44 protein-coding genes and 1 pseudogene (2 of these 45 cut by a window edge) are annotated in these 57,671 nt (G+C 63.0%); 31 read left to right on the top strand and 14 right to left on the bottom strand.

Going from position 1 to position 57,671, the window contains the following annotated elements; all coding sequences use genetic code 11:
* On the bottom strand, positions 1-318 hold the start of the coding sequence (locus AC0GUR_RS19230; protein WP_472879121.1) for a S10 family peptidase. Its footprint begins 1,224 nt before the window's first position; only the first 318 of its 1,542 coding nucleotides appear in the window; its start codon is at positions 316-318; its stop codon lies off the left edge, out of view.
* 214 nt (positions 319-532) lie between these two features.
* Between AC0GUR_RS19230 and AC0GUR_RS19235 the strand changes: the two are divergent.
* Both AC0GUR_RS19235 and AC0GUR_RS19240 read left to right on the top strand, forming a co-directional pair.
* Positions 533-1,288, top strand: a pseudogene (locus AC0GUR_RS19235) (YadA-like family protein); the annotation flags it as partial.
* 42 nt (positions 1,289-1,330) lie between these two features.
* Positions 1,331-1,831 carry a PPC domain-containing protein gene (locus AC0GUR_RS19240; RefSeq protein ID WP_472879122.1) on the top strand — a complete coding sequence of 167 codons (501 nt, stop codon included), beginning with the start codon at positions 1,331-1,333 and terminating at the stop codon, positions 1,829-1,831.
* Positions 1,832-1,897: 66 nt separating this feature from the next.
* Here the strand turns inward: AC0GUR_RS19240 and AC0GUR_RS19245 are convergent, their stop codons facing one another.
* From AC0GUR_RS19245 to AC0GUR_RS19265, 5 genes are all read right to left on the bottom strand, one after another.
* A complete protein-coding gene (locus AC0GUR_RS19245; RefSeq protein ID WP_472879123.1) occupies positions 1,898-3,196 on the bottom strand; it encodes an amidohydrolase in 1,299 nt (432 codons plus the stop codon).
* 167 nt (positions 3,197-3,363) lie between these two features.
* Entirely contained in the window at positions 3,364-5,208 is a 1,845-nt protein-coding gene (locus AC0GUR_RS19250; protein ID WP_472879124.1) for a sensor domain-containing phosphodiesterase, read from the bottom strand.
* 145 nt (positions 5,209-5,353) lie between these two features.
* Positions 5,354-5,731: a peptidase C13 gene (locus AC0GUR_RS19255; protein ID WP_472879125.1), complete on the bottom strand. Its 378-nt coding sequence runs from the start codon at positions 5,729-5,731 to the stop codon at positions 5,354-5,356.
* A 170-nt stretch (positions 5,732-5,901) separates the two neighbouring features.
* The gene (gene zapE / locus AC0GUR_RS19260) at positions 5,902-7,020 is read right to left on the bottom strand and encodes a cell division protein ZapE (RefSeq protein WP_472879126.1); all 1,119 of its coding nucleotides are present in this window, start codon (positions 7,018-7,020) and stop codon (positions 5,902-5,904) included.
* Between the two features lie 72 nt (positions 7,021-7,092).
* Complete coding sequence (locus tag AC0GUR_RS19265; protein WP_472879127.1) at positions 7,093-7,782, bottom strand: alpha/beta hydrolase; 690 nt, start codon at positions 7,780-7,782, stop codon at positions 7,093-7,095.
* 48 nt (positions 7,783-7,830) lie between these two features.
* Between AC0GUR_RS19265 and AC0GUR_RS19270 the strand changes: the two genes are divergently transcribed.
* Positions 7,831-8,448, top strand: a complete 618-nt coding sequence (locus AC0GUR_RS19270; RefSeq protein ID WP_472879128.1) for an acyl carrier protein phosphodiesterase — start codon at positions 7,831-7,833, stop codon at positions 8,446-8,448.
* 961 nt (positions 8,449-9,409) lie between these two features.
* Here AC0GUR_RS19270 and AC0GUR_RS19275 read toward each other — a convergent pair.
* Positions 9,410-9,931 (bottom strand): c-type cytochrome, encoded by a 522-nt coding sequence (locus AC0GUR_RS19275; protein WP_472879170.1) that lies wholly within the window; start codon positions 9,929-9,931, stop codon positions 9,410-9,412.
* A gap of 353 nt (positions 9,932-10,284) precedes the next feature.
* Between AC0GUR_RS19275 and AC0GUR_RS19280 the strand changes: the two genes are divergently transcribed.
* From AC0GUR_RS19280 to AC0GUR_RS19305, 6 genes are all read left to right on the top strand, one after another.
* Positions 10,285-11,538 (top strand): efflux RND transporter periplasmic adaptor subunit, encoded by a 1,254-nt coding sequence (locus tag AC0GUR_RS19280; protein ID WP_472879129.1) that lies wholly within the window; start codon positions 10,285-10,287, stop codon positions 11,536-11,538.
* A 158-nt stretch (positions 11,539-11,696) separates the two neighbouring features.
* The gene (locus AC0GUR_RS19285; protein WP_472879130.1) at positions 11,697-14,933 is read left to right on the top strand and encodes an efflux RND transporter permease subunit; all 3,237 of its coding nucleotides are present in this window, start codon (positions 11,697-11,699) and stop codon (positions 14,931-14,933) included.
* Between the two features lie 325 nt (positions 14,934-15,258).
* Positions 15,259-18,384, top strand: coding sequence for an efflux RND transporter permease subunit (locus AC0GUR_RS19290; protein ID WP_472879131.1), 3,126 nt, complete (start codon positions 15,259-15,261; stop codon positions 18,382-18,384).
* Positions 18,385-18,689: 305 nt separating this feature from the next.
* Positions 18,690-20,918, top strand: coding sequence for an NADP-dependent isocitrate dehydrogenase (locus AC0GUR_RS19295; RefSeq protein ID WP_472879132.1), 2,229 nt, complete (start codon positions 18,690-18,692; stop codon positions 20,916-20,918).
* A 373-nt stretch (positions 20,919-21,291) separates the two neighbouring features.
* Positions 21,292-22,515 carry a chromate efflux transporter gene (gene chrA, locus AC0GUR_RS19300; protein ID WP_472879133.1) on the top strand — a complete coding sequence of 408 codons (1,224 nt, stop codon included), beginning with the start codon at positions 21,292-21,294 and terminating at the stop codon, positions 22,513-22,515.
* A gap of 76 nt (positions 22,516-22,591) precedes the next feature.
* Positions 22,592-23,671, top strand: a complete 1,080-nt coding sequence (locus AC0GUR_RS19305) for a TraB/GumN family protein (RefSeq protein WP_472879134.1) — start codon at positions 22,592-22,594, stop codon at positions 23,669-23,671.
* Positions 23,672-23,859: 188 nt separating this feature from the next.
* Here the strand turns inward: AC0GUR_RS19305 and AC0GUR_RS19310 are convergent, their stop codons facing one another.
* Positions 23,860-24,804 (bottom strand): aldo/keto reductase, encoded by a 945-nt coding sequence (locus AC0GUR_RS19310; RefSeq protein WP_472879135.1) that lies wholly within the window; start codon positions 24,802-24,804, stop codon positions 23,860-23,862.
* Positions 24,805-24,952: 148 nt separating this feature from the next.
* On the opposite strand from AC0GUR_RS19310, the gene AC0GUR_RS19315 reads away from it, so the two are divergent.
* Complete coding sequence (locus AC0GUR_RS19315; RefSeq protein WP_472879136.1) at positions 24,953-27,175, top strand: beta-glucosidase; 2,223 nt, start codon at positions 24,953-24,955, stop codon at positions 27,173-27,175.
* Positions 27,176-27,230: 55 nt separating this feature from the next.
* On the opposite strand, the gene AC0GUR_RS19320 is transcribed toward AC0GUR_RS19315, so the two are convergent.
* Positions 27,231-27,425, bottom strand: coding sequence for a hypothetical protein (locus tag AC0GUR_RS19320; protein WP_472879137.1), 195 nt, complete (start codon positions 27,423-27,425; stop codon positions 27,231-27,233).
* A gap of 104 nt (positions 27,426-27,529) precedes the next feature.
* Between AC0GUR_RS19320 and AC0GUR_RS19325 the strand changes: the two genes are divergently transcribed.
* The 5 genes from AC0GUR_RS19325 (at position 27,530) to AC0GUR_RS19345 (ending at position 32,413) form a co-directional block, all read left to right on the top strand.
* Complete coding sequence (locus tag AC0GUR_RS19325; protein ID WP_472879138.1) at positions 27,530-28,447, top strand: LysR substrate-binding domain-containing protein; 918 nt, start codon at positions 27,530-27,532, stop codon at positions 28,445-28,447.
* Positions 28,448-28,854: 407 nt separating this feature from the next.
* Complete coding sequence (locus AC0GUR_RS19330) at positions 28,855-29,967, top strand: S-(hydroxymethyl)glutathione dehydrogenase/class III alcohol dehydrogenase (RefSeq protein ID WP_472879139.1); 1,113 nt, start codon at positions 28,855-28,857, stop codon at positions 29,965-29,967.
* Between the two features lie 168 nt (positions 29,968-30,135).
* Positions 30,136-31,023, top strand: a complete 888-nt coding sequence (locus tag AC0GUR_RS19335; RefSeq protein ID WP_472879140.1) for a class I SAM-dependent methyltransferase — start codon at positions 30,136-30,138, stop codon at positions 31,021-31,023.
* A 135-nt stretch (positions 31,024-31,158) separates the two neighbouring features.
* Positions 31,159-31,692 carry a pseudouridine synthase gene (locus AC0GUR_RS19340; RefSeq protein ID WP_472879141.1) on the top strand — a complete coding sequence of 178 codons (534 nt, stop codon included), beginning with the start codon at positions 31,159-31,161 and terminating at the stop codon, positions 31,690-31,692.
* A 148-nt stretch (positions 31,693-31,840) separates the two neighbouring features.
* Entirely contained in the window at positions 31,841-32,413 is a 573-nt protein-coding gene (locus AC0GUR_RS19345; protein ID WP_472879142.1) for an OmpA/MotB family protein, read from the top strand.
* Positions 32,414-32,475: 62 nt separating this feature from the next.
* On the opposite strand, the gene AC0GUR_RS19350 is transcribed toward AC0GUR_RS19345, so the two are convergent.
* Positions 32,476-33,270, bottom strand: a complete 795-nt coding sequence (locus AC0GUR_RS19350) for a TatD family hydrolase (RefSeq protein ID WP_472879143.1) — start codon at positions 33,268-33,270, stop codon at positions 32,476-32,478.
* A 486-nt stretch (positions 33,271-33,756) separates the two neighbouring features.
* Here AC0GUR_RS19350 and gspE point away from each other — a divergent pair, with 486 nt between their 5' ends.
* The 14 genes from gspE to AC0GUR_RS19420 all read left to right on the top strand — a co-directional run bounded on the left by gspE (position 33,757) and on the right by AC0GUR_RS19420 (position 50,163).
* Positions 33,757-35,490, top strand: a complete 1,734-nt coding sequence (gene gspE, locus AC0GUR_RS19355; protein ID WP_472879144.1) for a type II secretion system ATPase GspE — start codon at positions 33,757-33,759, stop codon at positions 35,488-35,490.
* Positions 35,491-35,787: 297 nt separating this feature from the next.
* On the top strand, positions 35,788-37,005 hold the full coding sequence (gene gspF / locus AC0GUR_RS19360) for a type II secretion system inner membrane protein GspF (RefSeq protein ID WP_472879145.1): 1,218 nt from the start codon (positions 35,788-35,790) through the stop codon (positions 37,003-37,005).
* Between the two features lie 55 nt (positions 37,006-37,060).
* The gene (gene gspG / locus AC0GUR_RS19365; RefSeq protein WP_472879146.1) at positions 37,061-37,486 is read left to right on the top strand and encodes a type II secretion system major pseudopilin GspG; all 426 of its coding nucleotides are present in this window, start codon (positions 37,061-37,063) and stop codon (positions 37,484-37,486) included.
* A 71-nt stretch (positions 37,487-37,557) separates the two neighbouring features.
* The gene (locus tag AC0GUR_RS19370; protein WP_472879147.1) at positions 37,558-38,004 is read left to right on the top strand and encodes a GspH/FimT family pseudopilin; all 447 of its coding nucleotides are present in this window, start codon (positions 37,558-37,560) and stop codon (positions 38,002-38,004) included.
* Positions 38,001-38,393, top strand: coding sequence for a type IV pilus modification PilV family protein (locus AC0GUR_RS19375; protein ID WP_472879148.1), 393 nt, complete (start codon positions 38,001-38,003; stop codon positions 38,391-38,393). The genes AC0GUR_RS19370 and AC0GUR_RS19375 overlap by 4 nt, the downstream gene beginning before the upstream one ends.
* Entirely contained in the window at positions 38,390-39,106 is a 717-nt protein-coding gene (locus AC0GUR_RS19380; RefSeq protein ID WP_472879149.1) for a prepilin-type N-terminal cleavage/methylation domain-containing protein, read from the top strand. The genes AC0GUR_RS19375 and AC0GUR_RS19380 overlap by 4 nt, the downstream gene beginning before the upstream one ends.
* Positions 39,103-39,966: a type II secretion system minor pseudopilin gene (locus AC0GUR_RS19385; RefSeq protein WP_472879150.1), complete on the top strand. Its 864-nt coding sequence runs from the start codon at positions 39,103-39,105 to the stop codon at positions 39,964-39,966. Before AC0GUR_RS19380 ends, AC0GUR_RS19385 begins: the two co-directional genes overlap by 4 nt.
* On the top strand, positions 39,963-41,126 hold the full coding sequence (locus AC0GUR_RS19390; protein WP_472879151.1) for a PilN domain-containing protein: 1,164 nt from the start codon (positions 39,963-39,965) through the stop codon (positions 41,124-41,126). Before AC0GUR_RS19385 ends, AC0GUR_RS19390 begins: the two co-directional genes overlap by 4 nt.
* Positions 41,123-41,755, top strand: coding sequence for a type II secretion system protein GspM (gspM, locus tag AC0GUR_RS19395; protein WP_472879152.1), 633 nt, complete (start codon positions 41,123-41,125; stop codon positions 41,753-41,755). Before AC0GUR_RS19390 ends, gspM begins: the two co-directional genes overlap by 4 nt.
* A complete protein-coding gene (locus AC0GUR_RS19400; RefSeq protein ID WP_472879153.1) occupies positions 41,752-42,468 on the top strand; it encodes a hypothetical protein in 717 nt (238 codons plus the stop codon). Before gspM ends, AC0GUR_RS19400 begins: the two co-directional genes overlap by 4 nt.
* A gap of 3 nt (positions 42,469-42,471) precedes the next feature.
* Positions 42,472-44,823: a type II secretion system secretin GspD gene (gene gspD / locus AC0GUR_RS19405; protein ID WP_472879154.1), complete on the top strand. Its 2,352-nt coding sequence runs from the start codon at positions 42,472-42,474 to the stop codon at positions 44,821-44,823.
* A gap of 637 nt (positions 44,824-45,460) precedes the next feature.
* Positions 45,461-47,977, top strand: coding sequence for an ATP-dependent helicase HrpB (gene hrpB / locus AC0GUR_RS19410; RefSeq protein ID WP_472879155.1), 2,517 nt, complete (start codon positions 45,461-45,463; stop codon positions 47,975-47,977).
* An 86-nt stretch (positions 47,978-48,063) separates the two neighbouring features.
* Entirely contained in the window at positions 48,064-49,713 is a 1,650-nt protein-coding gene (locus tag AC0GUR_RS19415; protein ID WP_472879156.1) for a M20/M25/M40 family metallo-hydrolase, read from the top strand.
* Positions 49,714-49,788: 75 nt separating this feature from the next.
* A complete protein-coding gene (locus tag AC0GUR_RS19420) occupies positions 49,789-50,163 on the top strand; it encodes an RcnB family protein (protein WP_472879157.1) in 375 nt (124 codons plus the stop codon).
* 80 nt (positions 50,164-50,243) lie between these two features.
* On the opposite strand, the gene AC0GUR_RS19425 is transcribed toward AC0GUR_RS19420, so the two are convergent.
* Positions 50,244-51,299 carry a hypothetical protein gene (locus AC0GUR_RS19425; protein WP_472879158.1) on the bottom strand — a complete coding sequence of 352 codons (1,056 nt, stop codon included), beginning with the start codon at positions 51,297-51,299 and terminating at the stop codon, positions 50,244-50,246.
* A 539-nt stretch (positions 51,300-51,838) separates the two neighbouring features.
* Here AC0GUR_RS19425 and AC0GUR_RS19430 point away from each other — a divergent pair.
* Complete coding sequence (locus AC0GUR_RS19430) at positions 51,839-53,011, top strand: alpha/beta fold hydrolase (protein WP_472879159.1); 1,173 nt, start codon at positions 51,839-51,841, stop codon at positions 53,009-53,011.
* A 26-nt stretch (positions 53,012-53,037) separates the two neighbouring features.
* On the opposite strand, the gene AC0GUR_RS19435 is transcribed toward AC0GUR_RS19430, so the two are convergent.
* The 3 genes from AC0GUR_RS19435 to AC0GUR_RS19445 all read right to left on the bottom strand — a co-directional run bounded on the left by AC0GUR_RS19435 (position 53,038) and on the right by AC0GUR_RS19445 (position 55,498).
* Positions 53,038-53,718: a pyridoxamine 5'-phosphate oxidase family protein gene (locus tag AC0GUR_RS19435; protein ID WP_472879160.1), complete on the bottom strand. Its 681-nt coding sequence runs from the start codon at positions 53,716-53,718 to the stop codon at positions 53,038-53,040.
* 150 nt (positions 53,719-53,868) lie between these two features.
* A complete protein-coding gene (locus AC0GUR_RS19440) occupies positions 53,869-54,912 on the bottom strand; it encodes an alpha/beta fold hydrolase (RefSeq protein ID WP_472879161.1) in 1,044 nt (347 codons plus the stop codon).
* 58 nt (positions 54,913-54,970) lie between these two features.
* Positions 54,971-55,498, bottom strand: a complete 528-nt coding sequence (locus tag AC0GUR_RS19445; RefSeq protein ID WP_472879162.1) for a hypothetical protein — start codon at positions 55,496-55,498, stop codon at positions 54,971-54,973.
* Between the two features lie 339 nt (positions 55,499-55,837).
* Between AC0GUR_RS19445 and AC0GUR_RS19450 the strand changes: the two genes are divergently transcribed.
* Positions 55,838-57,671 carry the 5' portion of a serine hydrolase domain-containing protein gene (locus AC0GUR_RS19450; RefSeq protein ID WP_472879163.1) on the top strand. Its footprint extends 149 nt past the window's final position, so only the first 1,834 of its 1,983 coding nucleotides appear in the window; its start codon is at positions 55,838-55,840; the stop codon falls past the right edge of the window.

Consider the following 57,671-nt stretch of genomic DNA (forward strand, 5'->3'; position numbering starts at 1 on the left):
GCCGTTATAGAGGAAGGTGACCGGCCGACTCGAAGGCGTGCCGTTGTCCACCGTGTAAGCCACGTAGAACACGCTGGCCTGCGGCTGCCCTTTTTCATCCCGAATGATCAGTGTGCCCGCAGTGGCGGTATAGGCCACGTTGTGACCGCCGATACTGACACTGTGCTTGGTGCGCACCGCCGTCTCGGTGGTAGGCGCCTGAGCGTCCTCTTCCTTGCTGCTGGTTTTCTTGTCGGTGGGCGCGTCCTTGGCCAACGAGATGGAACAGGGCGACAACACAAGACTGCCAGCCAGCAGCAGATAGAAAAAACGACGCATGCAAATCCCCCGGGCGGTCATTGGATCGATATAAGCCCTGAGTATGCGTATGCCTGGCGTAAGGCGACCGTGACAGAAGTACTGGGTGGCACTACGAAGCGCCCCAGCCGCCTGACTGGGGCGCTTCCCATCACAACGCTTACAGATCGACGCCGAAACGGGCTCTAATAGCGTGGCGATGGGTTCCGGCGCACAGGCCAATGGCAGTAGCAATGGTACGGCCATCGGTGGCAGCAGTTTTGCCGCCGGCCCCAACGACACGGCGTTGGGTGGCAATGCGCAAGTGAAGGCCGACGGCAGCACGGCGGTAGGCGCCAATACCACCATTGCGGCAGTGGCGACCAATGCAGTGGCGGTGGGTGAAAGCGCGCAAGTAACGGCTGCTTCTGGCACGGCGGTGGGTCAGGCTGCGCAAGCCACGGCGGCGGGCTCGGTGGCGTTGGGTCAGGGCTCGGTGGCCAATGTTGCGAACACGGTGTCGGTGGGTAGCGCAACAACTCAGCGTCAGATCACCAACGTGGCCGCTGGCGTTAACGCTACCGATGCAGCCAATGTGGGTCAGGTGAGCGCACAGGTGACGCAGGCCATTCAGACGGCTAAAACCTACACCGACGCCAGCGCGCAACAGACCTTGCAGGCTGCCAATGCGTACACCAATCAGGCGCTTTCGGCGCAAAGCCAGGGCTTGAGCGATCTGCGCAACCAGATGAACGATCAGTTCTCCGATGTGAATCGACGGCTGGATCGCGTCGGTGCGATGGGTTCGGCGATGGCGCAGATGACCGCAAATACCTCGGGCCTTGCCGGTGATAACCGCGTGGGCTTTGGCGCTGGTAATTACAACGGTCAGGGCGCGTTCGCCGTGGGCTATCAGCGCGCCTTCGACAACAACCATGCGGCCGTTTCCATCGGTGCCTCGGTGTCGGGCTCGGAATCGTCCGTTGGTGTCGGTGGCGGCTTCAGCTGGTAAGGCGATACGGGGCACGCTGGGGAGCGTGCCCCGCTTTCATGCATGACCTATTCGGGGAAAGCCGCCGGCTTGCCTGCACTGACGCCGTTACAGATTCAGCAGGCGCTGTTTGACTCGGCGCGCGTGTTTCCGGTGAACGAGGGCTATCCGCTTGGTGCGGGCATCGTGGATGCGAATGCGGCCGTGCAGGCTGCGTTGAATCCCGCCGATACGGTGCTGCCGACTACGCTGACCAGTGGCGTGCCGGTCTCGGTGTCTGGTGCTGCAGGTAGCGTCACGCTGTATGCCCTGACGGTGCCAGCCAACGCCACCAACCTCACCATTCGCACCTTGGGTGGTACGGGCGACGTGTCGTTGTACGTAAAGCAGGGCATGCCGGTAGCCGCCAATGGCAGCAATGCCGATTTTTCGTCGGTCAAACCCAATACCAATAACGAGACAGTTATCCAGACCTCACCGACGCCCGGTGTCTGGTACGTGGGTGTGACCGGTGTGAAAGCCTTTGCCAATGTACAGCTCACGGCCAGCTACGTGACGCATTAAACCGATATCAGCGTGTCTGCCACTTTGGGAGCCGAGTAACATCGGCTCCCCTTTTTTTGCGCTGGCTTATGACGATGCAGGCGTGTTGAGGTAATCCAGCGTGGCCTGCAGCATCGATTCCATGCCGATCTTCAACGCGCCTTCGTCCATAAAGAATTTCGGCGAGTGGTTGGCCGGCGCCTTCAGTGCGTCTTGTCCCGCAGGCGTTGACCCTACAAAGAAATAGACGCTGGGTACTTCCTTGGCGAAGTAGGCGAAGTCTTCCGAAGCCATCCACGGTTTCGCTTCGATCACGTGATCATTGCCAATGGCAGTGGCGATACTGCTCCGCACGCGGGCTTCCAGTGCGGGGTTGTTGACCAGCACTGGGTTGCTGTCGCCCACGGGGATTTCCGCATCCACCGTGGCGCCATTCGCGGCGGCGATGTGGTCCGCAATGCTCTTGAGGTTGTCGAAGGCCTGCTGGCGCATGCCGGTATCGAAGGTGCGCAACGTGCCTTGCAGCTCCACCTTGTCGGGAACGATGTTGTAGCGCGAGCCACCTTCGACGATACCGAAGCTGAGCACCGCTGGCTGATCGCCGATGTTGAGCTTGCGGCTGACGATGGTCTGCGCGGCGCTGATGATTTCCGCCGAGGTAACGATGGGGTCCACGCCGCCCCACGGCATCGCACCGTGTGTCTGGCGACCGTGCACCACCAGCTTGAACCAGTCCGAGCCGGCCATGGTCGGGCCCGGCCGCAGGGCCACCGTGCCGACGTTGAGCGAACTGACTACATGCATGCCAAACATCGCATCGGGTTTGAAGTCGCGGAACACGCCTTCCTTGAGCATCAGCGATGCGCCGCCTTGCTCGCCTGCCGGGGCACCTTCTTCCGCCGGCTGGAACACAAACATGACTTCACCGGGGAGATCCTTCTTCATGCCGGCCAGCGTGGTCGCAAGACCCAGCAGCATGGCGGTGTGCGCGTCGTGGCCGCAGGCGTGCATGACGCCGGTCGCTTTGCCGCGATATTCACCCTTGGCCTTGGAGGCGAAGGGAAGATCCACTTCTTCGGTGACCGGCAGTGCATCCATGTCGGCGCGAATGGCCAGCTTGGGACCGGGTTTGCCACCCTTGAGGATGCCAACCACGCCGGTGTGCGCGATGCCGGTATGGACTTCCAGGCCCAGCTTCTTCAGCTGAGCGGCCACTAGTGCGGCGGTACGCGTCTCGCGGTTGCTCAGCTCCGGGTGCTGATGGATATCACGACGCCAGGCAGTGACTTGCGGAAGCTCGTTCTGCACTAGTTGGGTGGTGTCGGCGGCGTGAACCGAGCCAGCGGCGACGGTGGCGAGAGCGAGGGCAAACACAGTACGGCGCATGAGGTGTCTCCGCGTGAGGTGCTTCCGATCCTACCAAGCCTTCCCTGTGGGAGCGCACCCTATCCCTCGCATCGTGGGGCGCCCGTTTGTAGGAGCGCACTTGTGCGCGACCGCGGCGTGGCGCCGTTGTCGCGCACAAGTGCGCTCCTACAGGGAGATCGGGGCGATCAATCGACGTGCCAGCGCACGGCTTGCCGGGATGGCATACCGCGATGGGCTTCAAGCCATGCGGGCAACTCGGTTGAAGGCAGCGGGTGCGAAATATGAAATCCCTGCGCCTCGTCGCAAGCCATGCCAAGCACGCTCTCGTAAAGCTGTGGCGTTTCCACGCCCTCCACCACCACCCGAAAGCCCATGCTGCGCGCGAGCTCGGCCACCGAGCGCACGATGGCCTCGTCATGGCGGCTGGTGCCCATGCCGCGCACGAACGACTGATCAATCTTGAGACTGGTGGCGGGCATCTGCCGCAGCGCGGCGAGATTGCTGTAGCCGGTGCCGAAGTCGTCGATGGCGATGCCCGCGCCAAGCTCGCGTATAGCCGCGAGGTGCCTGCGTGTGGTGGCGCTGTGTTCCATCAACGTGCTTTCGGTGAACTCCAGCTCCAGCGCATCAAGCCCGATCTTGTGTTGTTCGGCAACCTCGCGCAGTCGCCCCACCAGGTCTGCCGTAAGATCGCTGCTGGAGACATTGAGCGATAGCTTGATGTCGTGGCCGCTCCGTCGCCATGCGGCCAGTTGCGCCACACCGTGTTCGAGCACCCATTGCGTCAGCAGATGCATCAATCCCGCGCGTTCGGCCAGTCCTATGAATTGGTTGGGTGATATCAAACCCAGGGTAGGGTGGCGCCAGCGTGCGAGCGCTTCCACGCCGACGCAACGGCCACTGTCCAGATCCACGCGTGGTTGGTAATGCAAGTCCAGCTCAGTCCGATCGGTGAGCGCGGCGGCCAGCTCGGTCACCAGGAAAAATTCCTGCCGTTGATGTTCATCCTGCAGGCGGTTGTAGACCGCCCAGCCGCGCACGCTGTGCTGGGCCGCGTAAGAGGCATTCATCACCAGGCGCAGCGGATCGCCACCGCGAAGCTCGCTTGCGTTGATCTTCAGCAAACCTACGCCAGGCTGGATGGTGAGCGGGATACTGAGGCAATCGAATGGGCGACGCAGGCACGCAACAAGATCGTCCAGGCGTCGAGTGTCGTCGAGAATGTGGTGGTCCGGCAGCACGGCAGCAAAACGAGTGGTGCCCACCTGATACAGGTGAGTATCAGGTGGTATCCACCCTTGCAGGCGATGGGCGACGGCGCGTATCAGCTCATCCGCATAGATGTGGCCCATCGCCCGAATGAATGCGTTGAAGCGTTGCACGGGCGCTACATCGATGGCGATCACCCACGCATGGGAATGATCGTCATGCAGGTGCTTGCGCAGGTCATCGAAGAATGCGTCGCGATGCGGCAGCTGGGTGATGGGGTCGGTGCGACCCAGATAGCTGCGCAGCACGACGCCCGCACCAATCAGTGACGCGGCGTCGCGCAGGGCCGTTTGCTCGCTCTCGCTCAATCCCTCGCGCGGCCGCAGATCCATCACGCAGAGCGCGCCGATCTGCTGTCCGGTGAGCGTGCAGACGGGTTCGCTCGCGAAGAAACGGATGGGCCCGGGCGTGGCGGAGAGTCCGAGCGCGGCTTCGCGGAATCCGTCGTCCAGCAGCGTGTCGGGGATGACAAATGACGTCGTGCTTCGCGCTGCCTCCAGATAGCGCGGATGGAGTGCACGTGGCTCTTGTGCCGGCAACGCATTGCCGTCGGCAAACCAGTAGGCGGTGCCACCCTGGAGTATCAGCGATACCAGCGGCACGCCGAGCGAGCGGGTCACCAGACGCACAACGGCATCGAAACCGGGAACGGCAAAACCGTCTGCCGTTCCGTCGAAAGATGGGGTGTGGTCGACGGCGGGCAACGTTTCCTGATGCCCGGCCGCGCGCTGCCCCGGGGTCGATCCCGTGGTCGTACGCATCGCGATGATCCCCTCCGGGACCTCAGGTCCCGTTTCCTTCACGCGAGGCTACTGCAGGGGTGCGAGCGACTGCAATGTGAAAGATGGAAGGCCAAAAGGCGATATGTGTAACGTAAAACCCTGCAGATCTGATCGGCCGGTGTGGCTACTTCTTTACGCTGAAGTCGATCTCGATGGGATAGGGCCTGGGCTGCTCCGGAGGGGCAGGCAAGGTCCAGTTGGCGAACTGACCGAGCATGCACTTGGCTACCGGTGTTTCGGGCTGGACCTCGATGTGGGTGAGGCGTCCGTCGACAAGTACGTCGGCGACCAGCGTGAACGGCGTTTTGTCGGCTGGCGTGTTGCTGGCAAGGCAAGATTTGTACGCGTCCGTGGTCACATTGCCGATGCGATCCCACATTTGCTTCTGGTAGCCCGGTCCGGTCACCGCGCCCTCGGCCAGCTTGGCCTGGGTGATGCGGGTGTGGAAGTCGACACCAGTACTGGGGCTTAGCTGCAAGGCAAGGGCGAGCAGGATGGGCATGGCGGTTCCGGCTAAAGGGGAGATGTCACGTTAGCAGCAGCGCGGAGCGGTTTCAGAATGGAGCCAACCGCTCTTTGTAGGAGCGCACTTGTGCGCGACCAGCCCCTTCATGTGCCCGGGCGTTGGGATGCTGCGGTCGCGCACAAGTGCGCTCCTACAGAAAGGCACTGTTACGGCAAATGCTCACTTGCCAGATACTCCTCGCTCTGCATCTCGATCAATCGAGATTCCGTACGCCCGAACTCCGCGCGCAGACGTTCACCGTCGTACAGCTCAGTGATCGGCGCGGCAGCAGAAAGCACGAGCTTCACGTGGCGGTCATAGAACTCATCCACCAGCAGCACGAAGCGTCGCGCCGCATCGTCAGTGAAGACGGTGAACTGCGGCACATTTGAGATGATGATGGTGGGGCCGGCCTTGGCCAGCTCGATATAGTCCGATACCGCACGAGGCCCTTCGCACAGCGCTGCAAACTCGAACCACAGAATGTTCTTGGCGCGCTTGCGCACGGGGACAGGACGCTCGTTGAGGGTGATCTCGCCGCCGTCCTGCACCGCGCCTTCCGCCTGGCTGGTGAAGATGCGCAGCAAAGCGCGCTCCGCTTCGGGGCCGGGCGGCGTCTGATACACCGCTGCTTGCGTCAGCGCGCGCAGACGCCAGTCGTGCGAGGAGATCATCTGCACCACGCGGCAGTGCTTTTCGATCAGTGCGATGGCCGGCAGAAAGCGTGCGCGCTGCAGACCATCCTTATAGAGATTCGCAGGCGCTGTGTTGGAGGTGGTCACCAAGGTCACGCCGCGCTCGAACAGCGCCTGCAGCAGCGTGCCAAGGATCATCGCGTCACCGATGTCGTTGACCAGGAACTCGTCAAGGCATATCACGCGGCAGCGCGAGGCGAGATTGGCCGCCACTTCGATCAGCGGATCCTGCCGTTCGCCCAGCTGCCGGAGTTGCTCGTGCACTTCACCCATGAAGCGGTGGTAGTGGCGGCGCAGTGCCATGCCTTGCGGAAGGCTGGCCACGAACAGATCCATCAGGAAAGTTTTGCCACGCCCTACGCTGCCCCACAGGTACAGGCCCGGTACGCCCTCGCGGGTGTCGTTGCCAAGTAGCGATTTCAGACGTCCAAACAGGCCGCCGTTGCCGTTGGAGATCGAGGCAACCAGCGCCGCATGCATGCGGTCGAACTCGGGCAGCAGTGCCTGCTGGGCCGGGTCGGACTCCCAGCGGTGCGCAACGACGCCTTCGTGGTAACGCGCGCTGGGCGCGAGCAAGGGGGTATCACTCATGGGTACGGCAGACTCTGGACCATCCCGCCGGGGGCGCGGGACATCGAACGGATGGGGGAGGGTAAAGCGGCATCAATCCTGCCGCAGTGGCGGTAGCCAGTGCTGTACGTCGTGCTTGATGACGCCGCGCAGGTCCATCAGGCGGCGGTGGAAGAAGTGGGTGGTTTCCGGCATGCGCACCAGTTGGGGCTTTTTGTTCATGCCGTCGATCCAATCGTAAACCGCTTGCGGGTCGACCACCTCGTCCTCCTCGCCCTGCACCACCAGCCAGGGGCTGGTGGGCAGCTGGAAGCCTTCGAACGGCCAGCGACCGGCCGGCGGCGCGATGCTGATCAGCGCGTCGGCGTGCAGGCGCACGGCATTGCGGATGGTGACGTAGCTGCCAAACGAGAAGCCGGCCAGCCACAGAGCATCGTTGGGGCGCACCTGGCGCACCCAGGCGGCAACGGCGGCCAGGTCGTCGCCCTCGCCATTGCCGTGGTCATAGGTGCCTTCCGACTCACCAGTGCCGCGGAAGTTGAAGCGCACCGTATTCAGCCCGGATTCGCGCAGTGCGCGCTCCACCATCGTCACCACCTTGTTGTGCATGGTGCCGCCCTGCAGCGGGTGCGGATGGCAGATGATGGCGGTGCCGCGGCGCGCCTCTTCGGGCACGGCCACGTCGCTGACGGCCTCGAGCTTGCCGGCCGGCCCGTCCAGCGCGAAGCTGGCGGCATGGCCCGGAAAATGGTCGGGTTGGGTGGGGAGTATGGCGGGGTTCATGGCCAAGATGATAACCGGCACGTGTGTCCGGCGTTTGGAAGGCAGGGTATGAACCACCTCGCGCACACGCTGCTGGCGGGCGATGACGAGCTGTTGCGGCTGGGCGGCCTGATGGGCGATTTCGTGCACGGCCAGCCTGATCCGGCCTTGCCGCCAGGCCTCGTAGCCGGCATTCGGCTGCATCGCGCTATTGATGTCTACACCGACAGCCACCCCGAAATGGCGGCGGCGCGTTCGCTACTGCCTACGCCTTATCGCCGTTATGGCGGCATCTTGCTGGATATGTGGTTCGATCATCTGCTTGCACGCGACTTTCCGCGCTGGAGTGAACAGGGCTTGGAGCCGTACTCCACCGGCGTGCGCGAGTTGTTGCGCCGTCATGAGTCGTTGTTGCCGCCGGCGCTGCTGCGGTTTCGCCATTACATGGATGCGCATGCGTTGCCTGGAGGTTATGCGCGGCCGGAGGAGTTGGCGGCGGCGTTGGATGGTATTTCGCACCGGTTGCGCAGGGAGAATCCGGTGGGGGAGGCGATGCCGGTGTTGGTGGGGTTGGAGGCGGAGTTGCGGGGGAGGTTTGAGGTGTTTTTTCCGCAGTTGCAGGGGTTTGCGGAGGGGTGGATTGCCACGAATTACGCCCTCTCCCCGCCGGGGAGAGGGCTGGGGTGAGCCCCGAAAAGGGGATAAAGGTCGGGCGCTCGCGAGGACGCTTGCCCCCCCTTCACCTTCGAATGCCCCTCACCGTCATCCCCGCGAAAGCGGGGATCAAGTGACTTTGCTCTTGGCTCTTTATTGCGGCGTCCCTGCCAGCGTGCCGCCTACGCGGCGGGCGTTTCGATCGCCTGCCGGCGCTCGAGTCACTTTTCTTTTGCTGGCCCAAAAGAAAAGTAACCCAAAGAAAACGGCCTCCAGAGCGAGGTAGTCGTAGCGTCGTGCTGAACAAAAGACTTGGCGGCCGCGAAGCCCGGATCGTCACGATCGCACGACAAGCCTCGGGGCTACACCGCAACGCGCCGATGCGGAGAGGACTTAAAGCGGCGGCTCGCTCAGGGACACAGCGCCCGGCTCTTCTGTGGGAGCGCACCCTGTGCGCGATCGCGGCGAAAGGCATTACCTCATTGGTCGATGACCCGACCACCGTCCACTGAAGTAAAGCTGTTGCGCTGCAGTCGCGCACAGGGTGCGTTCCCACAGAAAAGCCGTGCATTGCGATGCGCCGCGTAGCGGCGCGAGCCTGACGCTCTTGATCGTCGGGCCCCCTGTGCGGCGGTGAGGGGTGGACGAAAAGGCCCGCAGGGGGATCGGCAAGGATGCCGATCCCTTTTCGACAGGACACGGATGTCCTGTCGAAAAGCCCGGCCGCCCCTCACGGACTGGCCGGCTTCATCGGCCAGCGCCAAGCGGGGGTGCCTTTTCTTTTGGTTACTTTTGACGCGAAGCTAATCCCCGTGGGACTTTGGGCAAGCAAAGAAAAGTGACCCGGCCTCCGGCAGGAGGTCGGACGCCCGCGGCAGGCGAGCCCGATTGCGATATCACCTCATTTCCGAGGCGCACACCAATCCATTTCAGGAAGCGCAAAAGAAAACGCCGCCCAATGGGCGGCGCTTCCAAAATAACTAAAGGCCAGACCTTACTTCGCCTGATCCACAATCCAATGCACCGCTGCCTTCACCTGCTCATCGGTCAGCGCCGGGTTGCCGCCCTTGGCCGGCATCATGTTGCCATCCGGACCCTTGAAGCCGTCGATCGCATGCTTCACCAGGGTGTCGATGCCCTGGGCGATGCGCGGACCCCAGCTGGACTTGTCGCCCAGCTTCGGTGCGCCGGCCACGCCGGCGGTGTGGCAGCTGTGGCACAGGTTGTCGTAGATGGTCTTGCCGTCGGTGGTGCCGCCGTAGGCGACCTGGGAGGCGGCAGCCTTGGTGGCGGCTTCCTGGGCGGCCTGCATGGCGGCGCGGCCGGTGTCGCCGGCATAGACGGCGCCAACCGGGGCGATGCGCTCAGCCACCTGGGCGGAGGTTTGCGGGTTCACTTCCTTGGGCTCGTGGTCGTAGATCAACCAGGCGCCACCGATCAGCAGCAGGGTCAACACGCACAGGCCGGCGATCAGCAGGGAGAAGCTGCGCATGAAGCTCTGGTCGGACTTCGTCAGGGAACCACTCACGCTATGACTCCATATCTATGGACGGCCGTTAGGCCGGGTTGGCAAACGTTCAGGCTGCAAGCGCGTGAGTATAGACGAACGGCGAGACAAGGTTTAGTCGATTGCGAGCGGCGTGCTGTCGCGCTTTGGGCTAGCCGTATTCATGCAAATTACTTCATATTGAAGCGATACGCTGGCAAAACCCTGCCATCGGTCATAGGGCACCCATGTCAACTGGCATTGTCTATTGCCGTTGAACTGACCCTATCCTTTCACTCGACGTACAAGTCAGGCGCTGGGTTCGGGAACCCATACAGCGCCGGTGAGGTCGGGTGACCTGCCGTCTATTCTGGGAGTTTTTCATGTCGCGTTTTTGGAAGATCGCGCTGATCGTTTTGGCCGTGATCGTGGTGGGAGCCCTGGGCTTCCGTCTGCTGCACAAGCCAGGTGCCGAGGACGGCGCGCAGGCGCAGCAGGGCGATCAGCCTCAAGGAAAGGGCCAGGGGAAAGACGGGCAGGACACACCTGTGCCGGTTACCGTCGAGCCGGTGGTGAAGCAGGACGTGCCGGTGTATCTCACCGCGCTCGGTACCGTGCAGGCGCTCAATACCGTGACGGTCAATCCGCAGATCAGCGGCCAGATGCTGAGCATCCATTTCAAGGAAGGCCAGGAAGTGAAGAAGGGCGACCTGCTCGCGCAGATCGACCCGCGTCCGTTCCAGGCCGCCTATGACCAGGCCGAAGCGAAGCAGCAGATGGACGAGGCCCAGCTTGCCACTGCGCAGAGCACGCTCAAGCGCAATGATGCGCTGGTGGCCAAGGGCTATGTGGCTCAGCTGGACATGGACACCTTCCGCAACAACGTGGCCAATCTCACCGCCAGCGTGGCGGCTGACAAGGCCAACGTGCGCGCCGCCAAGGTGAACCTCGACTTCACTCGCATCGTCTCGCCGATCGACGGCGTGGCCGGCATCCGCAATGTGGACCCGGGCAATGTGGTGACCACCACGTCGCAGATTGTCACGCTGACGCAGATCCATCCGATCTACGTCACCTTCAACTTGCCCGAGCAGAACCTGGGAATGGTGCGCAAGGCTTCCGGTGGCGATGATCCGCTGGACGTGTTGGCGCTGGATCGCGCCGACGCGCACACCATTGCCGACGACGGTCAGCTCAACGTGGTGGACAACCAGATCGATACCACCACCGGCACCTTCAAGCTGCGTTCGGTGTTCCAGAACCCCAAGGGTGATCTGTGGCCGGGCCAGTTCGTGAACGTGCGCCTGAAGGTGCGTACGGTGAACGGTGGTCTGGTGATTCCGGCGCAGGCAGTGCAGCGTGGTCCCGACGGCGACTACGTGTATCTCGTGCAGCAGGACCAGACGGTCAAGATGAATCCGGTGAAGGTCGCCGGTGAAGTGGGCGACAGCCACGTGATGATCGGTTCAGGCCTGGCGCTCAATGATCAGGTGGTCACGGAAGGCCAGTTCCGCCTCAAGCCGGGCAGCAAGGTCAAGGCGCTGAAGCCCGGCGAAGTGCCGGCGGCACCGACCGCGGCTGAAATCGACAAGGCCAAGAAGAAGGGTCAGCAGGGCGGCGGTCGCCGCGGCGGCTGACGGTAGAGAGACGAGAGGCGAGGGTGGAGTGACGGGTGTCACTCCAGTAGTCGGCGGGACGACGCTATCGCGCGCTCGCCACGCGCACCTCGTCCCTTTAGCAACGACACGGGGCGCCACACGGATTGGCGCCCGTCACTAAACGCGACGGCATACCCATGGGCTTCTCCACACTCTTCATTCGCCGACCGATTGCCACCTCGCTGTTGATGGTGGCGGTGCTGCTGCTCGGCATTCTCGGCTATCGCCAGCTGCCGGTATCGGCGCTGCCCGAGATCGACGCGCCCAGCCTGGTCGTGACCACCCAATATCCGGGCGCCAGCGCCTCGACCATGGCGTCGCTGGTCACTACGCCGCTGGAGCGCAACTTCGGCCAGATCTCCGGCTTGACGATGATGACCTCCGATTCGTCGGCGGGTCTGTCCACCATCGTGTTGCAGTTCGCGATGGATCGCGACATCGATATCGCGGCGCAGGATGTACAGGCGGCCATCAACCAGGCGCGTGGCACGCTGCCCAGCACCTTGCCGTATCCGCCGGTGTACAACCGCGTGAATCCGGCCGACGCGCCCATCCTGACGCTCAAGCTCACCTCCGACAGCTTGCCGCTGCGTGATGTGAACAACTATGCGGATTCGATCCTCGCGCAGAAGCTGTCGCAGGTGCAGGGCGTCGGCCTGGTGTCCATTGCCGGCAACGTGCGCCCCGCCGTGCGCGTGCAGGTGAACCCGTCGCAGCTGGCCAACCTCGGCCTGACCATGGAAGACGTGCGCAGCGCGCTCACCGAAGCCAACGTCAACGCGCCCAAGGGCACGCTCAACGGTGCCACGCAGTCCTACAGCATCGGCACCAACGACCAGCTCGCCAACGCCGCCGAGTACAAGAACACCATCATTGCGTACCGGAACAACGCGCCGGTGCGCCTGTCCGACGTCGCCAACGTGATCGACGGCGTGGAGAACGATCAGCTCGCCGCCTGGGCCAATGGCAAGCCGGCCGTGCTGCTCGACATTCGTCGCCAACCGGGCGCCAACATCGTGCAGACGGTGGAGCAGATCCGCGCGATCTTGCCGCAGCTGCGCGCCGTGTTGCCGGCGGACGTCCATCTGGATGTGTTTGCCGACCGCACCATCACCATCCGTGCGTCCGTCGAAGATGTGCAGTTCACCCTGATCCTCACCATCTGCCTGGTGGTGGCGGTGATCTTCGTGTTCCTGCGGCGCCTATGGGCGACCATCATTCCGTCGGTGGCGGTGCCGCTCTCGCTGATGGGCACGTTCGGCGTGATGGCCTTCACCGGCATGTCGCTGGACAACCTCTCGTTGATGGCGCTGACCGTGGCCACTGGCTTCGTGGTGGACGATGCGATCGTGATGATCGAAAACATCGTGCGCTACATCGAGCAGGGCAAGGAGGGCAAGGAAGCGGCTGAAATCGGCGCCAAGGAAATCGGCTTCACCGTGTTGTCGCTGACCGTGTCGCTGATCGCGGTGTTCCTGCCGCTGCTGCTGATGCCGGGCGTGACGGGTCGCCTGTTCCATGAATTTGCGTGGGTGCTCACCATTGCGGTGGCCATCTCCATGCTGGTGTCGCTGACGCTGACGCCGATGATGTGCGCCTACCTGCTCAAGCCCGACGCACTGCCGGAAGGCGACGACGCGCACGAGCGCCATGCCGCCGCGGGCAAGAAAACCTGGTGGGCGCGTCTGGTCAACGTGTACGAAAGCTCGCTCGACTGGGTGCTCAACCACCAGCGCTTCACCATACTGGTGGCCGGCGCGACGGTGGTGCTCACCATCTTCCTGTACATCGTGATTCCCAAGGGCCTGCTGCCCGAACAGGACACCGGACTTGTCACCGGTGTGGTGCAGGCCGATCAGAACGTGGCCTTCCCGCAGATGGAGCAACGCACCAAGGCCGTGGCCGAAGCGTTGCGTCGCGACAAGGCGGTGACGGGTGTGGCAGCGTTCATTGGGGCAGGTTCAATCAACCCCACGCTCAACCAGGGTCAGCTCAGCATTGTGCTGAAGGATCGCGGTGATCGTGACGGCCTCGATGAAGTGCTGGCGCGCCTGCAGAAGGAAGCAGCGGATATTCCGGGCGTCGCGCTGTACCTCAAGCCGGTGCAAGACGTGACACTGGACACGCGCGTGTCCGCCACCGAGTACCAGTACTCGATGTCCGATGTGAACTCGGCCGAGCTTTCCGGCTACGCCACGCAGATGACGCAGGCTTTGCGTGAGCGCAAGGAACTGTCCGACGTGGACAACAACCTTGCGGACCAGGGCACCTCGCTCAAGCTCACCATCGACCGCGAAAAGGCCAGTCGCCTCGGTGTGCCGGTACAGACCATTGATGACACGCTGTACGACTCGTTCGGTCAGCGTCAGATCTCGACCATCTTCACCCAGCTCAACCAGTACCGCGTGGTGCTGGAAGTCGCGCCGCAGTTCCGCAGCAGTACCGCATTGCTCAACCAGCTCACGGTGAAGAGCAATGGCAGCGGCGCGCTGACCGGCAGCAATGCCACCAGCTTTGGTCAGGTGGCGTCGAGCAACTCGTCCACCAGCACGGGTCTGGGCGTGGCCAACACCGGCGTGATCGTCGGTGCGGGCGGCACCATTCCGCTGGCATCGCTGGCCACTGCCGAGGTGACCAATGCACCGCTGGTAGTGAGCCATCAGCAACAGCTGCCGGCGGTGACCATCTCCTTCAACCTCGCGCCGGGCTACTCGCTGTCCGAGGCGGTGAAGGCGATTCACGACGTGGAGCAGCAGCTCAACTTCCCGCCGCAGGTGCGTGGGCAGTTCATCGGCAAGGCAGCGGAGTTCTCCACCTCGCTGACCAATGAAGTGCTACTGCTGGTCGCCTCCATTGTGGTGATCTACATCGTGCTGGGCGTGCTGTACGAGAGCTACATTCACCCGCTGACTATCATCTCAACGTTGCCGCCGGCTGGTGTCGGTGCGTTGCTGGCGCTGATCCTGTGCGGCATGAGCCTGTCAGTGGATGGCATCGTGGGTATCGTGTTGCTGATCGGTATCGTGAAGAAGAACGCGATCATGATGATCGACTTCGCCATCGAGGCGCAGCGCGAGGGCATGAAGCCGCGCGAAGCGATTCGCCGTGCGTGTCTGCTGCGCTTCCGTCCGATCATGATGACCACCGCCGCGGCCATGCTTGGTGCGTTGCCGCTGGCGCTGGGCAACGGTATCGGCGCCGAGTTGCGTCGCCCGCTTGGTGTCTCCATCGTCGGCGGCTTGCTGCTGTCGCAGTTGGTGACGCTGTACACCACGCCGGTGATCTACCTCTACATGGAGCGCTTCTCCGACTGGCTGCGCGAGCGCAGGGAGCAGCGTGAAATGAGCCGCGCCCAAGCCAGGGGTGTGATGTAAGGGCAACATCCGGGGCGCAGCTATCAGGCTGCGCCCTTCCATCATGTGTCATTCCGCACCCGCTCTGTAGGAGCGCACTTGTGCGCGACCGCAGAAACACAGGGTCGCCACGGCCAGGGCCATCCCGGCGCTCGCCCTGCTTTGCCGGCTTGTCGCGCACAAGTGCGCTCCTACAAGGGGCATCCATGGACATCAACCAAAGCCGCTGTCATGCGTTCCTAAGGCAATGTGCGGTATATACGATCTTCCTGCGTGGGCCACGGTACGGCGCTGCGTTGACTTGAACACCCCCTGTGCGCAGGGCGTATCGTGATTTTCTGACGGCATGAACATTTCCGGCCCCTTCATCCGCCGCCCGATCGGCACCTCTCTGCTGGCAATCGGCGTGTTTGTGGTCGGCGTGATCTGCTACTTGCTACTGGGCGTGGCCGCACTGCCCAACATGCAATTCCCGGTGATCTTCGTGCAGGCCCAGCAGGCGGGTGCCAGCGCCAGCACCATGGCCTCCACCGTGGCCGCACCGTTGGAGCGCCACCTGGGCCAGGTGGCGGGCATCGACACCATGCGTTCATCCAGTTCGCTGGGCAGTACGCAGGTGTTCATGATGTTCCAGGCTGGCCGCAATCTCGATGCGGCCGCGCGCGACGTACAGGCCGCCATCAATGCGGCGCAGTCAGATTTGCCCACTGGCCTCAATGCGCCGCCGAGCTACCAGAAGGCCAACCCCAACGACGATCCGATCATCGCCTTCGCGTTGACCTCCGATACGCAATCGGCCCGCGATCTGTACGACGTGGCCGACTCGTTGCTGGCGCAGCGCTTGCGTCAGCTGGATGGCGTGTCGGAAGTGGATATTCTCGGCGCGGCAACGCCGGCCATTCGCGTGGACGTGAACCTGCGCCAGCTCAATGCGCTGGGTTTGTCGCCTGATCAGCTGCGCAACGCGCTCACTGCCGCCAACGTCACCTCGCCGGTGGGTTTTCTGTCCAACGGCCGCACCACCATGGCGGTGACTGCCAACGATGCTCTGCATTCGGCGGAAGACTTCGCGAATCTGGTGATCGCTTCCCACAAGGGCGTACCGGTGCGTCTGTCGGATGTGGCGCATGTCTATGACGGCACGCAGGACGCTTACCAGGCGGCATGGTTTCGCGGCAAGCCGGCGATCCTGATGTACGTGTATCGCCAGTCCAACGCGAACATCATTGGCACCGTGGATCGCGTGAAAGAAGCCGTGCCGCTGTTGCGTGGCTATCTGCAGCCTGGCACCACCCTTACACCTTACTTCGACGGCACGCCGACCATTCGCGCCTCGCTGCATGAAGTGCAGGCCACGCTGCTGATCAGTCTGCTGATGGTGATGCTCACCATGGCGCTATTCCTGCGTCGTCTCGCGCCCACGCTGATTGCTACCGCTGCCGTGCCGTTGTCGCTCGCTGGCGCAGCGACGGTTATGTACCTCTGCGGGTTCACGCTCAACAACCTCACGCTGCTCGCGCTGGTGATCGCGATTGGTTTCGTGGTGGATGATGCGATCGTGGTGATCGAGAACATCGTGCGTCACATCGACCAGGGCATGACACGCATGGAGGCGGCGCTCGCTGGCGCCAGGGAAATCGGCTTCACCATCGTGTCGATCACTGCGTCGCTGGTGGCGGTGTTTATCCCGCTGTTGTTCATGAGCGGCATTACCGGCCTGTTCTTCAAGGAATTCACCATCACGCTGGTGGCGGCGATCATCGTGTCGGCGCTGGTGTCGCTGACCCTTACAGCATCACTGTGCGGCCAGTTCCTCAGTGGCCATGAGGAAGACAAACCAACCACCCGCGTCGGTATCGCGCTGGAGAAATTCCAGGCAGGCCTGCAGGCGATGTACTCAAAGTGCCTGAAGTTCTCGATCAAGCACGCGCTGGCGTTTTCGCTCACGCCACTGGTGTTGATCGGCGTCACCGTCTTCCTGTTTGGTCAGGTGAAGACCGGCCTGTTCCCGGCGCAGGACACGGGCCTGATCCGCGGTCGCGCCACTTCGGGTGCCACCGTTTCATTTCAGGATGCCGTCGCGCGCCAGCAGCGCCTGATCGACATGCTGCTGAAGGACCATGACGTGGCACGTGTGGGCTCGCGCCTGGGTAGCAGCCGTCAAGGCGCTTCGGGCACGTTCGATATCGAGCTGAAGACACATGCGGAGGGTCGCAAGGACGACACCTTCGCCGTGCTGGCGCGACTCAGTGCCAAGGCGGCGCACTATCCGGACCTCAATGTGCGCCTGCGCCCGATTCAGGATCTGCCGAGCTTTGGCGGTGGTGGCAGCAGTCAGGGCGCGCAATACCAGGTGTCGCTGCAGGGCGACAATCCGGAAGAGTTGCAGGAATGGCTGCCCAGGCTGGTCGCCGAGCTGAAGAAGAACCCCAAGCTCAAGGATGTCGGCAGCGACATCGATGACGCTGGCCTGCAACAGAACATCGTGATCGACCGCGACAAGGCGGGGCGTCTTGGTGTCGGCATCGGCACCATCGATGGCGCGCTGTACAACGCGTTCGGCCAGCGCCAGATCAGCACCATTTATTCCGACCTCAACCAGTACAAGATCGTGGTTAACGCGCTGCCGAACCAAACGGCGACGCCGGCTGCCATCGATCAGGTTTACGTGTCGAGCAGCAGCGGCAAGATGGTGCCGCTCACCGCGTTTGCACGGCAGGAGCCCGGCATGGCTCCGACGCAGATCACGCACGAAAACCAGTACACAATCATGAGCATGAGCTTCAACCTCGCGCCCGGCGTGAGCATGGGCGATGCGTTGCAGATCATCCAGCAGACCGGCGCGCAGATGCGCTTGCCGGGCAACATCCGCATCAATATCGGCGGTGACTTCCGTCGCTTCCAGCAGTCGCAGAGCGGCATGTTGTGGCTGCTGTTGGGCGCCATCGTCACCGTCTACATCGTGCTGGGCATGCTGTACGAAAGCCTGATCCACCCGGTGACGATTCTTTCCACCTTGCCGGCGGCGGGCGTGGGTGCGCTGATGGCATTGTGGATTACTGGCACCGAGTTGTCGGTGATCGCGCAGATTGCGCTGGTGCTGCTGATCGGCATCGTGAAGAAGAACGCGATCATGATGATCGACTTTGCGTTGGTATCGCGCCGCGAGCGCGGACTAAGCGCGCAGGACGCCGCCTATGAAGCGAGCATGGTGCGTTTCCGCCCGATCATGATGACCACCATGGTGGCGATTCTTGCCGCGGTGCCGATTGCCATCGGGCTGGGCGAAGGCTCGGATCTGCGCCGGCCGCTCGGTATCGCGCTGATCGGCGGCCTGCTGATTTCCCAAAGCCTGACCTTGCTCAGTACGCCAGCGCTTTACGTGATCTTCTCGTGCCTGGCGGAGCGTTTTGCCGCCTGGCGCGCCCGGTTCCGCCAGCCGAAGCGCCTGCCCGCTGGCGAAAGCGCCTGATCGGCGAATCCCTCCTGTAGGAGCGCACTTGTGCGCGACCGCGGCATTGCGGCTTCACCGCTGCGTCGGCTTGTCGCGCACAAGTGCGCTCCTACAAAAAAAGCCAGCTGGACCATACCGTTGCGCATTGTCGCCCGCCGCGCTTTCGCCCTCCCGGCGAAATCGCGACAATAAGGGGCTTTCGTCCGCCCGTTCCGCCCCCATGTGAAACGGCTCCGGGCGAAATGCGCGTCCGCGCACGGCACCGCCTGCGCATCGCGCCTCCCCATTTGGTAAAGCCGTAGCCAGCGAGGTCATAGCAGACAATGTCGAACACGCCGAAGATCATCTACACGCTCACGGACGAAGCGCCGTACCTCGCGACTCATTCGCTGCTGCCGATCGTCAAAGCGTTCACCGCCACCGCGGGCATCACGGTCGAGACGCGCGATATTTCGCTGGCCGGCCGCATCATCGCCCAGTTCCCGGACATCCTGCCGGACAACCAGAAGATCGCCGACGACCTCACCGAACTCGGCCAGCTGGCAACCACGCCGGACGCCAACATCATCAAGCTCCCCAATATCAGCGCCTCGATGCCGCAGCTGAAGACTGCGATCAAGGAGCTGCAGGCGCAGGGCTACGCACTGCCTGACTATCCGGAAGACCCGAAGGACGTCGCCGACTGGAACGTCAAGGCGCGCTACGACAAGGTGAAGGGCAGCGCGGTGAATCCAGTGCTGCGCGAAGGCAACTCCGACCGCCGCGCACCGCTTTCGGTGAAGAACTATGCGCGCAAGCACCCGCACAAGATGGGCGCGTGGAGCAAAGACTCGAAGACTCACGTGGCGCACATGGACGGCGGCGACTTCTACGGCAGCGAGAAGTCCACGGTGGTGACCAAGGCCGGCAACGTGAAGATCGAATTCTTCGGCAAGGACGGCAGCAACGCCGTGCTCAAGGAGAAGACCGCGCTGAAGGACGGCGAGATCATTGACGCATCCGTCATGAGCAAGAAAGCGCTGGCCAGCTTCATCGATGCGCAGATCGAAGACGCCAAGAAGCAGGGCGTGCTGTTCTCGGTGCATCTGAAGGCCACCATGATGAAGGTGTCCGACCCGATTCTGTTCGGCCAGTTCGTCACCGAGTTCTACAAGGATGTGCTGAGCAAGCACGCCGACACACTCAAGAGTATCGGCTTCGAGCCGAACAACGGCATTGGCGATCTCTATGCGCGCCTCGGCCAGCTGCCGCAGGCGAAGCAAGACGAAATCCTCGCCGACATCCACGCCGAGTACGCCAAGCGTCCGGCGCTGGCCATGGTGAACTCCGACAAGGGCATCACCAACCTGCATGTGCCGAGCGACGTCATCATCGACGCCTCGATGCCGGCGATGATCCGCGACTCCGGCAAAATGTGGAACGCCGAAGGCAAGCTGCAGGACACCAAGGCAGTGATTCCGGATCGCAGCTACGCCGGCGTCTATCAAGCCACCATTGAAGACTGCAAGGTGCACGGCGCGTTCGACCCGGCCACCATGGGTAGCGTGCCCAACGTGGGCCTGATGGCGCAGGCTGCCGAGGAATACGGTTCGCACGACAAGACTTTCAAGATCGCCGGCGACGGCGTGGTGAAGGTCACCGACGAAGCCGGCAACGTGCTGCTGGAGCACGCCGTGGAAGCGGGTGATATCTGGCGCATGTGCCAGACCAAGGATGCGCCGGTGCAGGACTGGGTGAAGCTCGCCGTGACGCGTGCTCGCCTGTCCAACACCCCTGCCGTGTTCTGGCTCGACACCAACCGCGCGCATGATCGCCAGGTCATCGCCAAGGTCGAGCGTTACCTCAAGGACCACGACACCAACGGCCTGGATATCCGCATCCTGTCGCCGGTCGAAGCGACCAAGTTCTCGCTGGAGCGCATCCGCAAGGGTCAGGACACCATTTCGGTGACCGGCAACGTGCTGCGCGACTATCTCACCGACCTGTTCCCGATCATGGAGCTGGGCACCAGCGCCAAGATGCTTTCCATCGTGCCGCTGATGGCGGGTGGCGGCTTGTTCGAAACCGGTGCCGGTGGTTCGGCGCCCAAGCACGTGCAGCAGTTCCTGGAAGAGGACTATCTGCGCTGGGATTCGCTGGGCGAATTCCTCGCCATCGCCGCGTCGCTGGAACATCTCGCCAACCGTTTCGACAACGCGGATGCCCGCGTGCTGGCCGAGACGCTGGACGAAGCCAACGGCAAGATCCTCGACAACAACAAGTCGCCGGCCCGCAAGGTGGGTGAGCTCGATAACCGCGGCAGCCACTTCTACCTGGCCATGTACTGGGCACAGGCATTGGCGGCGCAGAACGACGACGCCAAGCTCAAGGCCAAGTTCGAGTCGCTGGCCAAGGCGCTCACCGAAAACGAAGCCAAAATCGTCGGCGAGTTGAATGGTGCGCAGGGCAAGACGGTGGACATCAAGGGTTACTACCACGCGAACGTGGAGCTGATTACCAAGGCCATGCGCCCCAGCAAGACGTTCAACGATGCGTTGGCGACGCTGGGCTGATCGCCAAGTCAGTGATGTGTCGAAAGAAGGCCGCGCAAGCGGCCTTCTTTCATTTCAGGCACCTCACTGTGGGAGCGCACCCTGTGCGCGACCATCCGACGGAGCGGTGACGCCGATGCGCCACTGTCGCGCACAGGGTGCGCTCCCACCGAAAAGCATACGCAATGGCCATGTGTTAGCCGCGGCACATGACTCCCGGATTCCGCCGATGGCGACGCCCGTTCCAGTGCGAGTGGCCTGCTTTTCGAGCGAATGTAGGAGCGCGCTTGAGCGCGACCGCACCACATCGACCTCACCGCTCCGTAGGCTTGTCGCGCACCAGTGCGCTCCTACAGAAAGACGTTCGCAAAGGCCGTGAGTAAGGCTGTCACGAATGAACACACCGTTGGCCAGCGACAGCGACGCAGCACCGACCGGGAGCGCCAGCGAGGTGTTTCTCGCCTTCCTCTCTCTCGGCCTGCGCTCCTTCGGCGGCCCCATCGCCCACCTCGGCTACTTCCGTCGAGCCTTTGTCGAAGAACGCCGCTGGCTCGACGATGCACGCTTTTCGCAATTGCTGGCGTTGTGTCAGTTCCTTCCCGGGCCCGCGAGCAGCCAGCTCGGTTTCGCCATCGGCCTGTTGCGAGCGGGCTGGCGTGGTGCGCTAGCTGCTTTCGTCGGGTTCACGCTGCCCTCGGCAGTGTTGATGCTGGGCTTCGCGTGGTGGGCTTCTTATCTGCATGGCGCATCCGGACAAGCCCTGTTGCATGGCCTGAAACTGGTCGCGGTGGTGGTGGTGGCGCAGGGTTTGTGGGGCATGTGGCGTTCATTGGCCCCAGATACGCCACGCCGCCTGCTGGCTATAGGCGTCGCTGCCGTATTGCTTTGGCAATCGCAGGCGTGGATGCAGCTGCTCATCATCGTGGTAGCGGCAGCACTGGCGCCTTGGATATGTCGCGGCGTGAAGGCGCATCCTGATCAGGCCCCGTCTCCAGGGTATGGGCGTCGCGTCGCGAGCATCCTGCTGGGGTGTTATGCCGTGCTGCTGTTGCTCGCGCTTTCACCGACCACGCGCGCTGACCTTTGGGTGCAAGTGGGCGCTGCGTTCTATCGCGCCGGTGCGCTGGTGTTTGGTGGCGGCCATGTCGTGCTGCCATGGTTGCGGCAAGCACTTGTGGTGCCTGGTTGGGTGGACGAGAACACGTTCCTCGCCGGCTACGGTGCGGCGCAGGCCATGCCGGGGCCGATGTTCTCGCTGGCAGCGTATCTCGGCAGCCAGATGCACGATGGGCAGGGCGGTGTCGTGGGCGGGTTGGTGGCACTGCTCTCGATCTTTTTGCCCGGGTTTCTGTTGCTGAGCGGTGTATTGCCGTTCTGGCATCGGCTTTCGACCAGCACGCGGGCCGTTCGCGTGGTGGCCGGCATCAACGCCGCGGTCGTGGGTCTGTTGGCAGCTGCGTTCTACAATCCCGTATGGAAGGGCGGCGTGCATGATGTGACGGACGTGCTTATCGCCGTCTGTGGTTTCGTCATGCTGGTGGTCGCGCGGCAACCTGCGTGGGTCGCTGTGCTCTGGTGCGTGGCGGCCTCCCTCGCCGGCACCTGGCTGGCTCACTGAACACAAGACTTTCGCGGAAGGAACCGAGTCCGCACGGGCAAGGTCATAACGCAGTTACCGCAAGGAATACGATGCAATGAGACGGAATCCCGCCAAACCACGGCAGCACTACCTGCCTCTGTTGTTGGCCGCGAGCCTGCTGGCCATCGGAGCGGCACCCGCGAGGGCACAGACTGCGCCGCCGCCGGCCTCCAGCGCGCCATCGCAGGTCACCAATCTCGAAGGCGTGTCGGTCAGTGGTGAGCAGCCGGGGCCCGGCTTGTGGAGAGTGAGCAAGGGCGATCACGTGATGTTGGTGCTCGGCACCCTTTCGCCACTACCCGACCGCATGCAGTGGAAGACCGAAGATGTGGAGGAGGCGATTGCCGGCTCGCAGGAAGTGCTGGGGCCACCCTCCGTTTCCCTGAAGCCCAAGACCAATCTCTTCGGCAAGCTGTTTCTGCTGCCGTCGCTGCTAGGTGCGCGCAAGAATCCGGACGGGCAGACGCTGCAGCAGATGGTGCCTGCGCCCGACTACGCGCGTTGGCTGGTGCTCAAGCAGCAATACTTGGGCAACGATCGCGGCGTTGAAAACTGGCGGCCGATCTTTGCGGCGGTGGAGTTGTACGACAAGGCGGTCAAGCGCCACGGTCTCACGGCGTCCGGTGGCGTGAAAGACACCGTGCGTGACCTCGCCAAGAAGCACAACGTCAAGTTCACTACGGCGCGCTACACGCTGATGGTGGATGAGCCGCGCACTGCGGTGAAGACCTTCAAGACCTCGCCGATGGACGACCGTCAATGCTTCGGCCGCACGCTGGACACGGTGGAGCGGGATATGGGGCGCATCACCCAGCGCGCCAACGCCTGGGCCACTGGCGACATCGATATGCTGCGCAGCCTGCCGATGAACGATCAGCGCGAAGCCTGCATATCCGCGATTACTGAAGCGGGTTTTGCCAAGCAGCTTGGCTTCAATGATGTGCGGCAGCGGGCGGAGACTGTTTGGATCGATGCTGCCGTGCAAGCGTTGAACACCAACGCCCAGACATTCGCCATGCTACCGATGGAGGATGTGCTCTCTCCGAAGGGCTTGATTGCACGCTTGAGGGCCAAGGGCTATCAGGTGGAGGCGCCGGATGGGAGTGACGCAGAGGGTGTGGCGCCGGCGCAATAAAAGGCTTGGTGTGCTCCGTGCTCGTCATTCCTGCGAGACGCTTTAAAACAACCGAAGGTTGGTCAAGCAGGAATCCAGCGCCTTTAGAGGCGTCGAAAAAGCGCAGAGTCGCTGGATGACCAGCTTCGCTGTTGTGAAGCACCTCCTGCCTTCGCAGGGATGACGAGCATGAGAGGGCGAGGGGAGATTCAGGCGCTCGCCTGATCCAACGTAGCGATATTGTCCTTGCTCAACTGCAAGGACACCGCACCGAACAACTCCTTGAGCTGGGCCACACTCGTCGCGCTGGCAATCGGCGCTGTGATGCTCGGGCGGGCCATCAGCCAGGCAAGCGACACCTGTGACGGTGTGGCGTTGTGAGCGGCGGCCACCTTGTCCAGCGCCGCCAGGACGCCCATGCCATGCGCGTTGAGATATTTCTGCACAGCGCCGCTGCGCGCAGTGCTCTTGGCAAGATCCGCCTCGCTACGGTACTTGCCGCTGAGAAAGCCACTCGCCAGCGCGTAGTAATTGATCACGCTGATGTTTTCGGAGATGACCAGCGGCTCAATCTCTGACTCGTATGGCTTGCGGCGCATCAGGTTGTATTCCGGCTGCAGCGTTTCATAGCGTGGCAGGCCAAGCTTGGCCGAAAGTGCAAGCGCTTCACCGAAGCGATCGGCACCATAGTTCGACGCACCGATCACCCGCACCTTGCCTTGCTCGATCAACTTGCCGAACGCACCCAGCGTTTCATGCAAGGGCACGGTGGCGTCATCCTCATGTGCCTGATACAGGTCGATGTAGTCGGTCTGCAGGCGGCGCAGCGAGCCTTCCACCGCCTGGTTGATGTTCATCGGCGACAGGCCCGGATGTTCGGCCCATTTCGCGACCTTGGTGGCGATCACCACCTTGTCACGCTTGCCGCTTCGCTTGAGCCATTTGCCGATGATGGTTTCCGACTCGCCACCGCGATTGCCGGGCACCCATGCTGAATACACATCCGCTGTATCGATCAGGTTGAAGCCGGCGTCGACGAAGGCGTCGAGTAGTTCAAACGAGCGTTGCTCATCGGCACTCCATCCAAACACGTTGCCGCCGAAGGCCAGCGGCGCCACTGAAAGCGAGGATCGGCCAAGGGGGCGCAGGTTCATGAAGGACTCCGTGTGCGATGTGGTGCAAGTGGGCCAGGGCGATACTTCATCAGTGTTGCCCTGGTGCATACTCGAGCTTCTGAGTATACGCGCCGTGACTGTGATGCCGAGGCGAGCGCGTTGCCATGCGAACACCGGAGGATGTCGGATGAAACGCAAGAGCGGAGCTGCACTGCGTAGCGCGGTTTTGGCCAGTGCGATCGTGATGGGTTTGTGCACGGGGCTGGGCATGGCGTTCGCGCCATCGCCGGTGACCAGGCCATGGAGCGATGCGACGTTGTCGCCGGATGCGCGCGCGAGTTTGCTCGTGGCGCAGCTGACGCAGGACGAGAAGTTCCAGCTCATCCGCAGCTACTACGCGGGCCCTGATCGCCCTGCTGACAAACCGTTCCCGAAGGGTGCGATGGTCTCGGCCGGCTATGTGCCTCCGATCCCGCGACTTGGTATTCCTGCGCTGCAGGAGAGCGATGCAGGCCTTGGTGTGGCGAGTTCCGACCGCATGCGCCCGGGCGACGATGCCACGCCGCTGCCGGCCGGTCCCGTTACCGCCGCCACGTGGGACCCGCAGATGGCCTATCGCGGTGGCGCAATGATTGGCAACGAAGCGCACAGCAAAGGTTTCAATGTGCTGCTGGCAGGTGGCATCAATCTGATGCGCGAGCCGCGCAATGGCCGCAACTTCGAATATGCGGGAGAGGATCCGCTGCTGGCCGGCACCATCGTCGGCGAAGCGATTCGCGGCGTTGAGAGCCAGCACGTGATCTCCACCATAAAGCACTTTGCGTTGAACAATCAGGAGACAGGGCGTAACACCATCAATGTGCAGATCGGTGAGCAGGCCATGCGCGAGTCCGACCTTCTGGCCTTCGAATTGGCCATTGAGCGCGGCAAGCCCGGTTCGGTGATGTGCTCGTACAACAAGGTCAACGGTGACTGGGCGTGCGAGAACGACTATCTGTTGAATCAGGTACTCAAAGGTGATTGGAAATACCCCGGCTTTGTGATGTCCGACTGGGGCGGCACGCATAGCGCGGCCAAGGCTGCGAATGCGGGGCTGGATCAGGAGTCGGCGGGCGAGGTTTTCGACCAGCAGGTTTTCTTTGACGCGCCGCTGCGCGAGGCACTGGCCAAGGGCGACGTGAAGCAGCAGCGCCTGGACGACATGTTGCGACGCATTCTGCGCAGCATGTTCGCGACGGGCGTATTCGAGCATCCCGCCGGCAAGGCGACGATCGACGGCCAGGCCAACCTCGCGGTATCGCGCGAAACGCTTGAAGCAGGCGCCGTGTTGTTGCGCAACGAACACGATCTGCTGCCGCTGGATGCCGCCGCGCTCACTTCCGTGGCAGTAATCGGCGCCCATGCCGACAAGGGCGTGATGGCCGGTGGCGGTTCATCCTTGGTCACTGCCAAGGGCGGTAACGCCGTGCCGGGGATCGAACCCACCAAGTGGCCCGGCCCCGTGATGTTTCATCCTTACCCGCCACTCAAGGCTATTCGAGCGATGGCCCCCAAGGCGAACGTGCAGTTTGCCGAGGGCAATGACGTGGCCGCGGCAGCTGCGTTGGCGGCAAAGTCGCAGGTTGCCGTCGTGTTTGTGCAGAAGTGGGCCACGGAGTCGCTCGACACGCCGGATCTCGCCTTGCCGGACTGGCAGGACGTATTGGTGGCCGCTGTCGCCAAGGCCAACCCGCGCACCATCGTGGTGCTGGAGAACGGCGGTCCGGTCGCCATGCCGTGGCTCGATCAGGTGGGGGCCGTGCTGGAAACCTGGTATCCGGGCGGCGATGCCGGCACGGCAATCGCCAACCTGCTATCGGGCAAGGTCAATCCTTCCGGGCGTCTGCCGCTGAGTTGGCCGCGCGATCTCTCGCAACTGCCGCGCCCGGAACTTCCCGCTGCGGCGGGAGGCACACCACCGTCCACCGTCGACTACGCCATTGAGGGTGCGGGTGTCGGCTATCGCTGGTATCAGGCGCGCGGCATCAAGCCACTGTTCCCGTTCGGCTACGGCTTGTCGTACACCCACTTCGAACATGGCCCGCTGTCCGTGTCGTCACGCGAGGGCCAAATGATGGCGACTGTCGACGTGCGTAACAGTGGTTCACGTGCTGGCGCCGATGTGGCGCAGGTATACGTGCAAGTGCCCGGGGCAAAAGCCAACCGCCTTGCTGGCTACGCGAAAGTGTTCCTGCAACCCGGCGAACATCGGCAGCTGATCATTCCGCTGGAACGCCGCCTGTTGGCCGATTTCGACCCTGCCACTCATGGTTGGCAGATCCGCGGTGGTGAATACCGGGTGATCGAAGGCCGTTCGTCCGAAGACCTTGGCTCACCCGTCAGCATGCAGCTTCCCGCCAGCCATCTGTAACCGGAACGGCGCTGCTACGTGGGCAGCGCCGTCGCGGTACCGCGGGGACATGGGGTCAGGCGCAACCGCCGTGGGCGAGTGCTGTCGGCGACGGGGCGACCTTGCGGCTGCTGCCACTCGCCTTTTGCAGGTGCTGGCGCTTGCCCGTGGGGCGTACCGGCTCTTGCGGCGTGTTCACTAGCCGGCGTGCCAGCTCAAGGTCGGTGATATGGCCATGCATAAACAACAGGTTCGTGAAGAGCGAGCTCATGACGTCCTCCCGTCGTGCCATCGTTTGAGTAGGCGCTCAAGATAGACCCCTTGCAGGCGGCGAAAAAGCGATATATTCGCAACCCAGCCTTGAGAGAAATTCAAATGGCACGTGTCTCGCTGGATCTCCTCCAACAGTTCGTGCAGGTCGCCCGCCTGGGCAATCTCTCGCGCGCCGCTGAACGGGCCAACCTCACGGTCAGCGCCCTGAGCCACCAGGTGCGGCAGCTGGAGCAACGCCTGGAGTGCAAGTTGTTCGAGCGCGGTCCACGCGGCGTGCTACTCACCGCGCAAGGGCGTCGGCTGATGGAAGCGGTGGGGCACCACTTCGAGGGCATCGACCGCGCAATGGCGGGATTTCGCTGCCGCCGCGAAGACGCGCTGACCATCAGCGCCATACCCGGCGTGATGTCCAGCTGGCTGGTGCCACGGTTGGCCCGTCTGGTGGCCGCCCATCCCGAGCTGGAGCTCAACCTGCAGTCGAGTGTGGAGCTGGTGAATTTCGAGCGCGATCCGGTGGATGCGGCCATGCGTTACGGGCGGGGTCCGTGGCCTGGGCTGGTGACCGAACGTCTGTTCGGCGAGTGGATCGCACCGGTGGTGTCACCCGCGCTGCTGGAACGCATGGGTGATGCGGATCCGGAAGATCTCGCCCGGTGGCCCTTGTTGGGCGACCCCGGCGAACGCTGGCGCGACTGGTTCACTGCCACCGGTGGCAAGCCACCGCATCGCTACGTGGCGCAGTTCGACAACACCGATGCACTGCATCGTGGGGCGCTGGAAGGGATGGGCGTCGCGCTGGGGCGCATGGTGATGGCGCGGCCGCTGATCGAGGCGGGTTTGCTCAAGGTGTTGGGTAATCGCTATCAGCAGATTCCGGAAGCGTACTTCCTGGTGTATCCGGAGCATGCGAAGGATCACGCGGGGTTGCGGACGTTTCGGGAGTGGTTGCTGTGTGAGGCGGGGAAGTATGCGGAGGCGATGTCCTACGCCACCGGCAATAACGGTCACGCTGCTCCGTAAAAACCCAGGCCAACCCCTGTGGGAGCGCACCCTGTGCGCGACGTGGCGCAGCGATTTGCCTGTCCCCTTGAGGCATGTCGCGCACAAGTGTGCTCCTACAGAAAAAGAGACCGGCGACTGTGCCTTTGTAGGAGCGCACTTGTGCGCGACCGCAGCGCGACAAGGTCATCGCTCCGTCAGTTTGTCGCCCACAGGGTGGGCTCGCACAAACGAGTATCGGCGTTCCTCTGCGGGAGCGTGTCCTGTGCGCGACATGACGCCACCATGCCCCTTGGGGACTTGTCGCGCACAAGTGCGCTCCTGCTAGAAGCGGCGCTGATCGCGCCATATCGCGAAATCAGTTTCACTGAAAGCGAGATCGCGTCATCATTCCTCCTTGCACCACCGCACGTCACAAGGAGAGCACCATGAAGTCACGCGCCGCCGTCGCCTGGGAAGCAGGCAAACCCCTCACGATTGAACAGATCGACGTGGCTGGCCCCAAGGCGGGTGAAGTATTGGTGCGCATCGTGGCCACGGGCGTGTGCCACACGGACGCATTCACGCTCTCCGGTGCGGATCCGGAAGGTCAGTTCCCGGTGATCCTCGGCCATGAGGGCGGTGGCATCGTGGAAGAAGTCGGCGAAGGCGTTACCTCGCTCAAGCCGGGCGACCACGTGATTCCGCTGTACACACCGGAATGCGGCGAATGCAAGTTCTGTCTCTCCGGCAAGACCAATCTGTGCCAGAAAATTCGCGCTACGCAGGGCCGGGGCGTGATGCCTGATGGCACCTCGCGCTTCTCCCTCAACGGCAAACCGCTGCTGCATTACATGGGAACCAGCACGTTCAGCGAGTACACCGTGCTGCCGGAAATCTCGCTGGCCAAGATCAACAAGGCCGCGCCGCTGGAAAAAGTGTGTCTGCTCGGTTGCGGCATCACCACCGGCATCGGCGCGGTACTCAATACGGCGAAGGTGGAGCCGGGTGCGAGCGTGGCGGTGTTTGGTCTCGGCGGCATTGGCCTGTCGGTAGTGCAGGGTGCGGTGATGGCGAAGGCCGGGCGCATCGTGGTGGTCGATACCAACCCCGACAAGTTCGAGATGGCGCGTGCGCTTGGCGCCACCGACTGCATCAACCCCAAGGATTACCCGGATACGCCGGTTCAGCAGGTCATCGTCGACCTCACCGATGGCGGCGTGGACTATTCGTTCGAGTGCATCGGCAATGTGCACGTGATGCGCTCGGCGTTGGAGTGCTGTCACAAGGGTTGGGGTGAGTCGATCATCATTGGCGTGGCCGGTGCGGGGCAGGAGATCAGCACCCGTCCGTTCCAGCTGGTGACGGGGCGCGTGTGGCGCGGCTCGGCATTCGGTGGGGTCAAGGGCCGTTCGCAGCTGCCGGGCTACGTGGATCGTTATATGGCCGGCGAGATCAAGATCGACGAGATGATCTCCAAAGTGTTGCCGCTGGAGCGCATCAACGAGGCGTTCGACCTGATGCACGAGGGCAAGGTGATCCGCTCGGTGATCCACTACTGAGCACCATGGGCCGCCTATCCCGGTGAAAGGCGGCCTCAAGGAAACTGTGATTTCCTACGTGACGACAAGGCGGCGCCCTTGTCCATCCACCATTTGTATACGTAGTGGCCGGCAAGCTGGGGTCGCTATGCTGTATCCGTTGCGCCGAGTTTTTGCCAGGGGTAGTCGATGAAGAGCCGTGTGATCGTGGGGCTGGCAGCGTTGCTGCTGGCGTCGTGCAGTGGCAGTTCCGCACCAGCCAATGCACAGTCGCAGGATCAACCCGCCAATGAGCTGGTGCCACCTACCAGCGCCAAGGACTTCACCGCCACGCAGCTGGATCAGGTGCTGGCGGGCGACTGGCGCTCGCCGCCGAACAAGGCGCGCGATGTGTACCGGCACCCCAAGGCCACGCTGCAGTTCTTCGGCATGCGGCCCGATCTCACGGTGATCGAAATCACCCCGGGCACCGGCTGGTACAGTGAAATTCTTGCGCCGCTGCTGCGCGACAACGGCCACTACATCGCCGCCGTGGCCAAACCCTCGGGCGAGGGCGAGGCGAGCCGCAATCTGACGGGCCTGAAAGAAAAGTTCGCCGCCGACCCTGCCCACTTCGGCAAGGCGCAGATTCTTGAGTTCGACCCGAAGGCACCGGTATTTGGCGCGCCGGGCTCGGCTGATCTGGTGCTGACCTTCCGCAACGTCCACAACTGGGTGGAGGCGGATACCGCCACGGCGATGTTCAAGGCGTTCTATACGGCGCTGCGTCCGGGCGGCGTACTGGGCGTGGTCGATCATCGCGCGGCAGACAACGCCAACCTTGAAACGATTAAGAGCAGCGGTTACCTGCCCACGGCCTACGTGATCAAGCTGGCGACCGATGCCGGCTTCAAGCTTGAGGAAAAGAGCGAGATCAACGCCAACCCGAAGGACACCAAGGACTACCCCAAGGGCGTGTGGACACTGCCGCCCACGTTGACGCTGGGTGACCAGGACCGCGAGAAATATCTTGCCATCGGTGAATCGGACCGCATGACGCTGCGCTTCGTAAAGCCGGACGCCTCCGCGGCGCATTGATGGCGGGCGCTTTGGTGGCGCCGTAGCGTTGCAGTCGCGCACTGGGTGCGCTCCTACAGAATGCTCGCCATGTAGGAACGCACCCAGTGCGCGACCCAGCCCACGTCATACGCCATTGGTGCCTCACTCAACGTCATGCTAGTTGCCCTCAACAAACCCTATGGGGTGCTCTGCCAGTTCAGTGATGCGGACGGCCGCCCCACGCTGGCGGAGTTCGTCAAGCAAAAGGACGTCTATCCAGCAGGAAGGCTCGATCACGACAGTGAGGGCTTATTGCTGCTCACGGACGATGGCCGCCTCGCGCACAAGCTTACCGATCCGCGTCATAAGCAACCCAAGACGTATCTGGTGCAGGTGGATGGGCAGATCACCGATGAAGCCATCGCCGCGTTGCGCCGTGGTGTAACGCTCAACGACGGCCCGACATTGCCCGCAGGCGCGGAGCATGCCGCGGAACCGGAGTGGCTGTGGCCGCGCGATCCGCCCGTGCGTTTCCGCAAGCTCATTCCTACCAGCTGGCTGCGCATCACCTTGCGCGAAGGACGTAACCGGCAAGTGCGTCGCATGACGGCGGCAGTGGGTTTTCCCACGCTTCGCCTGATTCGCGAGCGTATCGGCCCCTATGCACTTGAGGGGCTAGCTCCGGGTGAAACGCGGGTTGTAGGTTGAAACCCACAATTAAATGATCCAACTCTCTTGATTCTTTGCCGCCACCCTGAGGCTGCGCTTCGGTAAGGTAAGCGGACACATGGCGTGCAGGACGGTGGTGTCTTGCCTCGTGTGCAATCCCTGCACTTATATCGAAAAGGAGTTGATCATGAATGCATTGCGGATGGCCTTGCTGGCTGGCGCCATTGCCATCGCCTCGGGTTGCGTTTCCGAAGGGACCTACAAGAAGGAAGTTGCCCAGGCAAATCAGTATCAGGCAGAAGACGCTCAGTTGACCGCGTTGAACAAGCAGTTGTCCGCCAAGCTGAGCAAGGACGACGCCACCATTCAGCAGCTACAGGGCCAGCTCAAGGTCACGATGATGGGTGACGTGGTGTTCTCCGAAGGTGGGCATTTGCTCAATACCAAAGGTAAGGCGACGTTGGACAAGATGGCGCCTTCGCTGGCTACGCTTAGCCAGCAACGAGTGGCAGTAGAAGCCTTTACCGACAACGTGCCGATTGGCGCGGCGTTGAAAGCGCGCTACCCCACCAACGTTGACCTGTCTTCGGCTCGCGCGGATGAGGTCGTTAGCTATCTCGGTAAGCAGGGTGTTCCCGCTCGCCTGATGTCTGCCCAGGGTTTCGGTGAGCGTCATCCGATTGCAAGCAACGACACGCCCGACGGTCGCTCCCAAAACCGCCGCGTGGAAATTGTAATCACCAACGCGCCGCTGCAGTAACGCGCACTGTTTCCGATGTAGGCAAGGAAAGCCCCGCTATGGCGGGGCTTTCTTTTTTTGGGTCAGTGCGCAGGCAGCCCGAAGAACGCCGCCGCCGTGGCCGTGGTATGTGCCGCTGTGACTTCGGCCGCCTCACCGCGGTCGCGGGCAATCTCTTCGCAGATATGCCGCAGAAACATCGGCTCGTTGCGTCGATGTGAGGGCTGCGGGCGCACGGTGCGCGGCAGCAAATAAGGTGCATCCGTTTCGATCATCAGGCGGTTGGCAGGGATCTCCTTCACCAACTCACGCAGATGAGTACCGCGCCGCTCGTCGCAAATCCAGCCCGTGATGCCGATATGGCAATCCAGCGCCAGGTAATCACGTAGCGCCTCACCCGTGTCGGTAAAGCAATGCACCACCGCGCCAGGTATCTTGTCGCGATAACGGCGCAGCAGCGCAACGAAGTCGTGGTGCGCGTCGCGCTGATGCAGGAACAGCGGCTTCTGAACATCCACGGCGATCTGCAGCTGCCGTTCGAATACGGCCAACTGCACATCGCGTGGCGAGTAGTTGCGGTTGTAGTCCAGCCCCGTTTCACCCACGGCCCGAACTTCCGGGTGGGTCGCCAGTTCGCGCAGCAAGGCATCCGTGGCGTCGTCGTAATCGATCGCGTGATGCGGATGCACGCCCGCCGTGGCGTACAGCACGTCCGGATGTGCCTTGGCCAGTGCCAACGCGTGAGTGCTGGCGTCGCGCGAAGCACCCGTGACCACCAGCTGCTCGACGCCGTGCCCTTTTGCCCGTGCCAGCACGTCGTCAAAGTCGTGGCGGAACGATTCGTGGGTGAGGTTGGCACCAATGTCGATCAGCTGCATGGGGTGTTCTGTGGGGACAAAGCGCCATTGTCGCAGAGCGCCTGTGGCGCAACCAACTGCGGGCTGGTGTGCTGGAGGGCGCAGCGCCCAGGTGCGATGCGAATGGGCAGTCGTATCCGCTGGATAAAGGATTGAATCTGGCCACGAAGCCCGCGCCATCAAGGCATGAGTAGAAGGGCGCCGGGGGGCCGTGCCAAACACGGGCAAGCATCGGCTCAACCCTCGCGGTGGGCGATGTCCTTCGCAAAATATCGCGTCGGCGGTTGACGTCCCGACGAGGGGGCAAGTCCCCGCAAGGGAATCGTCATGGCACGTCTTTACCCTTCAGGCGTGGAACGCCGGCACGCGGACGTGGTCCCACGCTGGTGAGCTAGGGTGAGAAACCGTGCTCGCGCGCAAACCGGCGGGTGTGTTAACAATGCGTCCTCGGTGCCGTTGGGGGCGGTTCCGCGACACAGGACGTAACACTGGGAGCGGGGTGATCGCATGTCGGCAGTCGCAAAACCGGCGGCCAACGTGGAAGGGGCGGCGATGGAGAGCCGCGAAGCGGCGGTATGTGCGCTGCTCGTTTCCCGTGGCCGGCTGAAAGATACGGATCTGGCGCGCGCGCGCCGGCTGCATGAGGAGTCGCCCGAGGGCACACTTACGGCCTTGATGGCCCGCCTGGGCCTGGTCTCCGAGCGTGACCTGGCCGAAGCCTGGTCGGAGCTGCTGCACACGCCGCTGCTGGCCGCCCGCGAAGCCCCCGAATTGCCACCCGCCGAACTCGATGTCTCCGTGCGCTTCCTCAAGCAGCAGCACGTGGTGCCGGTGCGGGTGGGGGAGGATGGGCTGGCGCTGGTGGTGTCCGACCCGGCCGATCCCTATCCATTGCAGGCGATGCAACTGGCCGCCGGCCGACCGGTGGCGATGCGCATCGGCCTGCGTTCTGAAATCGATGACCTGATCGAACGCTATTACGGTTCCGGCCGCTCCGCGATGGGCACCATCGTGGAAAACCTCGACGGCAGCGCCGCGGTGGAAGACGACGTGGAGCATCTGCGCGACCTCGCCTCCGAAGCGCCGGTGATCCGTCTGGTCAACCTGATCCTGCAGCGCGCGGTGGAACAGCGTGCGTCCGACGTGCATATCGAGCCGTTCGAAAACCGCTTGAAAGTGCGCTACCGCATCGACGGCGTGCTGCATGAAGTGGAGGCGCCGCCGTCCAGCTCCACCGCGGCGGTGATTTCGCGCGTCAAGATCATGGCCAAGCTCAATATTGCCGAGCGCCGCCTGCCGCAGGATGGTCGCATCCAGCTGCGCGTCCAGGGCAAGGAGCTGGACCTGCGTGTCTCCACCGTGCCCACCAGCTTCGGTGAATCGGTGGTGATGCGTATTCTGGATCGCGAATCGGTGGTGTTCGATTTCGCCTCGCTGGGCTTTACCGACAACTTCCAGCAACGCTTCGTGGATGTGCTGGAACGTCCGCACGGCATTCTGCTGGTCACCGGCCCCACTGGCTCAGGCAAAACCACCACGCTCTACACTGCGTTGTCGAAGATCAACACGCCCGACGTGAAGATCATCACGGTGGAAGATCCGGTGGAATACCAGATCGAGGGCATCAACCAGATCCAGGTAAAGCCGCAAATCGGGCTGGATTTCGCTGGCGCCTTGCGCTCCATCGTGCGACAGGATCCGGACGTGATCATGATCGGCGAAATGCGCGATCTGGAAACATGTCGCATCGCCATCCAGTCGGCGCTCACCGGTCACCTGGTGTTATCCACCCTGCACACCAACAGCGCGGCGGGCGGCATCACGCGCCTGCTCGACATGGGCGTGGAGGATTATCTGCTCGGCTCCACCGTCAACGGCATCCTGGCCCAGCGCCTGGTGCGCCGCCTCGACCCTGAAACCGCCATTCCTTATGAAGCGCTCCCCGAAGTGGTGGAGCAGTTCGAGTTGCACAAATACACCAACGAGCGACCGATCCGCCTGTGGAAGCCAGGAACCAGCGCCGCCAATCCCAGCGGTTACCGCGGGCGTCGCGCCATCATGGAATTTCTGGTGATGAGCGACCCGCTGCGTCGCCTGGTGATGCAACGCGCCGACGCCGGTGAGATCGAACGGATGGCGCGCGCTGAAGGCATGCGCACCATGTATGAAGACGGCATCGCCAAGGCGGTGGCAGGCATCACCACCATCGAGGAGGTGTTGCGTGTTACGCAGGAGTCGTGAGCTTTCTCCCTCTCCCCTCCGGGGCACGCGGGGAACGGTCATCGATGGCCGCGGCTCTGAGGAGCGAGGAGAGGGCTGGGGTGAGCCCCAGAAACGGGGCAAAGGTCGGGTGCTCGCGATGGCCGCCCTTACCCCTCACCGTCATCCCTGCGAAAGCAGGGATCCAGCGACTTTGGCAACAAAAGGGCGTCCCGGTAAAAGGGCACTGGGTCCCTGCTTTCGCAGGGATGACGAGCGTGGTGTGTTGCGGCAAGGGGCGATGCAGCTGCTTTGTCGACGCTCACTATCGGTGACGCCATGACCCAATTCCGCTACCGCGCTGTCAGTGCCGCTGGCGAAGTGCTGCAAGGTCAGATGGAGGCCGCTAGCGTCGAGGAGGTGGTGAGTCGCCTGCAGGACCAGGGCCACACGCCGCTCGATGCGCGTGCTGCCGACGCCGACGCCGGTGGTAGCGGGCTGGCGGCGTTGTTCAAGCGTGGCCCGTTCACCGGCGACCAGCTGGCGCAGTTCACCCATCAGCTGGCTACGCTGTTGGGCGCGGGCCAACCGCTGGATCGCGCGCTCGGCATCCTGATGGATCTGCCCGAAGGCGAACGCGCCAAGCAGTTGATCGAGCGCGTACGTGATCGCGTGCGCGGCGGCACGCCGTTGTCGCAAGCGCTGGACGATGAGCACGGTGTATTTCCCAAGCTCTACATCAGCCTCGTGCGCGCGGGCGAGGCGGGCGGCTCACTGGAAGATACGTTGCGCCGTCTTGCCGAATACCTCGAACGCTCGCAGCAACTGCGCGGCAGCATCATCAATGCGCTGATCTATCCCGCGTTCCTGATGGTCGGCGTGCTCGGTTCGCTGCTGCTGTTGCTCGCCTATGTGGTGCCGCAGTTTGTGCCGATCTTCCAGGACATGCAGGTGCCCATTCCCTGGATCACTCAGGCCGTGCTGGCGGTGGGTGGCACCCTGCAAACCTGGTGGTGGGCGCTGCTGATTTTGCTGGTGCTGGGCGTGTTGATTGCACGCGCCAGGTTGCGCGATCCCGCTATCTTGCTGGCATGGCATGCGCGGCTGCTTACCATGCGTGTGGTTGGCCCGCTGCTGCTTAAGATTCAAACGGCGCGGATCGCACGTACGCTGGGCACCCTGCTGAAGAACGGCGTGCCGCTGCTCTCTGCGCTAGGCATCGCGCGTCAGGTCACCGCCAACCGTGCGTTGGATCAGGCGCTGGAGCAGGCCGCCGAACAGGTGAAGGGCGGCACGGGTTTGAGCTTCGCGCTGGCGCAATCGCAGCGCTTCCCACGTCTGGCCTTGCAGATGGTGCAGGTGGGCGAGGAAGCCGGCCAGCTCGACACCATGCTGCTAAAGGTGGCCGACACCTTTGAGCTGGAAAGTCGCCGCTCCATCGATCGCCTGCTGGCGGCGCTGGTGCCAGCGCTGACCATCGTCATGACCGTGTTGGTGGCCATCATCATGGCGGCGATTCTGCTGCCCCTGCTCAGTCTTACCAGCAACATTCAATGAGTCGCGTGGTCCGATGACGCGTCTCTCCCGATTGAAAACCACGAGGTAATCGCCCATGCAACAAAGGACCATCCGCCGCCTTGGCGTCAGCCGCGGCTTTACCCTGCTGGAAATGCTGGCGGTGATCGTATTGATCGGCATCATCGGCGCGGTGGTGGTGACCCAGGTCGGCAAGAACGTCGACAAGGGCAAGTACGGTGCCGGCAAGGCCCAGCTCACCACCCTCAGCCAGAAGATTGAAAACTACGCGCTGGACAACGGCACGCCGCCTCAGCAGTTGCAGGACCTGCTGGTGAAACCGGCTAATGCTCGCAACTGGCAGGGCCCGTACGCGAAAGAGTCGGAGCTTCATGATCCATGGGGTCATGACTTTGGCTACAAGTATCCGGGCGATCACGGCAGCTTTGATCTGATCTTCTACGGCCAGGATGGCAAGCCCGGCGGCGACGGTTACAACGCCGACGTGGGTAACTGGCAGTAACAGCGATGCGGATGAAATCGCCATGCTCGCAACGAGTTCCGCGCTTGCCCAGAGTGGCGAGACGGACGCGCGTGCAAGGCGGCTTCACCTTGCTGGAAATGCTCGCCGTGATCTTGCTGATCGGCATTGCCGCGGCTGCCGTGGCTGTGTCGGTAACGCAAGGGCTGGCAAGTGCGCGCGTCAGCGCGGCGAGTGGCGAATTGGCTGCGGCGCTGCGTGCAACCCGCACACAGGCCATCGTGCACGGCAACGAGCACACCTTCGAGGTGGATACGCGCGCCAATACCTACCGTGCCGACGACGGCCAAACCAAACGGTTGCCGTCAGGCATGCGCATCGGCATCACCAGTGCGAAAGAGGATCAGGTCAACGACCATACCGGGCGCATCCGGTTCTTTCCGGATGGCAGTTCCACCGGCGGCCACGTCACGCTGCAGCGTGAGCGTCGCCAATGGCAAGTGAATGTGTCGTGGCTGACCGGCGCCGTCAGCGTCACTGATGTGAGCGCCAAGTCATGAGGCAGGCGCGCGGCTTCAGCTTGCTTGAAGTCATTGCGGCCACCTTGCTGCTTGCTATCGCGTTTGTCGCGCTGATGCAGGTGGCCGGCGGCTCCGTCGCCTTGACGCGCAATGCGGATGATCACAGCCAGGCCGCCCTGTGGGCGCGCAACCTGCTCGATACCGTCGACATCACGGCGCCGCTGCAAGCCGGCACGCGCGAAGGGCAGTTCGACAGTCACTATCGTTGGCGGCTGGTGGTGACGCCCTGGCATGCCGGCCCGGCTGATGCCAATGCGCCCATGCAGATGATGAAGTTGGACCTCGACGTGTTCTGGGGCGCGCGTCCGCGCGAACGCTCCGCGCACTTCAGTACGCTGCGCGTGCTCGGGCCGGTAAAGACGTCATGATGCCGACGCGCGTCCGTCATTCCGCAGCACTTGCCGCACCTCGTGCGATATCGCGGTCGCGCGGCTTTACCTTGCTCGAAGTGCTCGGCGCATTGGCGCTGTTTGCGCTGTTGTTGCTCGGCATCTACGCGGGCGTGCGCACGGCCACTCACGCCGTGCGCTCGGGTGAGGCGTCGATTGAACGAATGGATGAAGTGCGCTCGGCCCAGCAGTTTCTACGCCGCGAACTGGCGCAGGCGCGAGCCGTGCCGCTGGCGCGCAACGACAAGGGCGATCCGCTTTTCTTCAAGGGCAGTGCCAACGAACTGCTTTTTGTGGCGCCGCTGCCAGGCTACCTTGGCCGGCTGGGGCCGCAGCTGCAACGACTCAAGCTGGTGCCCAACGGCAAGGGTGGCTCGCGGTTGGAAGCAAGCTTTGCGCTGATGCCACCCGACGGCAGCGAGCCACGTGCGCTGGGCGAACCCGAAGTGCTGGTGGATCATATTCGCAGCGGCAGCTTCAGCTATCGCACGCCCGATACGCAGCAGACCCCGGGCGACTGGCACGATCAGTGGAGCGACAGCCGCGCTATGCCGCGCATTGTGCGCATCGCCTTGCAGCTCGATGGCACCACCGCCTGGCCGCAACTCGACGCACCGCTGCGAGTGGATGCCTCAGCCACGCAGGGTCAGGTCGACTTGCTGCAGGGCCTGCAAAGGCGGACTCCGCCATGAGTCGCGCCATGCTCCATAGGCAACGAGGCGTGGCCTTGCTGGTCGTGTTATGGGCCTGCACCTTGCTGGCGGTTCTGCTTGGCGGTTACGCCATGCTGGCGCGCACCGAGGGTTTGCAGGCGCGTTTCCTGTTTGCCCAGACGCAGGCGCACTACGCCGCCGAGGCCGGCCTGATGCGGGCCATCTATGCGCTGCAGGATCCACAGCAACAACAGCGCTGGACGCCGGACGGGCGCGTGTATCCGTTTGCGTTCGACGGTGCCAAGGTCAACGTGAGCATCATCAGTGAAATCGGCAAGGTGGATCTCAACGCCGCATCGCCCGATGTCTTGCAGAACCTGTTTCGTGCCGCGGGCATGCCCGACAACCAGACACAGGCGCTGGTGCGCAACATCGTCGATTGGCGCAGCTTCGCCTATACGCCGCCGAGCAACGTGCCCAACGTGACTTACGCGCAGGCGGGCCGCGATTACGGCCCCCGGCATGGCCCGTTCGGCACCGTCGAAGAATTGCAGATGGTGCTGGGCATGGACCCGGCGGTGTATCGCAAGGTAGCGTCGCAGGTCACCCTATGGTCCGGGCGGCAGAGTCCGGACCCGGCCACTGCACCGCTGCTGGCGCTGCAGGCCATTCCTGGCATGACCGCGCAGCAGGCCCAGGCCATCCTGGCGGCCCGTTTGGCGGGGCAGCCAACGGCGGCCCTAGCCGGTATGCAGGGAGTAACGCATAGTATTCGCGCGGAGGCCACGCTGGCTGACGGCACACGCGCCGTCTTGCGCGCCACGGTACGGCTGCAGGGCAATCGCCCGGGCGCGTTGCCGTACGCCGTGCTGCGTTGGCAGGAGGGTGAGGGAGAGTGAGTACACCAACGCAGCCATTGCGATTGCAGATCGACCGCGCACGCCGCGCCTGGCGTGCTTCGCCACTGCCGCATTTCCTGGCGTGGTGGGGCCGCGAATTGTCCGCGCTGCTGCCGGCGCGCTGGCGGGCGCAGTTCGCTACCGGGCTGGCCTGGCATGTGCTGCAGCACGAAGGCGATGAGTGGGTCGTACGCAAAGCCGGCGAACCGCAAGTGCTGGCGCGCTGGAACAGCCAACTGGATGCCACTGCCCAGCAGGTGGCGCTGGGCGATGCCGTACGTGGCGTCGATGCCGAAGATCTTCGTTTCGCGCTATGCCTGGACCCGATTCACGTGTTGCGTCCACGTTTGAACCTGCCGCTGGCAGCGCGCGACAACCTGCGCCAGATCGGCGCTTTCGAAATGGATCGCCAGACGCCATTCCGCGTCGAGCAGGTGCGTTATGACGTACGCGAAACGTGCGTTGCCGCGCCCGCCGGTCGCTTTGCCGCGGAGCTGGTGGTGGTGCCGCGCGCCACGCTCGATCCGCTGCTGGCCAAGCTGGCCACGGCCGGTTTGCAGGTCGATGCGGTGGACGTGCTTGAGGGCCACGACCGGCTCGGCGCCAATCTGTTGCCGACGGAACTGGCGCCACGTCGGCAGCATCCACGGCAGCGATTGAATCTCGTGCTGGCCGCATCAGCGGTCGTGCTGCTGTTGCTGACCTTGCTGCAATTTCTGCACAACCGTGAAAGCGCGTTGGAACAGATGCGCACCGACGTCGAAGCGATGCGTGCCGAGGCACAACAGGTGTCGACGCTGCGCCAGCAGTTGCAGGACAACGCGGGCGCCGCCGGCTTTCTGGCCCAGCGCAAAGCTCATACCGTGTCGGCACTCGCCGTGCTGCAAGACCTCAGCCAACGCCTGCCGACCAATGCCTGGCTTGAGCGGTTGAGCATCGACAACGCCGGCCAGGTCGGCTTCCAGGGGCAGAGCCCGCAGGCGGCGCGTCTGGTCGATGCGTTCAAGGGCTCGACCGTCATCACCGATGCCAATTTCCAAGGCACCATCCAGGCTGACCCATCGACCGGCAAGGAGCGTTTCTACATGGTGGCGCAGCTGCGCAAACCGGCTGAAGCCAAGCCCAAGCCGGCACCGGCCGCGGCCGGAGGTGCGCCATGAAGCTGGTCGCGATGAAGCCGCGTGAAAGTCGCATCGCCGCCATCCTGCTGCTCGCGGTGGTGTTGGTCATCGCTTACTTTGCGCTGCTGCACTGGTGGTTCGTTGCCCCGCTGATGGGCATTCACTCGGAGATGGATGACCTGCGCGACACCCATGCGCGGTACGCCGCCGCCATGGCAGAGAAACCGCAGCTTCAGCAACGCATCGCAGCCATGGGCGCCGGCCAGGCCGCCAGTCATGCCTTCCTTCCCGAGGATGATCCCAACGCGGCTGCCGCCGGGCTGATGCAGCGCGTGGTGGACGCCGTGGGTGCACACCCGCAAGGTGGTGCCTGCGACGTCACGCAGAAAATGCCGGTGACCAATCCCCCTTCCGGGCCGGATGAGCCGTATCGCAAAGTGGCGGTGAGCATCAGCCTGCGTTGCGAAGTGCAGCCACTGGCGGACACTCTGCACGATCTGGAGCAGGGTACGCCTTACTTGTTCGTGGATGACCTGAGCATCTATCGCAACCCGGTCGCTGCCATGCAGCAGGCGAATGCGCCGCTGGAAGTGCAGTTCACGCTGTCCGGTTACGTGCGCCAGCCGCGCGCGCCAGCGGGTGACCAGACTCAGGGAGGTGCGCCGTGAATGCCGCCGCCCAGCGTCGTCTGACCCCTGTCTTGGGCGGTGTAGCCGCTGCGTTCGGCCTGTTGCTGTTGCTGCTGCTCGCCGGTGTCGGGCGTGGCGTGCAGTGGGGCCCGCCACGTGCCGCCTCGCCGTTGCCGCAAACCCGCGACCAGGGCCTGCCTCCGCCCGTGCCGCTGGCGCAGTTCTCGGCCGTGTGGACGCAGCCGCTGTTCAACCCTGATCGCAAACCAGGCATGCACGCTGCCAGCGGTGGCGCCACCCTGGGTGACATGCAGCTCACCGGCATCATTCTTACGCCGCAATTGCACATGGCTCTGTTGCGCGACAAGAGTGGTGACCACGAAGTGCGCGTGCGCGAAGGCGACAACTTGCCGGATGGCAGCTGGCGCCTGGCCGAACTCAAGCCGCGCGCCGCCGTGTTCGAATCGGCGTCGGGCCGCACGCAACTGGAACTGCCCGCCGGTGCGCCCATCGACATGCCCAAAACCGCCAATACACCCGGCGCACCGCAGGGGCCCGTTCCACCGGCCACAGGCGGCGTGGTGATCAACCAGATGCCCGCACCGAACGCGCCGATGCCCAACGCCGCCACCCCGGGTGCACCGATGCCGGTCACCAACGAATCGCAGAACGATCGCATTCGCCAGTTGCGCGAAGCCATTCAGAAGCGTCGCGCCCAGCAGCAGGCCGCGAACCCCGAAGGAGCTCACTGATTTATGCCCATCCAGCGCACCTCGCGGATCCACCGCATCGGCACGCTCAGCCTTGCTCTGTGGCTGGTCGGCTGCCAGACGCTGCCGCAGCCTAGCGACAACGGCGAGCTTCAGCGCGAAGCCATGGCCGGCACCGAGCGGCCAGCGCCGACGCCGACGCCGCTCAATCGTGGCGGCAACACCGGGCAACCCGTCGCTCCCGTGCAGTCACAGGTCAGTACCGGCACCGGCCAGTTCGTGCGGCCGGTAGGTCCGGCGACCCCTCATACCCCCGCGAGCGGCGAAGGGGCCGTCACCTTCAACTTCGAAAACCAGCCCGTGCAGGCGGTGGTGAAGGCCATCCTCGGTGACCTGCTCAAGCAGAACTACACCATCGTGCCGGGCGTGCAGGGCAACATCTCGTTTTCCACCTCCGAACCGGTGGATAGCAGCCAGGCGCTGCCCATACTGGAGACGTTGCTCTCGTGGACAGGCAACGCGCTGGTACAGCGCGACGGTCGCTACATCGTGATGCCGACCAAGGACGCCGTGGCAGGCAACCTTGTGCCCAGCCTGGGCGCAGTCGCGCCGCAGGCCGGCCTGCAGGCGCGTCTGTTTCCGCTGCGCTACATCTCGGCCAACGAGATGCAGAAACTGATCAAGCCGTTTGCACGGCCCGACGCGGTATTGCTGGTGGATAACTCGCGCAACGTCATTGTGATGGCGGGCACGCCGCAGGAGCTGGCCAACTACCAGCGCAGCGTGCAGACCTTCGACGTGGATTGGCTGCGTGGCATGTCGGTGGGCGTCTTCAGCCTGCAGCACGCGGGTGTCAATGAGCTGATGCCGCAACTGGACCAGATGTTCGGCCCCAAGGGCGATACACCGCTGGCAGGCATGCTGCGCTTCATCCCCATCGAGCGCACCAATGCGCTGGTGGTGATCAGCACACAGCCCAACTACCTGCAGGAAGTGGGCAGCTGGATCGCACGCATCGACCGTGGCGGCGGCAACGAACCGGAGTTGTTCGTCTACGACGTGCGCAACATCAAAGCCTCCGATCTGGCGCAGTACCTCGGGCAGATCTACACGAATAATGCCGGCAATGGCAACAACAACGCCGGTAAGGTCGGGCCTGGCCTCAACAGCGGCACCATCGGCGTTGGCGAAAACGCCAATACGTCGGTCACTCCCATGGGCAGCACCGCCGGCAGTTTTGGCAGCAGCACCGGTGGTGTCGGCAACAACAACCAGGGTGTCGGCAACAGCGGCGGACTTAATAATAGTGGCGGCCTGAGCAACGGCGGCATGGGCCAGCAGGGCGGCATCGGCACCTCCAGCTTTGGTGGTGGTGCGTTCGGTAATGCCGGCACCAATACCGGTGCACAACCGGGCCAGCAATACACCTCCGAAGACGGCAGCATCCGCATCAGCTCGGTGGATGCCAACAATCAGCTGCTGGTGCGCGCGCGTCCCTCGCAGTGGGCCGAAATCGAATCAGCCATCAAGCGTCTCGACAACACGCCGCTGCAAGTGCAGATCGAAACGCGCATTCTCGAAGTCAGCCTGACCGGTGACTTCCAGTTCGGTGTGCAGTGGTATCTGCAAGGCCTCTCGGGCGGCACCAACAACGGCAACGGCACCTTTACGCCGGGCGACAAGAACAACCATCTGCAGGGCGCACTAGGTCAGGGCGGCAACCAATACTTTCCTGGCACCAGCACGTCGCCGGGCGACGCCTTGTTCTATTCGTTCGTCAACAAAAACCTGCAGGTGGCGTTGCACGCGCTGGAAGTGAGCGGCAACACCAAGACGTTGTCCGCGCCGTCGATGGTGGTGATGAACAACCAGGTCGCGCAGATCCAGGTCGGCGATCAGATTCCGATCAATCAGACCAGCGTGAATCCTGGCGTGGGCACGGCGGTGTACAACTCGGTGAACTACCTCAACACCGGCGTGATTCTCAGTGTGCAGCCGCGTGTGAATCCGGGTGGTCTGGTGTACATGAACATCGGTCAGCAGGTGAGTCAGGTGGATCCCACGGTGGCCGCGGTGAATGGCAACCCCACGATCAGTCAGCGCCAGCTGGCGACCCAGGTGGCGGTGCAGAGCGGGCAGACGGTGTTGTTGGGTGGCCTGATCCAGCAGCAGGAAGGGGCAACCAATACGGGTATTCCGGGGCTCAATAGCGTACCCATCATTGGGCGCTTGTTTGGCACGACCAATCGCAATCGCAATCGTACGGAGTTGATTGTGTTGATTACGCCGAGGGTGATTGGCAGTGCGGATGAGGCTAAGCAGGTGACGGATGAGTATCAGAGGAAGTTTGAGTCGTTGGCGCCGTTGAGGGCGGCTAACAATGGGGTGCAGCCGTAACTTCCACACTTTCTCCTTCGCCCCTTCGGGGGAGAGGGTTGGGGTGAGGGGTGCGAGCTCGCGAGAACGCGTGTCCCCCTCACCGTCATCCCAGCGAAGGCTGGAGGCGCTTCACAACAGCGAAGCTGGTCATCCAGTGACTTTGCTCTTGGCTCTTTATTGCGGCGTCTCCGCCAGCGTGCCGCCTACGCGGCGGGCGTTTCGATCGTCTGCCGACGCTCGAGTCACTTTTCTTTTGTTGGCCCAAAAGAAAAGTAACCCAAAGAAAACGGCCTCCAGAGCGAGGTTGCCGTAGCGTCGTGATTAATACGAGCCTTGGCGCTGACGAAGCCCTGATCGTCACGATCGCCCGACATGCGATACGGCTACACCGCAACGCGCCACCGCGAAGAGGACTTAAAGCAGCGCGGTGCTGCTCTCGGCTCTTAGCTCCCTCTCCCCTCGCGGGAGAGGGTTGGGGAGAGGGGGCAATCTAGCCTCACCCCAAAACGAGCCGTCACCCCGGCGCAGGCCGGAGTCCGGTAGCGATATCGCCTGGTAGTCGCGAGCTTCCCCGAACCCCGGAGCTACACAAGAGCATCCCGACGCAATGAGCACTTAAAGCGACGCACCACGCACCCCCGGTATCATCCCCCCGATGACCACCCCGCAGTCCTTCCCCATCACCCCGCTGCTCCCCGAGATCAGCGCTTCGCTCGCCAAGCATCCACGTCTGGTGCTGGAAGCACCGCCAGGCGCCGGCAAAACCACGCAGGTACCTCTGGCGCTGCTCGATCAGCCGTGGCTCGCCGGCACCAAGATCCTGATGCTGGAACCCCGCCGCATCGCTGCGCGTGCCGCCGCGCAGTTCATGTCGCGCCAGCGGGGTGAAGAGTTGGGTCAAACGGTGGGCTACCGCATCCGCTTCGAATCCAAGGTGAGCGCCGCCACACGCATCGAGGTGGTCACCGAAGGCATTCTGACGCGACTGATTCAGGATGATCCGGAGCTCACCGGTATCGGTGTGATCCTGTTTGACGAATTCCACGAGCGACATCTCGCGGGCGATCTCGGTGCAGCACTCGCATTGGATGTGCAGGGCACGCTGCGGCCGGAGCTGCGTATCGTGGTGATGTCGGCGACGCTGGATGGTGAGCGCATTGCTCAGTGGCTGGATGCGCCGCGCATCAGCAGCCCGGGGCGAAGTTTTCCGGTGCGGGTGGAGTATCCGGCGGCACGCGTGCAGGAAAGCACGGAACATCATCTCGCCCGTGTTGCGAAGCAGGCGTTGCAGGAGAATGACGGCGATGTGCTGGCGTTTCTGCCGGGGCGTCGTGAGATTGCGCGTACGCAGGGCATTCTCGAATCGTCGCTTGATGAAGACGTTGAGATTGTCGCGCTGCACGGCGAGCTGTCGCTGGCTGAGCAGCAGGCGGCGTTGAGTCCGGCAGAACCGGGTACGCGGCGCGTGGTGCTTGCCACTAACGTGGCAGAGTCCAGCGTGACTTTGCCGGGCATTCGCGCGGTGGTGGATAGTGGTCTTGCCCGAGAGCCGCGCTTCGACCCCAATTCCGGTTTCACGCGACTGGAAACGGTAAATATCTCGCAGGCCTCGGCGGATCAGCGCGCGGGCCGCGCCGGACGTGTGGCAGAGGGCACGGCCTATCGCCTGTGGCCGCAAAGCAAGCGGCTCGATGCGTCACGCACTGCGGAAATCGCCCAGGCGGAGCTCTCCGGTCTGGCGCTGGAACTGGCTTCATGGGGCATCACCGTGGGCAGCGGCAGTGACCTTCCGTGGCTGGATGCGCCGCCTGCTGGCGCGTTGGCTCAGGGGCGCGAATTGTTGATGCAGCTTGGAGCGTTGGCTGCGGATGGGCGCATCACGGCACTGGGGCGCGAGATGCTCGAACTCGGCGCCACGCCTCGCCTGGGGGCGGCTGCCTTGCGCTCTGCACCTGAGTTGCGCGCGCTGGTCGCCGATTTGCTGGCCTTGATGGAAGCACGCTCGCCATTGCGTGGCGAGCATGCGCGTACCGACGATTTCCGCGCGCGTGTGAGTGCGCTGCATGCATGGCGCGATCGTCACACCGCGGGCGCTCGCGGCGGTGCCGATGCCGGTGCGCTGGCCGCCATCGAGCAGGCGAGCAAAGGTTGGCGTCGTCGGCTGGATGTGCGATCCGCCGCCAGCGGTGTGCCGGATAGCCACGCCGTGGGTGATCTGCTGTTGCACGCCTTTCCGGATCGCGTCGCGCGCCGCGACGACAACAATCCAATGCGCTACACGCTGGCCAATGGCCGTGGCGCGCGCTTGCATGACAACACCGCGTTGCATGGTGAGTCATGGCTGGTCGCACTCGATCTGCGCTTTGAAGCGCGCGACAGCTTGATTCTTGCTGCTGCACCCATCGATCTTCGCGTACTCGAACGTGATTACCCCGCGCAGTTCAAACGTGAGCGCGTGCTGCGCTGGAATGACGAGCGCAACGCTGTCGAAGCGTTTGAGGAACAACGCTACGCATCCATCGTGCTGGATCGCCGCAGTGTTCCAGTGACACCTGAAGACGCCTTGCCCGCGTTGCTCGCTGCCATTCGCGCCAAGGGCATCGATGCACTGCCGTGGAGCGACAACGCGCGTCGCCTGCGCGCACGCATGCAGGCGTTGCGTGTGTGGATGCCGGAGCTTGGCTTGCCGGATGTCTCCGACACCGCGTTACTCGATACGCTCGAAGACTGGCTTGGCCCCTACCTCAACGGCAAGCGCCGATTCGACGCATTGAGCGCGGAAGAGCTTTCGCAGGCGCTGGGCTCATTGTTCGATTACGAGCAACGCCGCCAGCTTGATGCGCAGGTGCCCGAGGCGCTGACGGTGCCAAGCGGCATGACTCGTCGCCTGGAGTACGCCGAAGGCGAACCACCGGTACTCGCCGTAAAATTGCAGGAGTTGTTTGGCCTTACTGACACTCCACGCGTCGCCGGCGGCCGCATTCCCGTCACGCTTCATTTGCTCTCGCCCGCGGGTCGCCCCATCCAGGTTACGCAGGATCTCAAAGGTTTCTGGGAGCGCACCTACCCCGAGGTGAAGAAGGAGCTTAAGGGACGCTATCCGCGCCACCCGTGGCCGGATGACCCGTGGACCGCCGCACCAACGCATCGCGCCAAACCTCGCGGTACCTGATCGTCGTTTGCCGACGCTCGGCTGACATGGCACCCTCGTTCTCTCGACCGCCGGATGTCCGACGGTATATTCCCCCGGGAGTGTCCATGCCTCGCACGTTGTTTGCCCTCGCGCTCGCTGCAAGTCTCTCTGCCACGGCCATGGCGGCCGTACCTGCCGCCGAACAGCCCGGCCTCGCCAAAATTCGTGAAGCGGATCTGCGCGCCGATATCGGTTTTCTCGCATCGGATGCCTTGCAGGGGCGCCTATCGCTTCAACCCGGCGACGATGCCGCGGTGCAGTGGATTGCTTCGGAGTTCGCAAAGGCGGGGCTTAAGCCCGTAGCGACCGACGCAGCGGGGCAGCCCACCTATCTGCAGGCCGTGCCGCTGATCGAATACCACCCGGATGCCAAGGCCACGCGCCTCACACTCACGCGCCAGGGCAAGAACGTCGAGTGGAAAGATCCGGAAGTGGGTGGCTCATTTCCCACCGATCAGGACATTTCCGGACAAGTGGTGTTTGCCGGTTACGGCATCACCGCGCCGGAGCTTGGTTATGACGACTACGCCGGCCTCGATGTGAAGGGCAAGGTCGTGGTGGTGTTTGACCACGAGCCACAGGAGAAGAAGGCGGATTCGATCTTCAACGGCACCGGCAACACGCGCTACGCCACGGGTTACGTGAAGGTTCTCAACGCACAGGAGCATGGCGCTGTCGCCGTGCTGATCGCGCCGGAGCCGTCGCACAACCATCCTTCCGCACAGGAAGTGCGTGCCCGCATCGGTCACCACTTGGAGCACGCGGCCAATCCCATTCCGGCGCAGGCGCTGGCGGACAGCGCCGTGCGCATTCCAAGCATGATCATTTCGGCGGATGTGTCGGCCCAGCTGCTGGCCACCAGCGGCAGCAACCCGGCTGCGCTGCAGAACGGCATTGATGCCGATCTCAGGCCGCGTTCCATCGCACTGCCTGATACGTCGATCAATCTGCATCTGCACAGCAGCTCGCGGCGCGAAGCAACCACCTGGAATGTAGTGGGCTTGGTGGAGGGCAGCGATCCCAAGCTCGCCCCCGAAACCATCATCATCAGCGGTCACCATGATCACGATGGCATGAGCGACGGCAAGATCTGGCACGGCGCCGATGACAACGCATCAGGCACCGTGGGCGTGGTGACGCTGGCTCGCGCGTTTGCCGCCAATCCCGCCAAGCCCAAGCGTTCCATCTTGTTTGCGGTCTTTGCTGCCGAAGAACGTGGCCTGCTCGGCGCGTACTACATGGCCGCGCATCCGCTGCGCTCGCTGGACACCACGCGCGCCATGATCAACTTCGACATGATCGGCCGCGATGAAAAGCCCAGCCCGCAGACCGAGGGCCTGATCCAGATCCCTGCGGACACCAGCAATCGCCTGAACCTGATCGGCGCCGCCTACAGCCCCGACTACCAGCACACCGTCGCCAAGGCGAACGAACAGGTGGGTCTGACGCTCGATGATCGCTTCGATCACGAATACGCGCTCAACGTATTCTTCCGCTCGGATCAGTTCCCCTTCGTGCTGCACAATGTGCCGGCATTCTGGTGGTTCACCGGCTTCCACCCGGATTACCACCACCCCAGCGATACGGCCGAGAAGATCAACTATCCCAAGATGGCCAAGATTCTCAAGCTTGCTTATTTGAGCGCATGGCAGTTTGCGGAGGAGGCGAAGACGCCACGTTTCGTGTCGCACCCGGGTAGCCAGAAGGCTGATTGAAATAGACACACCGGCAGGTCTTTATAAGGCCATGCCGGTGCGTTCAAGTATCACTTGTCTTAAACGGAGACTCCGATGAAACGCCTGTTCACCTTCGTCATCGCAGGAGCCTTGCTCGCAGGAAGCGCGATTGCCATGGCAGGCCCCCAGGACGACCACGACAGGTATGGAAACGACAACGGCCAGGGTGACGATCACCATGGCCACAACCCCAAGGACGAAGGCCGGCACGACAACGGCAAGCACAAGGGCTGGGACAAGCAGGCTTATCGCCGCGGCGATCGCCTGCCTGATCGCTATTACACCACCCAGTACTACGTGACCGACTACGAGCACTATCACCTGCGCCGCCCTGATCCGGGCTACCGGTGGATCCGCAGCGACAATGGCCAGATCGTGCTCACGGCCATCGCTTCCGGCATCGTGGTCGATATCGCGATTAACCCTTGATGGGTTCAGGTCGGTTCATCGCAATGGTGAGCCGACCTTGCTTCATGGTGCCACGCTGATCTGCGCGAGAGCTCGTTGTATCAGCCCTTGGTGGGCGCTTGCTGCTTTGCCAATTGCTGGCAGCTGTTGGCGTAGTTGCGCAGGTCGTTGCGCACTGGATCCAGTTCCATCCAGAAACCGTAGCGCACCGCGCCGCCTTTGTCGGCCAGCCATGCGCCCATCGCGCGGGCAGACAGCAGCTCGTTCAGTTGTGTCAGCGCAATGGGTTGGGAGAACACCACCGACTGGGCGATCGCCGCGAAGCCCCAGCGTTGTTTTTCAGTGGCCGGTTGATGGTTGATCTCGAAGTACGACTGCGAAGCGCGGGCCACGATCTGGCGTGAGCGCTCGGCGCCAATGGTGTAGTACGCCGTGACGGTGAGCCCGTCTGGCCGGCACAGGAGCGTCAGGCGATGCTCACCGTCGCGCGCTTGCTGGGTGAGTGAGAGCGAAGCGACGCCGTTCATGGGCTGATTGACCGCCGTAGGTGGCAGGCGACCGTTGTTGCCCAGGTTGTAGCCAAGTATCTGATCGTTGCTCAGCCACTCGATGTCGTTGCTCGGGAGCTTGCTGAGCACCAACGGATTCACGCCCATCTCTTTCAGATAATCGGCGAGCTTGCCCGACGTCGGCGACGCACCATCCATCGCTTGCAAGCCAATACGATCGTTGCCGGTGGGCGCCCATCGATAGAGACCGCCGGCGTAGGCGTAAGCACAAGCATTGACGCAGGTCGATTCCTTGGGAAGCACCGGAGAGCGTGCGGTGCGCCGCGGTGAACCCAGATGGGTGGTCATGGCGCCGGCACGAAACAATTGGCCGAGCGCCAAAGCCGCGTCGATATCGCCACCGGACGAATTCAGGTAGATGTCGCTGCCTTCGGGGATCTTGCGCGACCGGATCAGCGCTTCGACACGCTGTGGCGCGCCCGCATCGATGAGGCCGTATAAATAAATTTGCGGCACCTTGGCGACAGACAGCGTCATCCGGTCATCGTTGACCTGGATGGCCAGCTGATCGGTGCTTGCGTTCTGCGTGGTGATTCCTGTCGTGCGTGCACCAGAGGTTTGCGCATGCAACGAAAGAGCGGGCGTCATGCCAGTCGCCAGCAGCGCGAACCACATCGCGTAGGGGTGCCGCCTGCGACGCAGGGAAGGGACTGGGGTGGCTACGACTTGCACACGACCGGCTCTAACAAAAGTGGTGGGTCAGTTTGCGCGATCTGTGATGTTGTGCAAGTGAAGCTTGCTGAATGAGCGCAAGAATCTGCATCCAGTGAGAATGGCTACATCGCGCATACACACACACCATCTCGCCCATAACCGGTGCAAACGTCGCTGAACAGGCATATACCCTTGCGATTCCCGCGAGGCGCTTCAGCGAGGGCGATGAATGGGCGTCCGGTCGTCCGGGTGCCTGTCCGTGGCCGTGTCCGCGGACGCTTCCTTGATGGCGTGACATGGTCGTAAGTCATTGACGCGACGTGGCTGAGCAAGGCGGCGGGCGGCTGGCACGCGAGTTGCTCTGGTCACCAGCAACGGCGCTGATCCGATGGAGTTCAAAGATCGGCGCCACCTCATACCTTCACGGAGTCATCGATTCCGGTAGGTGGCCAAACCGATACAGGAGAGTTCCTTTGACCACGCTGCGCACTTCCGCTCTTTTCATGCTCGCCCTGACGGTAGGCATCGCTGCACCTCGCGCTTTTGCCGACACGACGGCACAGGCCACGCCGGCCCAGGACAAGTCCACCCTGATGTCGCGCGACGAAGTCACACGCATCCTTGCCTCCAATCGCAAGATCACCACAGCACAAGGGATCGAGGAGACCATCAAGGTGCGCATCAATGGCATCGACCAGTGGCTGTCGATCCGCGGCAAGGACCGTCGCAACCCGATCTTGCTGTTCCTGCATGGTGGCCCTGCTGCGCCGGCCATGCCCGAGGCCTACACCTTCCAGACGCCGTGGGAGGACTACTTCACCGTGGTGCAGTGGGACCAGCGCGGCGCTGGCAAGACCTACCTCGCCAATACCGAGCAGGCCATGGCGCCAGGCATGACCGTGCAAGGCATGACCGATGACGCGACGCAGGTCGTGCAATATCTGCGAGAACACTATGGCAAGCAGAAGATCTTCATCCTGGGCCACTCCTGGGGCACCGTGCTCGGCGTGAACCTGGCGCAGCAGCATCCTGACTGGTTCTACGCGTACATCTCCGTGGGCCAGGTGGTGAATGGCCGACGCAACGAGGAAGTGGGCTACAACTTCGCATTGACTCAGGCTAAGGCCGAGGGCAATGCCAAGGCCATCGCCGAGCTGGAGGCGATGGGTCCGTATCCCGGCAACAAGCTGACGCTCGACCGCCTCGGCACGCGCAGCAAGTGGGAGATGTACTACGGCGGTTTGGCGTGGGGGCGCAGGGATTACCAGTTCGACGTCGACGCCGAAGAACTATCGCCTGACTACAGCAAGCAGGAGCTCGCTGCGATCGATAAGGGCAGCCTGTTCACACTGAACTACCTGATGGATCCACTGCTCGCAGTGAACTTCGACCACACCACGCACTTCAACTGCCCGGTGATCGTCTTCGTGGGCGCGCACGACTACACCACGGCCCATGAACTTACCGAAGAGTGGTACAGCCACATCCAGGCACCGTCCAAGCACTTTGTTTCGTTTGCCGATTCGGCGCACATGGTGATGCAGGAACAGCCAGGGCGTTTCCTCGCGCATCTGGTGAGCGATGCCTTGCCGCTGGCGCAGAAAGTCGGTGACGTGGCACCGACGGAAGTGGAGAGCGACAAGTAAGTGGTGCGTTGCCGGCAGGCTCGCTCTCAGCGGAGCCTGCCGGAAGCAATCAGCGCCGCCAAAGGCTCCGGCAAAGCGATGGATGCAGAGACTTCAGGGGCAGGCTGTGCGTCCTTCAACATCACCTGCATAGGTATAACGCCCGCCCAGACCGGAACATGCGCTTCGTCGACATCGGAAGGATCGCCCGCTCGCGCCTTCACCGTCGCCTCTTCGATATCCATCCAGAGCACCGACGTCGCCTTCAGTTCTTTCTCCGTGACCGGCCGTAGCGTGTTCCAGCGTTGGGGAAAGAGACCATCCATGAAGGCACGAAGCGCGTCGGCCCGCTCGTCGAGTGAATCCACCACGTGGGCCGTGCCGAACAACATGGCGGATCGGTAATTGACCGCATGGTTCAGCGCAGATCGCGCCAGCACATAACCATCAACCAGGCTGCAAGTGACGCAGACGCGCGTTCCCTCGACATGCCGAAGAAAGCGACTACCCACCGAGCCATGCCAATACAGACGCTGTCCTTGCCGCCAATGCATGGTCGGCGTGACAAACGGTTCGCCATCGACGACATAACCAACGTGGCACAGCGGGCTAGCATCAACGACGGCATAGACATCCGAACGCTGGTAGCTACCTAGATGGGCTTCGCGTCGGATGCGGGTCCGATCGGTTTTCGGGAAGCTGTCGGATTCCATGGACTGTGCTGACATGGGTTGCTCTAGTTGGGCAGGGGTTGGTCGAAAGCTCAGCGGAAAACGCTATCGCCACCCCATTCAGTCAGCTGTTCCTTTCTGGCGCCTTCCACAGATATGAGCCGTCCGTTGCATAGCTTTGCCAATCACGACTTAATCGGCGTCGCTTTAGAGGTGACTGTCGTCGGTACCCTTTTTCCTGGCAATCGCCGTCGCCTGCTCGATGGCATCGATGACCACCTGCGGCTTGTCGTACTGGATGTAGTGCCCGGCGTTCGGCACGATGATATTGATGCCACGCGTGGACATGGCCGCTACCTGGGTATGCAGGTTTTCCCATAGCAAGGTACGTTGATTGCGCTCGTCCTGTGTTTCGTCCTTCTGCTTCGGATAGGGCGAGTGCGTCAGGACGATGATGGGGAGACTTCCAAAATCCTTTCCTGTGGCGCGTGCCTCATCGGCGCTCTGATAGAAGACGCTCTCGCGCTCTGAGGCGACTGCAGCCTGCCATTTCGCAGCGGCTTTGTATGTCGCCTGGGCGGCATTGATGGCCGGGCTGAATCGAGGATCGTTCGTTTCACCAACGCACTTGGCAAACATGGGTGAGCCTTCCATCAGGCCGTTGCTGGCCGCATCGATGCAGGCGTGTGCGTCCTTCAGGTAGGTGTCCCAGCGCTCCTTCTGCCCGGTGGCGCCGATGGCCCAGCCGCTGGTGGACTGGTCTTCATGTGAACCCTCGACGATGACCAGGCCAGCGACGTCTTTCGGATACTTGTCCACGTACACCCTGACATTCATGCCCGCGAGCGAATGGCCAACGAGAATGTACGGCGGATCGATTCGCGCCGCTTTAAGCAGGGCATGCAGATCCTCGGCCTGATGTACCGGTGTGCTGGATCGCCTTGCCGCGTCGCTGAAACCCAGCCCTGCACGATCGAAGGAGCAGGTTGTCGTGGTTCGGGAAATCGCCGGTTGGACCAGAGCCCACGAAAGGGTCGAATCTCCCATGCCTGCATCCAGGATGACCGCAGGGGTGCCTTGCCCTTTGCAGTAAAGGTTCAGGCGTTGCCCTTGTCCTATGTCGATCATTCGGGCCGGGCCGGTATACACCGGATCGGTAACCAGTGGCGTCTTCGCCGCATCGTCGGCGGCGCGTGTCAAAGGACAGGTGGCAGCCATGGCTGCAACGACGACGGCTGCTGTTCTACGCACCTGATGGTTCCCCCGGGGTTGGCGCAAGCTGGTTAGCGCGTCGAGATTGCGGGAGAGGTCAGGTCGGCTGCAAGGCCTCTACATCCTCGGATGTCGCGGAAAGTGCGCTGGCCAACGAAACGGGCTGGTCGGCGTAAAGAAGAATCCAGCGTCGCGCTGCTCTGGCTTTTCCCTTGTGCACGAGGGTGACGCCGTCGATGGACGCATCGTGCAGTTCCACCGCAAGGTTGGGTGCATCCAGTCCGTGGGCAGGCGTGACGTCGGTGTGGCGGAGGCCCCGCGCACGCATCCAGTCATGTCGCGCTTCTTGAATGGCTACGACACGCTGAATGCTGGTTCGAGGGATGGCGCCTGCGTGGAACAGCCCGCCACCCAGCCAGAGTGCTTCATGGCTGACGACGTGCGGGACGTTGCGCATGATGCTTCGCACAGCGATAGCCCAACCGACGCCGAGCAGGCCAAGCACGGCGATCACTGTATGGATGATGGCAGGGTGGTGTGCGTGACTCAGGGAAACGACGACGAGCGACAACGGGATGTCACCCAGCAGGCCGACAACGAGCATGGGAACAAGGATGCTGGACATGGGGCCGTTGGCGACGCTGAAGCGCAATCCTGCGGGGTAAGTAGTCGCGACAAGGGCGCTTGGTCGAGGGCGCCTGAAAAGGATCGCAGTAAGTTCCTTCCATGGACTCGGCATGAGCTGCATTGAAAATCGCGTCGAGAGGAATGGCGCATTGTGACCGGACAGGCTTCCTTGCGGATATGCCTGTACCGCAAGCATCACCAGATCGCCCGCACTGGCGCCTACCATTAACGCGTGTAGACTCGGAAGGACCACCAGCGTTACCGGCCATGCGATTCGGCTACATCGCCGCGCATGACTGGCTGCAGGACGTTCCCTCCTTGAAAGCGAGGTACCTCCATGTTGCTGCGATGTGTGCTGTTCCTTGGTTTGTTCGGCCTGGCGATGCCATCGCTGGCGCAGACGGTGCCGGAAGACACCGCGGGTGCCGCGATCAAGGCCGATACGCCAAGGAAAACAGCCGCAGGCACCCAGTTTGTCGTTCCGGCCGATTGGTCAGCGCACGTCAGCGGTAACAAGGTCACGCTCGATCCGCCCGAGGCGGGGTCGCATGTGGTGGTGGTGGATATCAGAGGCGACGACGTGGATGTCGCCGTCGCCGAGGCCTGGAAGGTCTACGCGCCGCCCAAGACCTGGCCGCTGCTGCTGGCCACGGATAGCGCGCCACGCGATGGTTGGGAACAGATTCGCGTCTACAACTACGACACTACAGCCAACGAAAAGCGCCACGTGGTCGCCGTGGCCTATCGTCACGGCAAGCAAACCACCGTGCTCATCATCGATATGGCGAACGCGGTGGCCGAGAAGCGGCTGGCGCAGACACGGGCCATCACCGACCGTCTGTTGCCCAAGGGCTACAAGCGCGAAAGCTTCGCGGGCAAGAAAGCGCATCCGTTGGATGCGGCGCGCGTCGAATCGCTGAGAGCCTTTGTCGACAGCGCGCGACAAGCCTATGACGTGCCCGGTGTCGCCATTGGCCTGATCGATCACGGCAAGGTGGTGTTTGCCGGTGGCATGGGTGTGCGCGAGATCGGCAAGCCGGAGCCGATCGACGCCGACACGCTGTTCATGATTGCCTCCAACACCAAGGCGCTTACCACCTTGATGCTGGCGCGGCTGGTGGACGAGAAGAAGTTCGGCTGGAACACGCCGGTGGTCGATGTGATGCCCTCGTTCAAGCTGGGCAATGCTGCGACCACCAAACAGGTGTTGATGCGACACTTGATCTGCGCCTGCACCGGCATGCCGCGGCAGGACATGGAGTGGTTGCTCAACAGTCGCGACGCCACGCCGGAGAGCGTGCTCAGGTCACTGTCGGGCATGCAGCCCACCAGCAAGTTCGGTGAATTGTTCCAGTACTCCAACCTGATGGCGGCCGCAGCGGGATTCATTGGCGGTCATGTGGCCTATCCCGACCTGGAGTTGGGCCCCGCCTACGACCTGGCCATGCAGAAGCAGGTGTTCGACCCGCTGGGCATGCACCTGACCACCTTCGACTTCGATCGCGCGCTACTCGCCGATCACGCGGCACCCCATGGCACCGATGTGGATGGACATACCGCCGTGGCCAGCATGGGCATCAACGACACCATCCGCGCCGCGCGACCCGCTGGTGGTGCGTGGAGCGCGGTGAGCGACATGCTTCGCTACGTGCAGATGGAGTTGAGCAATGGCGTGCTGCCGGAGGGCAAACGCTACGTCTCGAAGGAGACGCTGCTGGAACGCCGCAAGCCCAATGTCGCGCTGGGCGCCACTGCCACTTATGGCATGGGGCTGATGGTCGACCGCACGTGGGGCGTATCGGTGGTGCATCACGGCGGCGATTTGTCCGGCTTCCACTCGGACATGATCTGGTTGCCAGAGCAGGGTGTCGGTGCGGTTATCCTTACCAACGCCGATGCGGGGGTGTTTATTCGCGGGCCGTTTCAGCGTCGATTGCTGGAGGTGCTGTTTGACGGCAAGCCTCTTGCGCAGTCCGAAATCGATGCCGGCGTGAAACGGTACAAGGCCGGGCTGGCCACGGAGCGCAAGCGGCTCACCGTGCCGGCGGATGCCGCCGAGGTGGCCAAGCTTGCCGAGAATTACCGGAACCCCGCTGTCGGCAGCCTCCAGGTGGAGCGCAATGGCAAGACCACCACCTTCAATTTTGGTGCGTGGCATAGCGAAGTGGCTT

Source organism: Dyella sp. PARNA 12/25 (assembly GCF_055702865.1).

Bases quoted from the DNA above. Each gene is read 5' to 3' on its own strand.
- AC0GUR_RS19385 (WP_472879150.1), top strand. From the start codon at position 39,103: ATGAGTCGCGCCATGCTCCATAGGCAACGAGGCGTGGCCTTGCTGGTC.
- AC0GUR_RS19380 (WP_472879149.1), top strand. From the start codon at position 38,390: ATGATGCCGACGCGCGTCCGTCATTCCGCAGCACTTGCCGCACCTCGT.
- AC0GUR_RS19435 (WP_472879160.1), bottom strand. From the start codon at position 53,718: ATGTCAGCACAGTCCATGGAATCCGACAGCTTCCCGAAAACCGATCGG.
- gspD (WP_472879154.1), top strand. From the start codon at position 42,472: ATGCCCATCCAGCGCACCTCGCGGATCCACCGCATCGGCACGCTCAGC.
- chrA (WP_472879133.1), top strand. From the start codon at position 21,292: ATGAACACACCGTTGGCCAGCGACAGCGACGCAGCACCGACCGGGAGC.
- AC0GUR_RS19425 (WP_472879158.1), bottom strand. From the start codon at position 51,299: ATGACGCCCGCTCTTTCGTTGCATGCGCAAACCTCTGGTGCACGCACG.
- AC0GUR_RS19240 (WP_472879122.1), top strand. From the start codon at position 1,331: ATGACCTATTCGGGGAAAGCCGCCGGCTTGCCTGCACTGACGCCGTTA.
- AC0GUR_RS19310 (WP_472879135.1), bottom strand. From the start codon at position 24,804: ATGAACCTGCGCCCCCTTGGCCGATCCTCGCTTTCAGTGGCGCCGCTG.
- AC0GUR_RS19335 (WP_472879140.1), top strand. From the start codon at position 30,136: ATGAAGAGCCGTGTGATCGTGGGGCTGGCAGCGTTGCTGCTGGCGTCG.
- AC0GUR_RS19270 (WP_472879128.1), top strand. From the start codon at position 7,831: ATGAACCACCTCGCGCACACGCTGCTGGCGGGCGATGACGAGCTGTTG.
- AC0GUR_RS19325 (WP_472879138.1), top strand. From the start codon at position 27,530: ATGGCACGTGTCTCGCTGGATCTCCTCCAACAGTTCGTGCAGGTCGCC.
- AC0GUR_RS19285 (WP_472879130.1), top strand. From the start codon at position 11,697: ATGGGCTTCTCCACACTCTTCATTCGCCGACCGATTGCCACCTCGCTG.
- gspF (WP_472879145.1), top strand. From the start codon at position 35,788: ATGACCCAATTCCGCTACCGCGCTGTCAGTGCCGCTGGCGAAGTGCTG.
- zapE (WP_472879126.1), bottom strand. From the start codon at position 7,020: ATGAGTGATACCCCCTTGCTCGCGCCCAGCGCGCGTTACCACGAAGGC.
- gspE (WP_472879144.1), top strand. From the start codon at position 33,757: ATGTCGGCAGTCGCAAAACCGGCGGCCAACGTGGAAGGGGCGGCGATG.
- gspG (WP_472879146.1), top strand. From the start codon at position 37,061: ATGCAACAAAGGACCATCCGCCGCCTTGGCGTCAGCCGCGGCTTTACC.
- AC0GUR_RS19320 (WP_472879137.1), bottom strand. From the start codon at position 27,425: ATGAGCTCGCTCTTCACGAACCTGTTGTTTATGCATGGCCATATCACC.
- AC0GUR_RS19265 (WP_472879127.1), bottom strand. From the start codon at position 7,782: ATGAACCCCGCCATACTCCCCACCCAACCCGACCATTTTCCGGGCCAT.
- AC0GUR_RS19305 (WP_472879134.1), top strand. From the start codon at position 22,592: ATGAGACGGAATCCCGCCAAACCACGGCAGCACTACCTGCCTCTGTTG.
- AC0GUR_RS19280 (WP_472879129.1), top strand. From the start codon at position 10,285: ATGTCGCGTTTTTGGAAGATCGCGCTGATCGTTTTGGCCGTGATCGTG.
- AC0GUR_RS19255 (WP_472879125.1), bottom strand. From the start codon at position 5,731: ATGCCCATCCTGCTCGCCCTTGCCTTGCAGCTAAGCCCCAGTACTGGT.
- AC0GUR_RS19350 (WP_472879143.1), bottom strand. From the start codon at position 33,270: ATGCAGCTGATCGACATTGGTGCCAACCTCACCCACGAATCGTTCCGC.
- AC0GUR_RS19415 (WP_472879156.1), top strand. From the start codon at position 48,064: ATGCCTCGCACGTTGTTTGCCCTCGCGCTCGCTGCAAGTCTCTCTGCC.
- AC0GUR_RS19250 (WP_472879124.1), bottom strand. From the start codon at position 5,208: ATGCGTACGACCACGGGATCGACCCCGGGGCAGCGCGCGGCCGGGCAT.
- AC0GUR_RS19295 (WP_472879132.1), top strand. From the start codon at position 18,690: ATGTCGAACACGCCGAAGATCATCTACACGCTCACGGACGAAGCGCCG.
- AC0GUR_RS19345 (WP_472879142.1), top strand. From the start codon at position 31,841: ATGAATGCATTGCGGATGGCCTTGCTGGCTGGCGCCATTGCCATCGCC.
- gspM (WP_472879152.1), top strand. From the start codon at position 41,123: ATGAAGCTGGTCGCGATGAAGCCGCGTGAAAGTCGCATCGCCGCCATC.
- AC0GUR_RS19420 (WP_472879157.1), top strand. From the start codon at position 49,789: ATGAAACGCCTGTTCACCTTCGTCATCGCAGGAGCCTTGCTCGCAGGA.
- AC0GUR_RS19290 (WP_472879131.1), top strand. From the start codon at position 15,259: ATGAACATTTCCGGCCCCTTCATCCGCCGCCCGATCGGCACCTCTCTG.
- AC0GUR_RS19445 (WP_472879162.1), bottom strand. From the start codon at position 55,498: ATGTCCAGCATCCTTGTTCCCATGCTCGTTGTCGGCCTGCTGGGTGAC.
- AC0GUR_RS19375 (WP_472879148.1), top strand. From the start codon at position 38,001: ATGAGGCAGGCGCGCGGCTTCAGCTTGCTTGAAGTCATTGCGGCCACC.
- AC0GUR_RS19245 (WP_472879123.1), bottom strand. From the start codon at position 3,196: ATGCGCCGTACTGTGTTTGCCCTCGCTCTCGCCACCGTCGCCGCTGGC.
- AC0GUR_RS19330 (WP_472879139.1), top strand. From the start codon at position 28,855: ATGAAGTCACGCGCCGCCGTCGCCTGGGAAGCAGGCAAACCCCTCACG.
- AC0GUR_RS19340 (WP_472879141.1), top strand. From the start codon at position 31,159: ATGCTAGTTGCCCTCAACAAACCCTATGGGGTGCTCTGCCAGTTCAGT.
- AC0GUR_RS19315 (WP_472879136.1), top strand. From the start codon at position 24,953: ATGAAACGCAAGAGCGGAGCTGCACTGCGTAGCGCGGTTTTGGCCAGT.
- hrpB (WP_472879155.1), top strand. From the start codon at position 45,461: ATGACCACCCCGCAGTCCTTCCCCATCACCCCGCTGCTCCCCGAGATC.